This is a genomic window from Cognatundibacterium luofuense, assembly GCF_018139685.1.
Taxonomy (GTDB): Bacteria; Pseudomonadota; Gammaproteobacteria; order Burkholderiales; family Burkholderiaceae_D; genus Undibacterium; species Undibacterium luofuense.
Map to the genome: position 1 here is coordinate 57,672 of NZ_JAGSPN010000016.1, position 53,124 is coordinate 110,795.

Annotated in this window: 51 protein-coding genes, 1 tRNA gene and 1 pseudogene (1 of these 53 cut by a window edge); 8 read left to right on the forward strand and 45 right to left on the reverse strand. The window is 51.1% G+C overall.

What is annotated here, in order from left to right; all coding sequences use genetic code 11:
- The 9 genes from KDM89_RS17435 to petA all read right to left on the reverse strand — a co-directional run.
- Window positions 1-1,641, reverse strand: the 5' portion of a protein-coding gene (locus KDM89_RS17435; protein WP_212689207.1) for a two-component system response regulator. It extends 777 nt beyond the left edge of the window; only the first 1,641 of its 2,418 coding nucleotides appear in the window; its start codon is at window positions 1,639-1,641; its stop codon lies off the left edge, out of view.
- Window positions 1,638-3,449, reverse strand: coding sequence for a PAS domain S-box protein (locus KDM89_RS17440; protein WP_212689208.1), 1,812 nt, complete (start codon window positions 3,447-3,449; stop codon window positions 1,638-1,640). Before KDM89_RS17440 ends, KDM89_RS17435 begins: the two co-directional genes overlap by 4 nt.
- 158 nt (window positions 3,450-3,607) lie before the next feature.
- Window positions 3,608-5,797: a S9 family peptidase gene (locus tag KDM89_RS17445; RefSeq protein ID WP_212689209.1), complete on the reverse strand. Its 2,190-nt coding sequence runs from the start codon at window positions 5,795-5,797 to the stop codon at window positions 3,608-3,610.
- Window positions 5,798-6,002: 205 nt separating this feature from the next.
- Window positions 6,003-6,078 (reverse strand) — tRNA-Thr (locus tag KDM89_RS17450).
- A gap of 54 nt (window positions 6,079-6,132) precedes the next feature.
- On the reverse strand, window positions 6,133-6,609 hold the full coding sequence (locus KDM89_RS17455; RefSeq protein WP_212689210.1) for a ClpXP protease specificity-enhancing factor: 477 nt from the start codon (window positions 6,607-6,609) through the stop codon (window positions 6,133-6,135).
- Window positions 6,610-6,719: 110 nt separating this feature from the next.
- Window positions 6,720-7,331, reverse strand: coding sequence for a glutathione S-transferase N-terminal domain-containing protein (locus KDM89_RS17460; RefSeq protein ID WP_189358644.1), 612 nt, complete (start codon window positions 7,329-7,331; stop codon window positions 6,720-6,722).
- 146 nt (window positions 7,332-7,477) lie between these two features.
- Window positions 7,478-8,242, reverse strand: a complete 765-nt coding sequence (locus tag KDM89_RS17465) for a cytochrome c1 (protein WP_212689211.1) — start codon at window positions 8,240-8,242, stop codon at window positions 7,478-7,480.
- Window positions 8,243-8,267: 25 nt separating this feature from the next.
- Window positions 8,268-9,683 (reverse strand): cytochrome b, encoded by a 1,416-nt coding sequence (locus tag KDM89_RS17470; RefSeq protein WP_212689249.1) that lies wholly within the window; start codon window positions 9,681-9,683, stop codon window positions 8,268-8,270.
- Window positions 9,683-10,297, reverse strand: a complete 615-nt coding sequence (petA, locus tag KDM89_RS17475) for a ubiquinol-cytochrome c reductase iron-sulfur subunit (protein WP_212689212.1) — start codon at window positions 10,295-10,297, stop codon at window positions 9,683-9,685. The genes KDM89_RS17470 and petA overlap by 1 nt, the downstream gene beginning before the upstream one ends.
- Before the next feature lie 306 nt (window positions 10,298-10,603).
- Between petA and mscL the strand changes: the two genes are divergently transcribed.
- Entirely contained in the window at window positions 10,604-11,026 is a 423-nt protein-coding gene (gene mscL / locus KDM89_RS17480) for a large conductance mechanosensitive channel protein MscL (RefSeq protein WP_329604689.1), read from the forward strand.
- Between the two features lie 53 nt (window positions 11,027-11,079).
- Here the strand turns inward: mscL and KDM89_RS17485 are convergent, their stop codons facing one another.
- Window positions 11,080-11,832 (reverse strand): Nif3-like dinuclear metal center hexameric protein, encoded by a 753-nt coding sequence (locus KDM89_RS17485; protein ID WP_212689251.1) that lies wholly within the window; start codon window positions 11,830-11,832, stop codon window positions 11,080-11,082.
- A gap of 23 nt (window positions 11,833-11,855) precedes the next feature.
- Between KDM89_RS17485 and KDM89_RS17490 the strand changes: the two genes are divergently transcribed.
- Window positions 11,856-13,016, forward strand: coding sequence for a Do family serine endopeptidase (locus KDM89_RS17490; RefSeq protein ID WP_212689213.1), 1,161 nt, complete (start codon window positions 11,856-11,858; stop codon window positions 13,014-13,016).
- Between the two features lie 2 nt (window positions 13,017-13,018).
- Window positions 13,019-13,711: a DUF2461 domain-containing protein gene (locus KDM89_RS17495; protein ID WP_212689214.1), complete on the forward strand. Its 693-nt coding sequence runs from the start codon at window positions 13,019-13,021 to the stop codon at window positions 13,709-13,711.
- A 20-nt stretch (window positions 13,712-13,731) separates the two neighbouring features.
- On the opposite strand, the gene tatC is transcribed toward KDM89_RS17495, so the two are convergent.
- The 27 genes from tatC to KDM89_RS17630 form a co-directional block, all read right to left on the reverse strand.
- Window positions 13,732-14,499: a twin-arginine translocase subunit TatC gene (gene tatC / locus KDM89_RS17500; protein WP_212689215.1), complete on the reverse strand. Its 768-nt coding sequence runs from the start codon at window positions 14,497-14,499 to the stop codon at window positions 13,732-13,734.
- A 9-nt stretch (window positions 14,500-14,508) separates the two neighbouring features.
- Window positions 14,509-15,012 (reverse strand): Sec-independent protein translocase protein TatB, encoded by a 504-nt coding sequence (gene tatB / locus KDM89_RS17505; RefSeq protein WP_212689216.1) that lies wholly within the window; start codon window positions 15,010-15,012, stop codon window positions 14,509-14,511.
- A 33-nt stretch (window positions 15,013-15,045) separates the two neighbouring features.
- A complete protein-coding gene (gene tatA, locus KDM89_RS17510) occupies window positions 15,046-15,243 on the reverse strand; it encodes a Sec-independent protein translocase subunit TatA (protein ID WP_212689217.1) in 198 nt (65 codons plus the stop codon).
- A gap of 44 nt (window positions 15,244-15,287) precedes the next feature.
- Complete coding sequence (locus tag KDM89_RS17515; RefSeq protein ID WP_212689218.1) at window positions 15,288-15,650, reverse strand: histidine triad nucleotide-binding protein; 363 nt, start codon at window positions 15,648-15,650, stop codon at window positions 15,288-15,290.
- A gap of 29 nt (window positions 15,651-15,679) precedes the next feature.
- Window positions 15,680-16,030, reverse strand: coding sequence for a phosphoribosyl-ATP diphosphatase (locus KDM89_RS17520; protein ID WP_212689219.1), 351 nt, complete (start codon window positions 16,028-16,030; stop codon window positions 15,680-15,682).
- On the reverse strand, window positions 16,027-16,428 hold the full coding sequence (gene hisI, locus KDM89_RS17525; RefSeq protein ID WP_212689220.1) for a phosphoribosyl-AMP cyclohydrolase: 402 nt from the start codon (window positions 16,426-16,428) through the stop codon (window positions 16,027-16,029). Before hisI ends, KDM89_RS17520 begins: the two co-directional genes overlap by 4 nt.
- A complete protein-coding gene (gene hisF, locus KDM89_RS17530) occupies window positions 16,425-17,189 on the reverse strand; it encodes an imidazole glycerol phosphate synthase subunit HisF (protein WP_212689221.1) in 765 nt (254 codons plus the stop codon). Before hisF ends, hisI begins: the two co-directional genes overlap by 4 nt.
- Window positions 17,189-17,980: a 1-(5-phosphoribosyl)-5-[(5-phosphoribosylamino)methylideneamino]imidazole-4-carboxamide isomerase gene (gene hisA / locus KDM89_RS17535; protein ID WP_212689222.1), complete on the reverse strand. Its 792-nt coding sequence runs from the start codon at window positions 17,978-17,980 to the stop codon at window positions 17,189-17,191. The genes hisF and hisA overlap by 1 nt, the downstream gene beginning before the upstream one ends.
- Window positions 17,981-18,043: 63 nt before the next feature.
- Window positions 18,044-18,682: an imidazole glycerol phosphate synthase subunit HisH gene (gene hisH, locus KDM89_RS17540; protein WP_212689223.1), complete on the reverse strand. Its 639-nt coding sequence runs from the start codon at window positions 18,680-18,682 to the stop codon at window positions 18,044-18,046.
- 14 nt (window positions 18,683-18,696) lie between these two features.
- Window positions 18,697-19,299 (reverse strand): imidazoleglycerol-phosphate dehydratase HisB, encoded by a 603-nt coding sequence (gene hisB, locus KDM89_RS17545; RefSeq protein WP_212689224.1) that lies wholly within the window; start codon window positions 19,297-19,299, stop codon window positions 18,697-18,699.
- A gap of 2 nt (window positions 19,300-19,301) precedes the next feature.
- The gene (hisC, locus tag KDM89_RS17550; RefSeq protein WP_329604690.1) at window positions 19,302-20,375 is read right to left on the reverse strand and encodes a histidinol-phosphate transaminase; all 1,074 of its coding nucleotides are present in this window, start codon (window positions 20,373-20,375) and stop codon (window positions 19,302-19,304) included.
- A gap of 54 nt (window positions 20,376-20,429) precedes the next feature.
- Window positions 20,430-21,215, reverse strand: coding sequence for a DNA-methyltransferase (locus KDM89_RS17555; RefSeq protein ID WP_212689253.1), 786 nt, complete (start codon window positions 21,213-21,215; stop codon window positions 20,430-20,432).
- The gene (gene hisD, locus KDM89_RS17560; protein WP_212689225.1) at window positions 21,215-22,543 is read right to left on the reverse strand and encodes a histidinol dehydrogenase; all 1,329 of its coding nucleotides are present in this window, start codon (window positions 22,541-22,543) and stop codon (window positions 21,215-21,217) included. Before hisD ends, KDM89_RS17555 begins: the two co-directional genes overlap by 1 nt.
- Before the next feature lie 23 nt (window positions 22,544-22,566).
- Window positions 22,567-23,220, reverse strand: a complete 654-nt coding sequence (gene hisG, locus KDM89_RS17565; protein WP_212689226.1) for an ATP phosphoribosyltransferase — start codon at window positions 23,218-23,220, stop codon at window positions 22,567-22,569.
- Window positions 23,217-24,470, reverse strand: coding sequence for a UDP-N-acetylglucosamine 1-carboxyvinyltransferase (murA, locus tag KDM89_RS17570; RefSeq protein ID WP_212689227.1), 1,254 nt, complete (start codon window positions 24,468-24,470; stop codon window positions 23,217-23,219). Before murA ends, hisG begins: the two co-directional genes overlap by 4 nt.
- Complete coding sequence (locus tag KDM89_RS17575; RefSeq protein ID WP_212689228.1) at window positions 24,470-24,706, reverse strand: BolA family protein; 237 nt, start codon at window positions 24,704-24,706, stop codon at window positions 24,470-24,472. Before KDM89_RS17575 ends, murA begins: the two co-directional genes overlap by 1 nt.
- A 19-nt stretch (window positions 24,707-24,725) precedes the next feature.
- Complete coding sequence (locus KDM89_RS17580) at window positions 24,726-25,481, reverse strand: ABC transporter permease (protein ID WP_212689254.1); 756 nt, start codon at window positions 25,479-25,481, stop codon at window positions 24,726-24,728.
- A 5-nt stretch (window positions 25,482-25,486) separates the two neighbouring features.
- The gene (locus tag KDM89_RS17585; RefSeq protein ID WP_212689229.1) at window positions 25,487-26,407 is read right to left on the reverse strand and encodes an ABC transporter ATP-binding protein; all 921 of its coding nucleotides are present in this window, start codon (window positions 26,405-26,407) and stop codon (window positions 25,487-25,489) included.
- Window positions 26,408-26,540: 133 nt separating this feature from the next.
- Window positions 26,541-26,822, reverse strand: coding sequence for an STAS domain-containing protein (locus KDM89_RS17590; RefSeq protein WP_329604691.1), 282 nt, complete (start codon window positions 26,820-26,822; stop codon window positions 26,541-26,543).
- A gap of 9 nt (window positions 26,823-26,831) precedes the next feature.
- Entirely contained in the window at window positions 26,832-27,470 is a 639-nt protein-coding gene (locus KDM89_RS17595) for an MlaC/ttg2D family ABC transporter substrate-binding protein (protein WP_212689256.1), read from the reverse strand.
- 56 nt (window positions 27,471-27,526) lie between these two features.
- A complete protein-coding gene (locus tag KDM89_RS17600) occupies window positions 27,527-28,294 on the reverse strand; it encodes an MlaA family lipoprotein (protein ID WP_230427947.1) in 768 nt (255 codons plus the stop codon).
- Window positions 28,291-28,767 (reverse strand): outer membrane lipid asymmetry maintenance protein MlaD, encoded by a 477-nt coding sequence (mlaD, locus tag KDM89_RS17605; protein ID WP_212689230.1) that lies wholly within the window; start codon window positions 28,765-28,767, stop codon window positions 28,291-28,293. Before mlaD ends, KDM89_RS17600 begins: the two co-directional genes overlap by 4 nt.
- Before the next feature lie 74 nt (window positions 28,768-28,841).
- Window positions 28,842-29,609, reverse strand: coding sequence for a lipid asymmetry maintenance ABC transporter permease subunit MlaE (gene mlaE / locus KDM89_RS17610; protein WP_212689231.1), 768 nt, complete (start codon window positions 29,607-29,609; stop codon window positions 28,842-28,844).
- Window positions 29,606-30,409 carry an ABC transporter ATP-binding protein gene (locus KDM89_RS17615; RefSeq protein WP_212689232.1) on the reverse strand — a complete coding sequence of 268 codons (804 nt, stop codon included), beginning with the start codon at window positions 30,407-30,409 and terminating at the stop codon, window positions 29,606-29,608. The genes mlaE and KDM89_RS17615 overlap by 4 nt, the downstream gene beginning before the upstream one ends.
- Before the next feature lie 776 nt (window positions 30,410-31,185).
- The gene (locus tag KDM89_RS17620) at window positions 31,186-32,649 is read right to left on the reverse strand and encodes a glutamate synthase subunit beta (protein WP_212689233.1); all 1,464 of its coding nucleotides are present in this window, start codon (window positions 32,647-32,649) and stop codon (window positions 31,186-31,188) included.
- A gap of 61 nt (window positions 32,650-32,710) precedes the next feature.
- Window positions 32,711-37,405 carry a glutamate synthase-related protein gene (locus tag KDM89_RS17625; protein WP_212689234.1) on the reverse strand — a complete coding sequence of 1,565 codons (4,695 nt, stop codon included), beginning with the start codon at window positions 37,403-37,405 and terminating at the stop codon, window positions 32,711-32,713.
- Between the two features lie 438 nt (window positions 37,406-37,843).
- Window positions 37,844-38,554, reverse strand: a complete 711-nt coding sequence (locus tag KDM89_RS17630; RefSeq protein WP_212689235.1) for a transposase — start codon at window positions 38,552-38,554, stop codon at window positions 37,844-37,846.
- 269 nt (window positions 38,555-38,823) lie between these two features.
- Between KDM89_RS17630 and KDM89_RS17635 the strand changes: the two genes are divergently transcribed.
- On the forward strand, window positions 38,824-40,449 hold the full coding sequence (locus KDM89_RS17635) for a methyl-accepting chemotaxis protein (RefSeq protein ID WP_212689236.1): 1,626 nt from the start codon (window positions 38,824-38,826) through the stop codon (window positions 40,447-40,449).
- A 321-nt stretch (window positions 40,450-40,770) separates the two neighbouring features.
- Here KDM89_RS17635 and KDM89_RS17640 read toward each other — a convergent pair whose 3' ends face one another.
- The 3 genes from KDM89_RS17640 to phnD (KDM89_RS17650) all read right to left on the reverse strand — a co-directional run bounded on the left by KDM89_RS17640 (window position 40,771) and on the right by phnD (KDM89_RS17650) (window position 43,454).
- The gene (locus KDM89_RS17640; protein ID WP_189358705.1) at window positions 40,771-41,115 is read right to left on the reverse strand and encodes a hypothetical protein; all 345 of its coding nucleotides are present in this window, start codon (window positions 41,113-41,115) and stop codon (window positions 40,771-40,773) included.
- Between the two features lie 149 nt (window positions 41,116-41,264).
- Window positions 41,265-42,251, reverse strand: a complete 987-nt coding sequence (gene phnD, locus KDM89_RS17645) for a phosphate/phosphite/phosphonate ABC transporter substrate-binding protein (RefSeq protein ID WP_212689237.1) — start codon at window positions 42,249-42,251, stop codon at window positions 41,265-41,267.
- A gap of 219 nt (window positions 42,252-42,470) precedes the next feature.
- Window positions 42,471-43,454 carry a phosphate/phosphite/phosphonate ABC transporter substrate-binding protein gene (phnD, locus tag KDM89_RS17650; protein WP_212689238.1) on the reverse strand — a complete coding sequence of 328 codons (984 nt, stop codon included), beginning with the start codon at window positions 43,452-43,454 and terminating at the stop codon, window positions 42,471-42,473.
- Between the two features lie 228 nt (window positions 43,455-43,682).
- Here phnD (KDM89_RS17650) and KDM89_RS17655 point away from each other — a divergent pair, with 228 nt between their 5' ends.
- On the forward strand, window positions 43,683-44,030 hold the full coding sequence (locus KDM89_RS17655) for a hypothetical protein (RefSeq protein ID WP_212689239.1): 348 nt from the start codon (window positions 43,683-43,685) through the stop codon (window positions 44,028-44,030).
- Here the strand turns inward: KDM89_RS17655 and ssb are convergent, their stop codons facing one another.
- Both ssb and KDM89_RS17665 read right to left on the reverse strand, forming a co-directional pair.
- Entirely contained in the window at window positions 44,031-44,528 is a 498-nt protein-coding gene (gene ssb, locus KDM89_RS17660) for a single-stranded DNA-binding protein (RefSeq protein WP_212689240.1), read from the reverse strand.
- Window positions 44,529-44,576: 48 nt separating this feature from the next.
- Window positions 44,577-45,812, reverse strand: a complete 1,236-nt coding sequence (locus KDM89_RS17665; protein WP_230427948.1) for an MFS transporter — start codon at window positions 45,810-45,812, stop codon at window positions 44,577-44,579.
- Between the two features lie 194 nt (window positions 45,813-46,006).
- Here KDM89_RS17665 and uvrA point away from each other — a divergent pair, with 194 nt between their 5' ends.
- The 3 genes from uvrA to KDM89_RS17680 are packed head-to-tail and all read left to right on the forward strand — an operon-like array spanning window position 46,007 to window position 50,587.
- A complete protein-coding gene (uvrA, locus tag KDM89_RS17670; RefSeq protein ID WP_212689259.1) occupies window positions 46,007-48,883 on the forward strand; it encodes an excinuclease ABC subunit UvrA in 2,877 nt (958 codons plus the stop codon).
- A 17-nt stretch (window positions 48,884-48,900) separates the two neighbouring features.
- Complete coding sequence (gene pth / locus KDM89_RS17675) at window positions 48,901-49,479, forward strand: aminoacyl-tRNA hydrolase (protein WP_212689241.1); 579 nt, start codon at window positions 48,901-48,903, stop codon at window positions 49,477-49,479.
- Between the two features lie 16 nt (window positions 49,480-49,495).
- Window positions 49,496-50,587 (forward strand): patatin-like phospholipase domain-containing protein, encoded by a 1,092-nt coding sequence (locus KDM89_RS17680; RefSeq protein ID WP_212689242.1) that lies wholly within the window; start codon window positions 49,496-49,498, stop codon window positions 50,585-50,587.
- A gap of 3 nt (window positions 50,588-50,590) precedes the next feature.
- On the opposite strand, the gene KDM89_RS17685 is transcribed toward KDM89_RS17680, so the two are convergent.
- From KDM89_RS17685 to KDM89_RS17695, 3 genes and pseudogenes are all read right to left on the reverse strand, one after another.
- Window positions 50,591-51,901, reverse strand: coding sequence for an aminotransferase class III-fold pyridoxal phosphate-dependent enzyme (locus KDM89_RS17685; protein ID WP_212689243.1), 1,311 nt, complete (start codon window positions 51,899-51,901; stop codon window positions 50,591-50,593).
- Complete coding sequence (locus KDM89_RS17690; RefSeq protein WP_212689244.1) at window positions 51,895-52,926, reverse strand: phosphotransferase; 1,032 nt, start codon at window positions 52,924-52,926, stop codon at window positions 51,895-51,897. The genes KDM89_RS17685 and KDM89_RS17690 overlap by 7 nt, the downstream gene beginning before the upstream one ends.
- A 7-nt stretch (window positions 52,927-52,933) precedes the next feature.
- Window positions 52,934-53,124: pseudogene (locus tag KDM89_RS17695) on the reverse strand (aldehyde dehydrogenase family protein); the annotation flags it as partial.

A 53,124-nucleotide genomic window follows, 5' to 3' on the forward strand; every position in this document is an offset into this window, starting at 1 on the left:
CCTGACATAGTCCGTCATTTCAACAGCATATTCGCAAGCCCGGCCTTTACCCTGATGTTTGGCAGCATACATAGCACTGTCGGCAGCACTGAGCAGCGTATTCAGGTCAAGGCCATCCCGTGGATAACTGGCGATACCGATACTGGCACTGACCCGCAATGCATGCTCATCAATCTGCATCGGCTCTGCAATTTGTCTGAGCATTTTTTCTGCCACCAGCCTGCCATCCTGCTGTCCCGTCAGATTCGGCAAAATAACGACAAACTCATCACCACCCAGGCGGATCGCTTCATCGTGACGGCGGATTTGCGACTGAATACGCCGGGCAACTTCCTGAATCAGCTTATCGCCGACATGGTGTCCCATCGAGTCATTAATCGCCTTAAATCCATCCAGGTCAATGAACAGAATCGCGAGGCAAGCCTGCTGGCCATTCGCCAAACTCAATTCCTGCATCAGCCGCTGATCCAGCAAATAGCGATTCCCCAAACCGGTTAAGGGATCATGAAATGCCAGATGCTCAAGCTGACGTTCTGCTTCCCGGATAAAGCTGATATCTGAAATTGACAAAACAAACTGCTCCGCTGTTCCTGCATCACTTCTGACAGCACACACATGCTGCAAGGTCGCCATCAGACTGCCATCCTTACGGCGGCAACAAGTTTCACAAGTCCAGTATCCTTCGGGACTGGCCGCAATTTGCGCATAGGTTGGATCTGCTTCGCGCCTGACCATTAAAAAATCCTGCGGCTGGCGACCGATCACATCCCCCAGACTGAATCCGGTCATACTGCTGAAGGCTGGATTAGCATTCAGAATATGCCCTGTTGCACTGAGAATCAGCATGCCTTCGGCAGCAGTGCTGAACACAACACTGGCCTGCCGCAGGTTTTCCTCCATCGTTTTACGCAGCGTGATATCCCGTAATGCACCAATGACCAGCTCTTGCCCCAGTGCATTTCGCTGCAGTTTCCCATAAATTTCCAGCCAGCCAAATTCATGATGACGTCGCTGCACACGGAACTGATGGTGAAAATAACCGGACTGCCGGAACAAGTCCTGCACTTGTATCTGATCATCCGGATGCACTCTGCGAATGAGTTCCTGCAAGCCGGCTTGTACCGGTCGCAGACTTAGTCCGAGTAACTGATGAAAACGTGCATCACCCTGCACCTGATCAGGCCCGGCATCCCATTCCCAACTCCCCATTTCGGCCGCTTCCAGTGCAACTGCGAGACGCTGCTCAGAGCGGGATAAACTGACTTCTGCATCATGCCGCGAACGTGCAACCTGAATAACTGCCTGCAATTCTTTGTTTTCAAACGGCTTCATTACATAACCGAAAGGACGAGTGCCTGCCGCCCGTTCAACGGTTTCATCATCAGCATACGCAGTCAGAAAGATCACCGGTAATTTCCAGCGTTGATAAATTTCACGACAGGTTTCAATACCGTCACGGTCGCCGTCAATATGAATATCCATGAACACCATACTGGGCTGTGTGTGCGCCACCAGTTGCATTGCTTCCTCAAAACTCGCACCGATCCCAGTGACTGTATGTCCCAGCTCAAGCAGGCTTTGTTGCAAATCCAGTGCTACTACCGGCTCGTCTTCAATAACCAGAATTTGTTCGCTGATCATGACAAACCTCCCTCCTGCGCCAGCATGACACTGACCAGCGTGCCAGCAGCACTGCTTTCATGGGAGAGTTGTCCGTGCAATTGTCGTACAAACATGGGAATCAGCTGAGAACCCAGCCCCTGCTGAGCCTGCCAGTTGAAGCCATCCGGTAGTCCCTTGCCATCATCCTGCACACTGATCACAATCCGGCTACCGCTGCGCAGCGCACTGACAGTAATCAGGCCTGAACTGCCTGCCGGGAATGCATGTTTGATCGCATTCAGAATCAGCTCATTCATGACCAGTCCGCACGGAATCATTTGCTGCACATGCAAACTGATACCGGTATCGTTGTCAGGATTGAGTTGCAGGCGTATGCCTTTTTTTTCTGTGGCATATAGCGGTGCAGATAATGCAATCAGATTCTTAAGAAAATCATTCAGATTCACTTCCGACATGTGATGCGACTCATACAGCAGCTGGTGAATCAGCGCCATCGCCTTGATCCGCCCCTGACTTTCAGCAAGAACAGCAGCCACCTCCGGACTGGCTTTACGCGCCTGCAAATTCAGTAAACTGGAGACAATTTGCAAATTATTTTTGACCCGATGATGAACTTCATGCAGCAGCGTGGTTTTTTCTTCCAGCGCTTGCTCAAGCATATGCATTTGCTGCTTCTGGTATGACACATCACGTGCCAGCTTACAGGCTCCGACAACCTGTCCCAGACTGTCACGCAACGGAGAAATGGTGACCGACACATCCAGCACATGGCCACTGCGATGAATTCTGCGTGTTTCAAATCCCGGAATGCGCTCGCCTTGCGATATTCTTCGCATGAGTGCGTTTTCTTCTGCAAGCAACTCTGATGGGAAAATCGTGGTGATGGGTTTCCCCAGCATGTCTTCCGCAGTGTAACCAAGTAAGCGTTCAGCTGCCGGATTCCAGCTGGTTACCCGCCCATCCAGTGATTTCGTAATAATCGCATCATCTGATGATTCAATGACAGAGCGAAGGTGCTCTTCCGAGCGATGTAAGGCTTGCTCGCTTTCATGACGTTTAGAGATGTCGATTCCGGACGGAATCAGGTGGGTAATGCGGCCGTACTCATCACGTAACGGCGCCAGCATGAACTCAATCCACATCAGCATACCATCACGCATTCTGACGGCCACATCATAACGGCTGACTTCTCCTTTGGTGCAACGCGCCACCGCCTGGCGCAATTGTTCCTGCACTTCTGCGGAATAAGACCACCAGTAGCAATCCCAGAATTTTTTTCCCTCTACATCTGCAGGCTGAATGCCTGCCGCCTCGAGCGGCGCACGGTTCGCGTGTAACAGTGTGCCATCCAGTTCAAGTACGCCAACAAATGCAAATAAATTATCCAGCACCCGGAGTAAGCGCTCCTCGCTTTCCTGACGCAGAGTCGCTTCAAAATCATCGACACTGGCATCCTGGATCACACCAAGAATGAGCCTGGTTTTGCCTTGTTCATCAAGCAGTGGGTAATAGGATGCCAGTCTGTGCACGAGTACGCCATCAAAACGCGGATGACGTCCTTTGATGCGCTGATGTATTAGCGGACATGCATACTCAGCGACGAACTGCAGCTTGGGTTCGATAGCATCAGCAACATGGGGAAGATATTCGCGTAAAGTCTTTCCCAACTGAGCATCCAGCGGCAAACGGTTCAGTTCTGCGTGGCGCTGATTGATAAACAGTAAGCGGAAATCACAATCCAGCACCACAATCCCCAGTGGTACGTGCTCAGCCAGTAACTCAAACACTTGCTGAACCTGATCATCAGAAAGTAAGTGGGAAGTCATTGTGGTCAGATCGTCATTTTCTTCAGATCACTATATGTGACATGGCAAAAATTTCAATCAGAAATCTGCCGCCTTTCCAATTACTGTTGTAACAATAAAAAAGGGAGCACTATGTGCCCCCTCACTAAACTGCCATATTGCCAGTACAGGTAGATCGCTTAAAGATTTTCCTTCAAAAATTTCCATTTTGCTTTCTGCAGCGACCAGATTTCCCAGGCACCGCGCGGTCCGTGCCCCATACCGGGATACAGTTGCAAACTGTACTCTTTGTCATTTTTAATCAGCGCGTCGATCAGCATCACCATATTTTGCGGATGGACGTTGTCATCCATGGTGCCGTGCATAATCATGATTTTTCCGCTCAGTGCAGAGGCTGCCTTAATCACGCTGCTGCGTTCATACCCTTCTTTATTTTCCGAAGGCAGACCCATATAGCGTTCGGTATAAATGCTGTCATACAGATGCCAGTCAGTCACCGGAGCGCCGACAAAGCCGATTTTCCATGCTTTGCTGTGGGTCATCGCGTAGGATGTAAAATAGCCGCCATAACTCCAGCCGTTCAGAGCGATTCTGTCCATATCTGCCCACCCTTTCGTACGCAGCCACTCCAGGCCATCAAGCTGGTCCTGCAGCTCGGTACTACCAAGATTACGGTGGATACCCCAGGCACTGGACGCACCCTTATTACTGGCGCTGCGGTTATCCAGCACCCAGACAATGTACCCCTGCTGCGCAAGGAAATGCGGGTACAAATCATTGCTCCAGCGATCGTTCACTTGTGGAGCCATCGGTCCGGCGTACAAATGCTGATACACAGGATATTTACGCTTAGGATCAAAATCTGGCGGCAGGTATAACAGACTTTCCAGCAGGAAGCCGTCACGGGCTTTAACCTGCTGCTGGCTGACTTTTGCCAGCTTCAGCGACTGAACAGCCTCTGGTACCGGCGTTTCATCCGTCAGTTTCAACAACTGCCCTTGCGCATTGAAAACGCCTTGCTTAGGTGGATGCTGCAGACTACTCCAGCTATCAATGTAGTGACTAAAGTCGCTGCTCCAGCGAATCTGGTGCGATCCTTTTTCCTGCGTCAGACGACGCATAGCACCATCGTTCAAAGACACTGAAAATAAATCATTACCAATCGGGTTTCTCTCATTGGCAGTGAAATAAATCTCACCGGCCTTTTCATTTACTCCGTGCAGTTCGCGCACGTCCCAGTCACCTTTTGTCACCGATCCGATCAGTTGATAATCAGAACGATAGCGATAGATATGTCTGTGACCTGTCCGGTCGGATTCCCAAAGGAAACCACCATCTTTCAGGAAAACAGGGAAAGGCAGACGCTCAGTCCAGGCTGGAGACGTTTCCCGGACCATGACTTTGCTTTTCTTCAGATCTGCGTCGTACATACGCAAATCAAGCCAGGTTTGCACGCGATTCTGCCAGGATGACAATAATTTGCCGTCCGGCGTCCAGCCCACCTGCACGATCAGCGTTTCCTGATCAGGATACGGATTTTCTGTCCAGCTCAGCTTTCCGTTTTTATCCAGAATACCCAGTCTGACCACCGGATTCGGATCACCGGCTTTAGGATAGCGTGTGCGTTCAGTGCGCACTGGTTGCGCATGCTCACCCGCCAGCGTATACACCGGCACTTTGCTTTCATCAAAATTCAGGAATGCCAGTTTACTGGAGTCCGGTGCCCACCAGAATGCGCGCAGCTTACCGCGACCATAGACCTCCTCCATATAAACCCAGTCCAGGCGTCCGTTAAAGTTGGTCTCGCTGCCATCATGGGTAAGACGGGTTTCCTTAGCAGTTGCAATATCCGTCAGATAAATATCATTGCCTTTCAAATAGGCAACCGATTTCGCATCCGGAGAAAGAATCGCTTCATCTTCAGCCTGATCCGGTGTGTGGGTCAGCTCACGGGAAATGCCGGCTTTCAGATCCAGTAACCAAAGATCATTTTTATATGTAAATAAATACGCATCAACACCCGGACGAATCTCAGCGCCCAGCTTATCGGCAATCGCGCTGACTTGCTTCTCCTCGATACCTGCCTTGCGCAGTATAGCCGTCACCGGATTTTCTTTTCCGAGCGCCGTCTTTTGCCAGCTTTGCAAATCCACCACCGATTGCTGGAGCGCACCATCCTTCATAGCGGATTCAATCAGACGATTCTGCGCATCCCAGCTCAGGCGCGATAATGGCTTGAGCTTGGTATCAATTTTCTGCTCTGGGTGATACAGCATTTCGAGGGTCAGACGACCATCGTCCGCTGCTCCGGCAAATAAAGGCATGGTAATCAGCATGCCGGCTGCACAATGTTTTAATAAGGAATTCATGTCTCTCTTTCCGTATTTTTCTGATCGTTGGAAGTGTGAGCGCATTCTGTAAATTCTGCGCTTCGGCAGTTCAGACACAGATGCTTAGAATTTGGTTCCTGTGGCAACAGCAGACTTTGTGTCCCGTTCGAAACAATCCAGGAGATGCGTGAATAGAACGCGAAAAAGAAAAAACCCGTTGTTATTGCTAACAACGGGTTTTTATTGGTGCCGGCTGCCGGAATCGAACTGGCCACCTGATGATTACAAGTCAACTGCTCTACCAAATGAGCTAAGCCGGCGTAAACTTTACAGCGTTTTCTGAATTTCAGTATCGCTGAAGACCCACATTATAGCTACTTCACGATCTTAAGGGAAGGCCTTTCCGGTTTTTTTTGTGAAATTTCTTCTGCGGCAGATTTATCTTCAGCCTCAGCGCCTTGCTCCGGAACCAGACCGAGGACAGCTGGCGGCTCAACAGCATCAGATACAGCAGTATCCGTCTGCTCAGCATTTTCGTTCAGACTAACCTCAAACGCCATACCCTGACCATTTTCACTAGCGTAAATCGCAATGACATTTCCGACCGGAATGCAGATGTCACGTGAAATACCACCGAAACGTGCCTTAAAACTGACCTGATCATTATCCATCTTCAGGCTGCTGGTCGCCCCGAAACTGATGTTCAGGACAATTTCCCCATTCCGCACAAATTCCATCGGTACTCTGACACCAGCAGTGACTTTCACTGCCAGATACGGCGTGTATCCGTTATCAGTACACCATTCATAAATCGCCCGCATGAAATAGGGCTTGGTAGAAGTTTCCTGCATGTTATCGGCCTAAAAAATTCCAGTTCAAGGGTGCAGCATAGCTGTACCGCACAAAAACAACAAGGCTGACCGGTTCAGGGGTCAGCCTTGTACGATACGCTCAGAACAAATCAGCGACGCATGACTTTCTCAGATGGTGTCAGTGCCTCAATGTAAGCCGGACGCGAGAAAATACGCTCTGCGTACTTCATGATCGGCGCAGCGGTTTTGGACAATTCGATACCGTAATGATCCAGACGCCACAGCAAAGGTGCTACGGCAACGTCCAGCATAGAAAACTCGTCGCCCAGCATATATTTATTTTTCACAAACAATGGTGCGAGCTGAGTCAGCCGGTCACGAATTTCCAGACGCGCTTTCTCTTGTGCCTTCACAGCGTTCGGGCCTTTATCGTTTTCCAGCGTATGTACGTGGATAAACAATTCTTTTTCGAAATTGAACAGCATCAGACGCGCACGTGCACGCTGCAGCGGATCCGCAGGCATCAGTTGCGGATGCGGAAAACGCTCATCAATGTATTCATTGATGATATTCGATTCGTACAAAACCAGATCACGCTCAACCAGAATCGGCACCTGACCATACGGATTCATGGTCGAGATATCTTCCGGTTTATTAAACAGATCCACATCACGGATTTCGAAATCCATGCCTTTTTCAAACAATACCAGTCGGCAGCGCTGGGAGAATGGGCAGGTTGTACCCGAGTAGAGAACCATCATCGTAGCAGTTCCTTCAAAAACGATCAGGGCGAGACACGAAAGCGCCTCACCCTTGGTGATAAATCACCCGCTTACTACGTATAAAAAGCGGGCTGACGATAGCAGACGCCGGAACCGACGGACTCAGATTCCGGCAATTATTGCACTTATTTGACCTCTTTCCAGTAAGAGGCATTCAAACGCCAGGCAAGTGTCGCTAAAACCGCCATAAAAATCAAGACCACAACACCTAAACGTTTGCGGGTATTTTGCGCTGGCTCACCCATCCATTGCAAATATGACACTAAATCACCAACTGCTTTGTCATATTCTTCAGCATTCAGCTTACCCGGAGAAACCGTTTCGAAGCGATCAAACTGATGCAATACCTTGGATGTGTCATGCGGATCTTTGACTTCCTTAAATTTCGCTTCACGCACACCTTGCAATTCCCATAATACGTGAGGCATACCTACGTTCGGGAAAACCAGATTATTCCAACCAGTCGGACGGGAATCATCTTTGTAGTAAGTGCGCAGATACGTGTAAAGCCAGTCTGCTCCAGAACCTGCATCAGAAGCTTTGGAACGTGCAATCACCGACAAATCCGGAGGAACAGCGCCAAACCAGGCTTTTGCGTCTTTCGCAGACATGGTGTTCTTCATCAGGTCACCGACTTTTTCACCAGTGAACAACAAATTGGTTTTGATCTGATCTTCTGTCAGGCCGATCTCGCGCAACCGGTTATAGCGCATCGCTTGAGCGGAATGGCAATTAAGGCAGTAGTTTACGAAAAGCTTTGCACCATTTTGCAATGCTGCCAGATCCGTTGAACGATCAGGCGCTTTATCCAATGGATGGGTGCCGCCGCTCGCCATTGCAATTGCCGGTACAATCGCCGCAACTGCCAGTATTTTCTTCAGTAATTTCATACAATTATTCCTCGCTCGTTCAGACTCAGTGCGGTGTAAAAGTCACGCGTTTTGGTACGGGCTTAAATGTACCGGCTGTACTCCACCATGGCATCAAGAGGAAGAAGCCGTAATAAATCACTGCACACACCTGAGAAATACGCTCACCAGTGGGAGACGGTGCTTGCACACCGAGGTAACCCAAAATCACGAATGCAATTGCGAAAACGATGTACACCAGTTTGTGCCAGCTCGGACGATAGCGAATTGACTTGGCAGGAGAGTGATCAAGCCATGGCAGGAAAGCCAGAATAACGACTGAACCACCGAACAATACAACACCCCAGAATTTTGCATCAAGCGCACCAGGCATCATGCCGGCAATAGCCACCAGTGCAATACCAGCTATCGCTGTCTTAATTGTTTTTGCAAGACTAGACTTCACAAAGATAAATGCAACATACGCGGCGAGTCCACCCTGAACAACAAACAGGAATTCCGATGTTGTGGCACGCAAAATCGAGTAGAAAGGCGTGAAGTACCAGGTTGGCGCAATGTGCGGTGGCGTTTTCAGAGAGTCAGCTGGAATGAAGTTGTTGTACTCAAGGAAGAACCCCCCCATTTCCGGAGCAAAGAAAACCACAGCACTGAACAGCGTTAAGAATACTGTTGCGCCGAAAATGTCTTTTGTCGAGTAGTACGGGTGCGAAGGAATACCATCGACAGGGTGGCCGTCTTCGCCGATGTTATCTTTAATTTCAACACCGTCCGGATTATTAGAACCAACTTCGTGCAACGCAATCAAGTGAGCAGCGACCAACCCGAGTAAAACCAGTGGAATTGCAATCACATGGAAAGAGAAGAAGCGGTTCAACGTTGCATCAGACACAACGTAATCACCACGGATCCATAAAGACAGGTCAGGGCCGATAAACGGAATTGCGCCAAACAGATTAACAATAACCTGTGCACCCCAGTAAGACATCTGACCCCAAGGCAGCAGGTAACCGAAGAACGCCTCCGCCATCAGGCACAGGAAAATCGCAAAGCCAAACAACCAGATCAGTTCACGTGGCTTGCGGTATGAACCGTACATCAGTGCACGAGCCATATGCAGATACACAACGATGAAGAATGCAGAAGCACCTGTGGAATGCATGTAGCGGACTAACCAGCCCCACGGCACATCGCGCATGATGGTTGTTTCGACGGAAAAGAATGCAAGGCTCGCATCTGGCTTGTAGTGCATCACTAGGAAAATGCCTGTCACGATTTGTATCATCAGCACCAGCATTGCCAGCGAGCCGAAGATATACCAGAAATTGAAATTCTTCGGTGCGTAGTATTTACCCCACTGATCATTCCACAATTGTGTCAGTGGAAAGCGGGAATCTACCCAGTTCAGTGCTTTCGCGGCTGCGGATGCATCGTCCGGAAGTTTTTTCTCAACAAATGCCATGATTACGCCTCGCCTTTTTCATCTTTACCGATCAGGATTTTGGTGTCAGACAGGAACATATGTCTTGGCACATCCAGATTTTGCGGAGCCGGTTTGTTTTTAAAAACACGACCAGCCAGGTCAAATGTCGAGCCATGGCAAGGACACAAAAATCCACCTTGCCAATCATCAGGCAAAGAAGGCTGAGCACCAGCCTGGAATTTAGAACTCGGAGAGCAGCCGAGATGAGAGCAGATACCGACTGTGATCAGAATTTCTGGGTGTTCTTTACGGGAACGTGATTGTTTTTCACAATATTCTGGCAAATCCATTGTGTATGGTTTTGCGGACAAGGGGTCAGCAACTTTGTCATCTGTTTTAGGCAGACTTGCCATCATCTCCGGAGTCCTTTTCAGAATCCAGACTGGTTTACCACGCCACTCCACCGTTGTCATTTCGCCGGACTTCAGTGTGGAAATATCCACCTCCACCGGAGCACCCGCCGCTTTTGCGCGCTCTGATGGCTGGAATGTACTCACAAATGCCCCTGCCGTTGCCAAACCCGCTACGCCACCTGCTGCGCAAGTGGCGACGAGCAATCCACGACGGCCAGAATCGACCTGTTTCTCGTCACTCATACCAACCCCAATCTGTAATATCAAACCCGATAAAGCCTAAGCTAACTTCAAGTAACGCTGGATTATAAAGTACCGAAATATGCTTTCAAAGCAAAAGATCTGCAAAAAATGAAGTTAAGCGATTTTCAGATCTTTTTCACGTTTTTTTGATATTTTTCGAAGCAAAGCAATGATTTTTGTGGTTATTCAGAAACCCGGAAACGTTCTTTGACAAAGATCAGAACACCGCTTTAAAAATCTACTATTAGAATACTGTAGTCAAAAAATATACTGACATAAAACCAATCAAACAGGGAGCTTTTTATTATGAGTATGTTGCAGGAATTCAAAACTTTCGTCAGCAAAGGGAACGTAATTGATCTTGCGGTCGGTGTAATTATCGGTGCCGCATTTAATAAAATTGTAGAGTCTCTGGTCGGTGACATAGTTATGCCATTGCTAACCCGCATTTTAGGTGGCGGATTAGATTTCAGTAACTACTACATTCCACTGAACGGGCAAAGCACAACACTGGCCTTGACCGAGGCAAAAAAACTGGGAGGCGTCATTGCATACGGTAACTTTGTTACCATCAGTCTTAATTTTCTGATTATGGCTTTTGTCATTTTCCAAATGGTTCGCCTTTTCAATAAAATGAAAAAAGAAGAACCGCAAGCAGAGCCTGCACCGGCAGTCACGCCGGAAGATATTGTTTTGCTTCGTGAAATTCGTGACTCATTGAAGAAATAACGAAAAAAGGCTGCTGACGCTTCACATCAGCAGCCTTTTTGTATTGCAGGTCATCAAACCGGATTATCAACATCTATAAACTCACACTCCAGTCCAAATTTTTCCTGCAAAAGATTACCCAGCGCCATAACACCGTATCGCTCGGTTGCATGATGACCTGCTGCTATATAGGTTACGCCTGACTCCCTAGCGATATGAACAATCGGTTCAGAAATTTCACCACTGATATAAGTATCAACCCCAGCCTGAATAGCTTGCTCCAGATAATTGTGTGCTGCCCCGGTACACCACGCGACTTTACCCGGTGACCTTGTAAGGTCACCAATTACCAAGGGCTCTCGGTGTAATTTTTCCCGCAGGAGTTTTACAACCGCCCCCGTATCCGGAATTTTTTCGGGGTCCCAGCTACCCGTCCATCCAAGATTTTCATCACCGAAATTTCCGTCTGGCTTCAAGCCAAGTAATTTCCCGAGTTGGGAGTTATTTCCGATTTCCGGATGTGCATCCAAAGGTAAATGGTAAGCAAATAAGTTTATCTGATGCTGAATCAGTGCGGAAATACGCTTATACTTTTGCCCAGTGATACGCATGTCTTCACCACGCCAGAAATATCCATGATGCACAAGAACTGTATCTGCTTTTCGCGCAATGGCGGCATCAATCAACGCCTGGCAGGCAGTTACTCCCGTTATTACACGGCGAATGACCGGTTTCCCTTCCACCTGCAGTCCATTTGGGCAATAATCGCGAAATCGGCTTACCTGCAGCTCGTTATCAAGAAAGCGGATGAGCTCATTGCGGTGAATTTCTTTTTCTTTCATATATTCTGATGAAACGACTTTGGTTATTGTTTGCACAAACAGTTACTGTTGCCCTTGCACTCTGGTTTATTGTAGCGACACTCAAACCTGAATGGCTGCATCATAGCGGAAATAGCTTCCCATCCATCCAACAGGGTTTGAACGGGATTCGCAGCGCCCCCTCGAGTAATTCACCAGGCACAGCCTCCTACCGGGACGCAGCAGGTAAAGCCATGCCCTCTGTCGTAAACATATACACATCCAAAGAGGTGAAGCGGCAACATAATCCGTGGATGAACGATCCTTTTCTTAAGCGCTTCTTCGGAGAACAACCTCAGCGTGAAGAGCGACAGTCCAGTTTGGGATCTGGCGTGATTGTCAGTACCTCCGGATATATTCTGACAAACAATCACGTCGTTGAATCAGCAGATGAAATCGAAGTCGCCCTTACCGACGGACGCAAAGCTAGTGCAAAAATCATAGGAACCGATCCGGAAACAGACCTTGCCGTCATTAAAATTGACCTGGGAAATTTGCCAGTAGCGACACTCGGGAATTCAGATCAGGCACAGGTTGGAGATGTTGTCCTAGCCATTGGAAATCCCTACGGTGTTGGTCAGACGGTAACGATGGGAATTGTTTCCGCGGTGGGCCGAACGAATCTGGGAGACAACGGGTTTCAGAGTTTTATTCAGACAGACGCAGCAGTTAATCCCGGCAACTCTGGTGGTGCTCTGATTGATGTTAACGGCAACTTGCTCGGTATCAATACTGCCATTTACTCGCAAAATGGCGGCTCAGTTGGAATTGGATTCGCTATACCGATTGCCAGTGCACGCCAGGTAATGGAGTCCATCATCAGCCAGGGTCAGGTCGTGCGTGGATGGATAGGTGTCGAATTACAGGAAATCACTCCAGAGCTTGCGGACAGTCTGGGTTTGAAAATGGCTTCAGGTGCGATTATCGCTGGCGTTGTGCGCGATGGTCCTGCCTTCCGCGCGGGCATCAAACCTATCGACATTCTGATCGATGTAGAGGGGAAACCCGTTCGCAGTACAAATGATATGCTGAATCTGGTTTCGCAATTAAAGCCTGGCAGCAACGCTAAGATTAAGATTCTGCGCAACAACAACGAAATACTGTTGCATGTCGTAATCGGCAAGCGCCCACAATTTAAAAAAGATGACTAAACATGCACTTGCCTGACCTGCGAGCCTTTCTATCGGAACTCAGCGAAAATAATCAGCGTGCCTGGATGGCAATGAATAAGCCGAGGTATGACATTTTACGTAAAGAGTTTCTCGAACTTACGTCAGCACTGATTGACTGGTTAAAGCATATTGACCCGGCTATCGCAAATACAAACCCGGCAAAAGCGATATTCAGGATTAACCGCGACATTCGATTTAGTCACGATAAATCCCCCTATAAAACTACTTTTTCTGCCTCTGTTGTACCGGACGGGCGGAAAAAACCATCGGAAGGTGGCGGACCAGCTTATTATTTTCAGTTTAATGCACAAGGAATTTTGCTCTTTGCCGTTGGAGAATATATGCCACCAACACACCGCCTTAAGCAAATACGGGATCAGTTGATATCTGATGGAGATGGTTTTCTGATGGCAATCAATAAAGCAGAGTTTCGCTCACATTTTCCTGAAATGCTTTCTGAAGGACAATTAGTGAAAGTGCCGAGAACTTATCCAGCAGATCACAGCATGGGCGAATGGCTAAAGTACAAAAATTTTATTGCTGTTAATGAAATACAATATGTGGGCATGACTGCACCTGAAGTGGTTGACCGACTTCTGACTGCGTTCCGATGTGCACAACCGTTAATTCAATGGCTTAGGAGCTCACACCAACGCACATGCAAGTTCACTTAGGAACAATCGCTCCCGCTAGACTATACAGATTCTTCTGACTCAGGTACTTTTGTTACCCGGGCAAACATCGGTGCAACCAACAATCCGAGTTCATATAATACCCACATCGGTAAAGCCAGCGAAAACTGACTTACGACGTCCGGCGGAGTAACGACTGCAGCGACAACAAATGCACCAACAATCACGTACGGGCGGATTGCCTTGAGTTTATCCAGAGGAACAATTCCCATTCGCACCAGGACTACAACAACGACTGGTACCTCAAACGTCACACCGAACGCGAGACACATAGACATGATGAAATCCAGATAGTTTTCGATATCAGGAGCAACATGAATTGACTGCGGAGCAAACTCATTGATGAAATGAAAAACCCGTCCAAAAACCAGGAAATAGCAAAAAGCGACGCCCGCAACGAAAAGAAGTGTCGATGAGATCACCAACGGGGCAATCAAACGTTTCTCATGCGCGTAAAGGCCGGGAGCAATAAATGCCCAGACCTGATACAGCACCCAGGGCAGAGCAATAACAAAGGCTGCCAGCAAAGTCACCTTCATCGGAACAAGGAACGGGGAAATAACACCCGTTGCAATCATTTGCGAACCGGCGGGCAATGACTCCAGCATAGGCTGCGCTAGAAAATCATAAATTGTTGCGGGCCCCGGCCAAACCATCAGAATCAGGCAAACCAGTCCAAGCCCGTATACAGCTTTTACAATTCGATCCCGCAGTTCAATCAAATGGGAAATGAAGCTCTCTTCAGCTGCCCCGCCGTTACTATCATTCATGAATTATTCTCAGAAAAAGCTGACAGGACGCCGTCCGTTCGCGCGAAATTTTGCCATCCTTGCGGAGCCTGAGATTACGTGCTGCCGGGTTTGCTGACGGTTTTTATACCATTGCGGTAACGCTGATGTGCGTGTCAGTTTTTTACGGCGAAACGTTTCCCGCTTGCGAATAAAGGACGTCTGGTCTGCAACGAATTCCGTGGACGGCGCAGGCGTATTGACAGATGGCGCATCCGAGAATACGGATCCCACATCATTCGACACATCCTGCCAACCCTGATTGATTGACTGATTTACATTCTGTGCAGCTTGCTGGACCTCATCCTGCATCTTACGCAAAGACTCAAGCTCAATTTCTCTGCTGACTTCCGCTTTGACATCATTGATGTAACGCTGTGCTCTGCCGAACAGAGTTCCAGCCATACGAGCAACCTTCGGCAGTTTCTCAGGCCCAATCACTACCAGTGCAACTACACCGATGAGTGCAAGCTTACTAATACCGAGATCAATCATTTCTTATCCCGGTCAAAAAGCGAACAATCACGATCAGCTTTTCTCTTTGTTTTCAACAGTCTGATTTTGCACCTGTTGCGGAGCAGAACTATCAGCTCCGTTCACACCATCTTTAAAACCTTTAACTGCCTTACCAAGATCAGATCCGACATTAGCCAGTTTTTTAGTGCCAAATACCAAGACCACAACAACCAGCACGATAAGCCAGTGCCAGATACTAAAAGAACCCATTTCAAACTCCCGGGGAATCAGATTCCCCTAATAATTTCAGTTAATCAACGCCAGGGTTTTGGGCCACCAATGACGTGCATATGCAGATGATACACTTCCTGTCCACCATCCGGACCGGTATTAACCAACGTTTTGTACCCACCCGTCAATTTTCCATCAGGTTGCAAGACGGGCGCACATCCTGCTTTCTCCGCCAGCCTCGATGCAAGTGCAAGCATTCTGCCCAGAAGTTCGCCATGCTCTGCACCAACTGCGGATAAAGTATCAAAATGCTTACGCGGAATGATCAGCATATGAACAGGTGCGGCGGGATGAATATCATTAAAAGCGATGAGGTCTTCATCTTCATGTACGATAGTTGCCGGAATTTGTCCCGCTGCAATTTTGCAAAAAATACAGTTATCCAATTTATTTCCAGATTCAGTAGTGGAATTTATCAGTTATCGCTACGTGATGCTTTTTCGACCAGACCTGATAGCCCCTCACGCCGAGCCAGTTCATCCAGTACCTGCTGTGGACGAACATTATAGTTCGCCAACATGACAAGCGAATGAAACCACAAATCGGCACACTCGTAAATCAGATCAGCGGCGTCACCACTAACGCGCGCATCTTTTGCGGCAAGTACAACCTCCGTTGCCTCTTCACCAACTTTCTTTAAAATGGCATCATCACCCTTTGCAAACAGCTTTGCAACATAGGAAGTTGCAGGGTCACCACCATTCTGAGGTTTACGGGATTCAATCAAATCGCTAAGGCGCTCAAGAATTATTTGGTCGTCTGTCATTTATAAATTGCCTCAGGGTCTTTCAAAACAGGCTCAACTGCTACCCAATCAGCATCCTGAACTTTGCCTTCGAGTTTTTGAAAAAAACAGGAATGACGGCCTGTATGGCAGGCAACTGAACCAGCTTGCGTAACTTTGATGAGGATAACGTCCTCGTCACAGTCCAGACGGATTTCGTGAACTTTCTGAATATGACCTGACTCCTCACCTTTATGCCACAATTTCTTACGTGACCGGCTCCAGTAGACGGCCTCACCACAATCTACTGTTTTCGTGAGCGCTTCGCGGTTCATCCATGCAAACATCAGAATATCGTTGGTTCCAAGTTCCTGAGCAATAACAGGCACTAAACCATTCTCATCCCAGCGTACTTTGTTAAGCCATTTCGCAGCACTCATATTAACCTCACAGGAATCCCCTGATCGGCCATAAATTGCTTGGCCTCGCCGACAGTATGCTGTCCATAATGAAAAATGCTGGCTGCCAGAACTGCATCAGCACCACCCTTGCGAATACCATCCGCAAGATCCTGCAAGCCACCGACACCACCGGATGCGATCACCGGAATTGGAACAGCATCGGACACGGCACGCGTCAAAGCCAGATCAAATCCGGATCGCGTACCATCTTTATCCATGCTAGTCAGCAAAATCTCCCCGGCACCGAGCTCAGCCATGTGTTGCGCCCATTCAACGGCATCCAGACCAGTCGCGTTGCGACCACCATGAGTGTAAACCTCCCATTTACCGGGCTTAACCTGTTTAGCATCAATAGCAACAACAATGCATTGTGAACCGTATTTATGTGCCGCATCAGCAACTAAACGCGGATTCGTCACTGCGGATGTGTTCATTCCGACTTTGTCAGCACCAGCGTTCAACAGACGACGCACATCTTCAACAGCGCGCACTCCACCGCCAACGGTGAGTGGGATAAAAACCTGTGAAGCAACAGCCTCGATGATTGGCAAGATCAGGTCACGTCCGTCAGAAGAAGCGGTAATATCCAGAAAGGTAATCTCATCAGCACCTTGCTGGTCATAGCGACGAGCAATTTCTACCGGGTCGCCAGCATCACGTAACTCCTGAAAATTGACTCCTTTGACAACACGTCCTGCAGTCACATCCAGGCAGGGAATAATCCGTTTTGCAAGCGTCATCAGTCAATCGCTTCCATATCATCGAACTCACCACTGAGTTCATCAGCACGATTTTGTGCTTCCTGCAGATTCAGGGTACCTTCATATATGGATCGTCCACAGATGACACCCTCAATACCATCATCCTGCACCTCACACAATGCTTCTACATCTTTGATTGTATGCACGCCACCGGATGCGATCACTGGAATATTCACAGCCTGCGCCAGTTTTACAGTTGCTTCGATATTCACACCACCCATCATGCCATCACGGCCAATGTCTGTATAAATAATCGACTCAACACCGTAATCTTCAAATTTACGTGCCAGATCAATGACTTCATGACCGGATAATTTACTCCAGCCATCGGTCGCAACCTTACCGTCTTTGGCATCAATACCAACAATAATCTGGCCCGGAAATGCGCTGCAAGCATCAGCGAGGAAACCCGGGTTTTTCACTGCAGCAGTACCAATGATGATGTATGAAATTCCATCATCGAGGTAACGCTCTATAGTGTCGAGGTCGCGGATGCCGCCGCCTAACTGCACTGGAATTTCATCAGTGCCCGTTTCTTCAGCGAACTCGCGCACCGCCTGCAAAATCGCTTTTACAGCACTTTCATTTTTTGGCTTTCCGGCAAATGCACCATTCAGATCGACAAGATGTAATCTGCGAGCCCCCTGACGCAACCAGTGGCGCGCCATGTCGGCCGGGTCTTCGGAAAATACGGTAGCTTGTTCCATATCGCCTTGTTTCAGGCGGACGCAGTGACCATCTTTCAGGTCGATAGCAGGGATGAGCAGCATAATGTAAAAGAGACGTCAGAGAATCTGAAAAAAAATCAGGTTGTGAGCTTAAAAAAGAAGCCGTCAGGGCTTCCAGTGTACAAAATTCTTATACAGTTGCAACCCGGCAGACGCACTCTTCTCCGGATGAAACTGTGTTGCGAACAAATTGTCCCGAGCGACAGCGCAAGTAAATGTTACGCCAAATTCTGTGACAGCACTCGTGTCAGCAGAATCATCCGGACATGCATAAAAACTATGCACAAAATAAAAATATGCATCCTGCTCAATGCCAGTCCACATCGCATGCTTCTGCGTCTGGCGCACCCGGTTCCAACCCATTTGCGGAACCTTGTAGCGGGAACCGTCAGGTTGCTTCAATCCGTCAAGTGCGAACCGCACCACACGCCCAGGCAATAATCCAAGTCCGGGTGTATTGCCTTCTTCACTGACATCGAACAACATTTGCTCGCCGACACAAACGCCAAACATCGGCTTACTACGGCTGGCCTCCAGTACTGCCTCCTGCACGCCGGACTCCTGCAAACTACGCATGCAATCGGGCATTGCACCTTGCCCGGGCAAAACAATGCGTTCAGCCGCACGTATCTGCTCAGGGTCCCCGGAAATCAGCACTTCAGCCTCTGGTGCAACGGCTCTCAGCGCCTGCGCTACAGAGCGCAGGTTTCCCATGCCATAGTCAACTACAACGATTTTTTGCATGATCACTTATCCTGTTACAGACAACCTTTAGTCGAAGGAATCACGCCGGCAGAGCGTGGGTCCAGCTCAGTTGCCATACGCAATGCACGTCCAAACGCCTTAAACACTGTTTCTGCCTGATGATGTGAATTATCGCCACGCAAATTATCAATGTGCAGAGTGACCTGAGCGTGATTAACAAATCCCTGAAAAAACTCGCGGAACAAGTCAACATCAAAGCTTCCGATTGCAGCTCTGGTGAATGGGATGTGATAGCTGAGTCCCGGACGACCGGAAAAATCAATCACGACCCTGGATAAAGCCTCATCCAGAGGCACATACGCGTGACCATAACGGCGAATACCTTTTTTGTCGCCCACTGCCTGAGCAAATGCTTGTCCCAGCGTGATACCAACATCCTCCACCGTATGATGATCATCAATGTGAGTATCGCCCTTCGCTTCGATTTCAAGGTCAATCAAACCATGACGTGCGATCTGATCCAGCATATGATCCAGAAACGGAACACCTGTATTCAGCTTTTGCTGGCCTGTACCATCGAGATTAATTGCAACGCGGATTTGCGTTTCACTGGTATTGCGGGTGACCGCCGCAATGCGGTTTTCTGAAGTAGTCATGATCAAATAGATGCTGCAAACGCAGCCAGAAAACGGGTATTGTCTTCATGAGAGCTGACTGTAATACGCAAGCAGTTCTCAAGCAGTGAGTGCATTTTACCCACATTTTTTACAAGGATCCGGTGCTGTAATAATTTACTGAAAACCTGTTCAGCGTCAGCAACACGAATCAGCAGAAAATTGGCAGCAGACGGATAAACCTGAACACCGGGAATTTGCGCAAGCGCAGTGGCGAGAAGACTTCGTTGTTTCCGTAACTCAGCCGCTTGCTGTTCCAGAACATCGGAATGCTGAAGAACAAAGCATGCTGCTGCCTCGGTCAGTACATTGATATTGTACGGAGGGCGCACTTTCTCAAATTCAGCCATCAATTCAGGTGAACCTGTCATGTATCCAAGACGAATCCCTGCCAGTCCCAGCTTGGAAACTGTGCGCATGACCACCAGCTGAGGATATTGCGATACCCGCTCCATCCAGGTTTTCTGCGCAAATGGCTGATAGGCTTCGTCTACGACAACAATACTTGTCGTGCAGGCTGAAATAATGTCATGCATGACGTTGTCATCAAACAAAGCACCAGTCGGGTTATTCGGGTACGCAAGATAAACAATCGCTGGCTGATGTACACGAATTGCTTCAATCATTGCAGCAGCGTCCAGCTGGAACTCACTGGTCAGCGGAACGCCGACGAATTCCATTCCTGCCAGCTTGGCAGACATCGCATACATAACAAACCCCGGTACAGGTGCCAGGATTTTAGCGCCGGGCTTTGCACAAGCCACGGCAAGCATAGAAATCAGCTCGTCAGAACCGTTACCCAGTACAACAGGCCAGTCATCAGGTACTTTAAACTGCGCTCTGATATGCTGCTTGAGCTCTGTATAAGCCGGAGCAGGATAACGATTCATCGTAACCGCTGCCAGATGCTCTGACAACGCATGCTGCAATTCAGCCGGAAGAGAAAATGGATTTTCCATTGCATCCAGCTTCAGAAAGCCTTCAGCATCCGGGACATGATAGGCCGATAAGGCCCGTACTTCAGGACGGATCACAGCCGTCACAGGTGAGGAACTCACAATACACTCCGGGTATCGTTAACAGGGACAGGCTGATTACCGCGCTTCCTGTAGTCATGCCTGTATCGCTTCGCACAGCGTCACTTCCGGCAATGCGGCCAGGCGCTGCTCTATCATGGCGCAATAATCCGGATTCAGTTCAAATCCGGCAAAATCACGTCCACAGCGGCGGGCAGCAACTGCGGTAGTGCCGCTGCCCATAAATGGATCAAGAACGACACCGCCTGGTGGGCAGGACGCTTTGATCATACGTTCAATAATTTCCAATGGCTTTTGTGTCGGGTGATCTTCACGTTCAGCATGTTCACGATGCAAACGTGAAATACTCCATACATCTTTTGGATTAAATCCCAGCTCCAGCCATTTCGCACCCTCGAATATTTTTCTGGTTCTGGCTTTTTTTGTTGCCTCATCATACGGAATACGAATTGCATCCAGATCGAAGTAATAGTCTTTTGCATTGACAAAAAAACCTATCGTATCGTGCACTGATGAGTAACGCCGCACAGAGCCGCCCATTGACGGCACCCGCCGATCCCAGATAATTTCATTCACCATTTGCATGCGCTTTTTCAGCATGACAAAAATCTCCGGCGAATATCTCCAGGTCAGAAAAATATACAGACTGCCATTTCGCTTCAGCTTAGGCAGCACAAGATCAATCCACGCTGTCATCCATTCCAGATAGGCATCAGCCTCCAGCTTATCGGAATCATTGCCGTAATCCTTGCCCAACCCATAAGGAGGGTCGGCAAGGATCAGGTCGATGCTGGCATCAGGAATGTTCTGCATTCCGGTCAGTGCATCTTCACAATAAATCCGGTTACGCCAGGATGGCATCATGCTTCTCCGCCATCCTTCAGGCGCATTTCAGCACTGCGTGCATGCGCCTGCAAACCTTCACCATAAGCAAGTTCTGCGGCGACTTTACCCAGCTTCTGTGCACCCTGCTCTGATACGTAAATTACGGATGAGCGCTTCTGGAAATCGTAAACACCGAGCGGTGACGAAAAACGTGCCGTACGAGATGTAGGCAAAACGTGATTCGGACCAGCGCAATAATCGCCGAGCGACTCAGAGGTGAAACGTCCAAGGAACATGGCACCGGCATGACGGATTTTATCTGCCCAGACATCAGGGTTCTCCGCAGAAATTTCCAGATGCTCCGGCGCAATCCGGTTCGCAATCTCACATGCTTCATCCATGTCACGTACCTTAATCAGGGCACCACGGTTTGCAAGCGATGTCCGAATCACGTCCTGCCTTGGCATCTGCGGTAAAAGACGCGCGATACTCTGCAAAACAGCGTCCAGATACTCATTGTCAGGGCAAAGCAGAATGGACTGTGCCAGCTCGTCATGCTCCGCCTGAGAAAATAAATCCATTGCGACCCAGTCCGGTGGCGTCGTACCGTCACAAATCACAAGAATTTCGGATGGCCCTGCGATCATATCAATACCAACAGTGCCAAAAACGCGGCGCTTTGCTGCCGCTACATAGGCATTACCTGGGCCGACGATCTTGTCGACTTGCGGAATGGTATCAGTCCCGTAGGCAAGAGCACCTACTGCCTGCGCACCACCAATCGTAAATACGCGATCCACTCCGGCAATCGCTGCTGCAGCCAGCACCAGCGGATTTTTAACCCCGTCAGGTGTCGGCACCACCATAATAATTTCTTTGACGCCGGCGACCTTTGCCGGAATCGCATTCATCAGGACGGAAGAAGGATATGCTGCCTTTCCTCCCGGCACATAAATACCAACACGATCCAGCGGAGTCACCTTCTGACCGAGACGTGTTCCATCTGCTTCAGTGTACATAAAGCCATCTGAGCCACACTCTGCTTTCTGGCGCTCATGATACGCACGCACTCTTGCTGCAGCACTTTCCAGTGCAGCCCTGCGCTCAGGAGCCAGACTGTCGAGTGCAGCCTGCATTTCAGACTGAGCCAGTTCCAGACTTGCTACGCTGTCAGCCTGCATACGATCAAAGCGATTCGTAGCCTCCAGTACGGCCGCGTCACCCTGCGTTCTCACACTGGCCAGAATTTGTGCTGCAGCGCGCTCAATCGCTTCGTCTTCCGTCGCTTCAAATGCGAGTAAAGCATGCAGGCGCTGCAGAAAATCCGGTTCGCCAGAATTCAGTCGTGTAATCAGTGAAGCCATGGTTTACTTTCTTGCTTAAACGATCAGGCCGAACGGCGCGCTGCCTGTTCAAAGGCCTGTAATATAGGTTGCAGTCGTTCACGTTTCAGTTTCAACGCAGCCTGATTCACGATCAGACGCGACGAAATATCCATGATGTGTTCGACCTCGACCAGATTGTTAGCACGTAAAGTACTGCCTGTACTGACCAGATCGACGATTGCATCCGAAAGACCGACTAAGGGTGCCAGCTCCATAGAGCCATACAGCTTGATCAAATCAACGTGCACGCCTTTTTTTGCAAAATGCTCACGGGCCGTCTTGGTATATTTGGTTGCTACACGCAAACGTGCGCCCTGGCGTACCGCCTTGTCGTAATCAAAACCAGCTGACACTGCAACAGAAACACGGCACTGTGCGATATTCAGATCGATAGGCTGATACAAACCCTCGCCGCCATGTTCATGCAACACGTCTTTTCCAGCCACGCCGAAATCAGCAGCACCATGTTGCACATAGGTCGGAACATCGGATGCACGCACGATGATCACACGTACCGCCGGGTCATTCGTCGCCAGAATCAGTTTGCGGGATTTTTCCGGATCTTCAGTCACACGAATACCTGCAGCCTCAAGTAAAGGCAGCGTTTCTTCGAAAATACGTCCTTTAGATAAAGCGAGTGTCAGTTGCTGACTCATGACTTCACCCGTTCAATCTGAGCGCCGACACCTTTCAGTTTGACTTCCATACGGTCATAACCACGATCCAGATGGTAAATACGATCCACCAGTGTTTGCCCTTCGGCAGCAAGACCGGCGATCACCAGCGATGCCGAAGCACGCAAATCAGTTGCCATCACCGGAGCACCAACCAGACGCTCCATACCAGTCACAATCGCAGTGTGCCCATCAATATCAATGTTTGCACCGAGGCGGTTCAGCTCCTGAACGTGCATAAACCGGTTTTCAAAAATGGTTTCTGTTACACGGCTGCTGCCCTGCGCAACGCAGTTCATTGCCATAAACTGCGCTTGCATATCCGTCGGGAAGCCCGGATATTCCGTTGTACGGAAACTCACAGCTTTCGACCTTCCGCTCATTTGCGCACGAATCCAGTCTGGTCCCGTCGTCAGAATAACGCCCGCCTCGCGCAATTTATCCAGAGCAACATCCAGAATATCGCTGCGTGTTCGGGTCAGTGTCACATCACCGCCAGCAGCTGCAACCGCGCACAGGAAAGTTGCCGTCTCAATACGATCCGCAATAACACTGTGGCTGGCACCGTGTAACTGATCCACACCCTGAATAATCAGTCGGTCTGTACCGATACCTTCAATTTTTGCACCCATTGCAACCAGTAAATGAGCCAGATCGGTAACTTCCGGCTCACGTGCCGCATTTTCGAGCACGGTCTCACCTTCCGCCAGCGTTGCCGCCATCAGTAAGTTCTCAGTACCGGTCACCGTGATCATGTCGGTTACGATACGTGCACCACGCAATTTCTTCGCTTTCGCGTGAATGTATCCCGCCTCAATCGTAATTTCAGCGCCCATCGCCTGAAGGCCCTTAATGTGCTGATCAACCGGACGGGATCCGATCGCGCAACCTCCCGGCAACGACACTTTCGCCTCGCCAAAGCGTGCCAGTAATGGTCCGAGAACCAGAATAGACGCACGCATGGTTTTAACGAGATCGTAAGGCGCTTCAAGTTTATTGATGCCGGTTCCGTTGAGCACAGTCACGCCATTTTCCTGCGTAACCTGCAAACCCATCTGGCGCAATAATTTCAGCATTGTGCTGACGTCTTGCAGGGACGGAACATTGCTCAGAACAACATCGCCGGCAGTCAGTAACCCTGCACAGAGAATTGGTAAAGCGGCATTTTTTGCACCTGCGATTTCAATTGCGCCATTCAGGCGCTGACCGCCTGTAATCAGTAGCTTATCCATTATGCCTGGTACTCGTCAGGTGTCAGAGTTTTCATCGATAAAGCATGAATTTCTTCACGCATACGTTCACCCAGCACGGCATAAACCATTTGATGGCGCTGAATCAGACGCTTGCCGGCAAACGCGGCACAAACGATCACAGCCTGAAAATGCTGACCATCGCCCTCAACTTGCAGATGTGTGCAGTCGAGACCTGCTGCGATGTACTGATGAATTTGTTCTGGGGTTGGTAACACAATAAATCTCCGGCAAAAATCAGTGGCGTAATTTATAGCCACTGCGCAGCATTTGCAGCGACAACACTGCAAGCGCAATCAGAAACAGACTGACAATCAGCATACTGTGCAGCGGATCAACGTCAGAGACGCCGAAAAAGCCATAACGGAAGCCGTCAATCATGTAAAAAAACGGGTTAAATCGGGACAATCCCTGCCAGAAAGGCGGCAGTGAATGAATGGAATAAAATACGCCGGACAGGAATGTCAGAGGCATAATCAGGAAATTCTGAAATGCTGCCAGCTGATCGAATTTCTCGGCCCAGATTCCCGCAACAAGCCCCATCGTACCGAGGATAGCAGCACCGAGCAAGGCAAAAACGACAATCCACAGCGGTGCAACAAAATGCAGATTAGCAAACCATGCGGTAACAACAAATACTCCCAGACCGACTGTCAGGCCACGCAGCATCGCCGCCAGCACATAAGCACCGAATAATTCCCAGTGCGACAATGGCGGTAACAATACGAATACCAGATTACCGGTAATTTTGGACTGAATCAGCGAAGAGGAAGAATTTGCAAACGCGTTCTGCAACACACTCATCATGACCAGACCAGGAACCAGGAAGGCTGTATACCGTACACCCGGATAAACCTGCACATGCTCTTCGAGTACGTGACCAAAAATCAGCAAGTACAGCAAAGCTGTCATTACAGGTGCAGTAATCGTCTGCGTTGCCACCTTCCAGAAGCGCAGCACTTCTTTGTAGAGCAGCGTTTTAAATCCTGTCATATTGTTCATTTGTGTCCCTCCATCATTTGCAGGAACACATCTTCCAGATCAGCCTGCAGTAACTGCATATCTTCGATTTTTCCGCCAGCTTCGCGAATTGCCGCTAACATGGTTTCGACCTGATTGAAGTCTGTCACACGCAATACATGCTGACGCGGATCGGCCACGGTCTCGTGACTGACGACATTCGGTAACAAAGACGCCGGCAAACGGGTTTCCCCCGTCGCAGCAAGCGTCACTCGCAACTGAGACCCTGAAATCCGGTTGATCAGATCTGAGGTTTTATCCAGCGCCAGCAATTTACCCAGCTTCATCATGGCAATCCGGCTGCACAACGCCTGAGCCTCTTCCAGATAGTGAGTAGTCAGAATAATCGTGTGACCTTCACGATTCAAACGTGAAATGAACTTCCACAAGGTTTGGCGCAACTCCACATCGACACCGGCTGTTGGCTCATCCAGCACAATGACGGGCGGTTTGTGCACCAGTGCCTGCGCCACCAGTACGCGGCGCTTCATACCACCGGATAATGCACGCATATTGGTATCTGCTTTATTCGTCAGATCCAGATTCGCCATAATTTCATCGATCCAGTCGTCATTGCGACGAATACCAAAATAACCTGACTGCATGCGCAGGGTTTCACGCACGGTAAAGAACGGATCAAAAACCAGCTCTTGCGGCACAACCCCAAGATGACCACGTGCATCACGGTACTGACTGACCACATCGTAGCCTTGAATTTTTACTGTTCCGGAGTCTGCACGACTCAGACCGGCCAGAATGGAAATCAGTGTCGTTTTACCCGCACCATTCGGACCGAGCAATCCGAAAAACTCACCTTCTTCCACAGTGAAAGAAACGCCGCCCAACGCTTGCAGGGACCCATAGCGTTTGTGTACATCCGTAATTTGTAGAGCTGCCATTTGGCGTGCTTTGCTTTCGTAAAGAGAGAAACCGAAACATCTGTCCGGAAGACAGAAAACTACCGATTATAGGGGATTTTCAGCAGAGAAGCCGAAGGCTCCCGGCGTATGCGGGAGCGTCAGACCGTGAGCGTCAATGTCGCTCAGGAACAGGTGCGGAAGAAGTGAAATGTGTACTGAGGCCATACAAGGCCATCAGACTTTGCAAAGTGGAAGGCACTGCCTGAAAAGCGAGTGATACACCCAGTTTACCGGCTTCACGTTGCCATGCAACCATTGCCGCGACAGCAGCAGAGTCCGCTTTTTCTGTTGCAGAAAAATCGAACACATTTTCGCCGCTGCGCATTGCCTGCAAACCCGCTTCCAGCGCGGACATCAGGTTTGCCTGTGACAATTCATTGCCGACAACGTACACACATCCTCCTTATTTGCCGCCTTTAGCAGAAGCAGCGGCCAGCTTCTTGTTTTTATCCGACAACGTCTTAATCAGACCATCAATACCGGATTTAGAAATTTCAGCAGAAAAACTGCCTTTGTAAGTTTCAACCAGCCATGCGCCAAGCACGTTGATATCGTAAATCTTCCAGCCTGTTGCAGATTTTTGCAGACGATAATTCAACTGGATCGGTTCACCACGGGATTGTACCACTGAAGTCTTCACTTCAACGTCAGTATCATCCGCAGCGGCACGGAATGGTTTAAATTCGACCCGCTGGTCTTTGATTTGCGACATCGCGCCGGAATACGTAAAGATCAGCAGAGTACGGAATTCATTAGTCAGTTGTTTTTGCTGTTCCGGTGTCGCTTCGCGCCAGCTTTTGCCAGCAGCCAGCGATGTCATACGCTGAAAATCAATGAACGGCAGAATCTTGCCTTCAACCATGTCATAGATTTTTTTCTGATTACCGGACTGAATATCCTTATCGTTTTTTGCAGTATCCAGAATTTCCTGACTCAGGCGTTTGATCAGTTGGTCAGGTGCTTCATCTGCTGCATGTGCAGGGCTCATTACCGCAAAAGCAGAAATGACCAGTGCAACCATTGTGTTCCAGAATTTTTTCATCATATTCCCTTCCGTCGCCGGAACCCCGGAAAGTCCGGGCTCCGTTTGTTTAAATCTTATTCGTCTTCCTGTTTGCGAATATCATTCGCACGTTTTTGCAGATACGCGTCACGGATAAACACATATTTATCCAGCGCGGCTTCCTCCAGCAAAGTACCTGCATCCAGCACCGATGCCCGCTTATCCACCAGCTTCAGTACCGTTCCGGAATTCCGCACATAAACAGGCTCTTTGTAACTCCACAGATCGGCCTTCATATCCACCGGCAAAGCAGCTGTATCGCGCAATGTGGATGATCCCAGCATCGGCAACACGAGATACGGTCCGGAAGGCATACCCCACACACCCAGCGTCTGACCGAAATCTTCCTTATGCTTTTGCAATCCGGCTGGTGAAGCAATGTCAATAACGCCACCGAGACCAAAAGTTGAGTTGACTGCGACACGCATTACATCTGACATGCCATCGCCGACTTTACCTTGCAGGATGTTATTCACCGCACTCCAGACATCACCGATGTTACCGAAAAAATTACTGACAGCCGTCTGAAAAAAGCCCGGTGTCGTATCACGGTACACACGGGCTACCGGCTGCAATACGTTCTGGTCAACTGTGTCGTTGAAGTTAAACATCAGACGGTTAAAACCTTCCAGCGGATCACGCGGGTTTTTACCGATATTGGTTTTTGTGCTGATCGCATCAATCGTCTGATCTGTTTTTGCACGGATTTTTTCGGCATTCACAGTGCTGCAGGCACTGAGTACAACACCACAGAACAGAATCAGGATGGTTCGCACCCAGCGTACGGACATCGGGGACATCATTTTTTCTCCTCGCCATTACTGTCAGCTGCTTTGCTGAACAGGAACTGGCTGATCAGATTTTCCAGAACAACTGCAGACTGCGTCATTTTGATGCGGTCTCCGGATGCCAGATTAGCCGTATCACCGCCTGGTTCCAGACCGATGTACTGCTCACCGAGTAAACCTGCTGTCAGGATTTTGGCAGAACTGTCTTTCGGGAACTGGTAGCGGGACTGCAACTCCAGCGTCACGTTTGCCTGGAAAGTTTTATCATCAAAGGTAATCGATTTAACGCGGCCAACTACCACACCGGCACTTTTCACCGCAGCACGTGGTTTAAGACCGCCAATGTTGTCGAAACGTGTAGTGACTTCATAGGTCTGGTCCAGCGACAAAGAACTCATGTTGCCGGCTTTCAATGCGAGAAACAGCAGAGCAGCAGCGCCCAGCAGCACAAACAAGCCGACCCAGAAGTCAAAATTTTTCTTTTGCATACTTCATCCTTCCCGATTGCTGCTTTATATCAAAACCCGATTGCAGCGATATTTCATTGTGTAACTACCGTTTTTTACTGGAACATCCAGGCCGTCAGCAGGAAATCCAGCCACAAGACCAGCAGCGATGACTGCACGACAGTGCGCGTGGTGGCACGCGAGACGCCTTCCGGTGTCGGTTGTGCTTCGTACCCCTGAAACAGCGCTACAAAAGTCACGGCAAAACCGAACACAATGCTCTTAATGACGCCATTACCGATGTCCTGCATCACGTCCACACCTGCCTGCATTTGCGACCAGAAAGCACCTGCATCAACGCCGATCAGTTTTACACCGACCACATAGCCGCCGATGACGCCCATCGCATTGAAAATTGCTGTGAGTACCGGCATGGCAATAATGCCAGCCAGAAAACGCGGCGCCAGCACACGCTGGATTGGGTCAACAGCCATCATTTCCATGGCAGTTAATTGCTCGCCGGCTTTCATCAGACCGATTTCCGCAGTCAGTGACGTTCCGGCACGGCCTGCAAACAGTAATGCCGTCACGACAGGCCCGAGTTCGCGTGTCAGCGACAATGCCACCAGCAAACCCAGCGCTTCTTCCGAACCATAGCGATTCAGCGTGTAATAGCCCTGATAGCCGAGCACGAAGCCGACAAACAGGCCGGAGATCGCAATAATCACCAGCGAGTAATTACCGATGAAATGAATCTGATCCGTAATCAGGCGCGGGCGACGCCATAAGCCGGGCGCGACACCCAGAATATTCATAAATGCCCGGCCAGCGTAACCAAGGCCAGAGACGGTTCCACGAACCGCAGTACCGAGCGCGGTAATCATGCTGGCTCCTTCAGACCCAGATCCTGCGCCAGACTGCTGCCAGGATAATGGAAAGGTACCGGACCATCCGGTTCGGCGTGGACAAACTGACGTACGTACGGATCATCAGAAGCCATCATTTGTTCCGGTGTGCCATGCGCAACGATTTTGCCCTGCGACAAAAAATATACGTAGTCAGCGATGGCAAAAGATTCGTGCACATCATGCGACACCAGCACCGAAGTGGAGCCAAGCGCATCATTCAGCTGACGAATCAGATTCGCCGTCACACCCATGGAAATCGGGTCCAGACCGGCAAACGGTTCATCGTACATAATCAGTTGCGGGTCCAGTGCAACCGCACGAGCCAGCGCGACACGGCGCGCCATACCACCGGAAATTTCGGATGGCATCAGGTGCGCTGCATTACGCAGGCCAACCGCGTGCAGTTTAAGTAAGACCAGATCACGGATCACAGATTCGGAAAAATCGGTGTGTTCACGCATAGGGAATGCGACGTTATCGAACACACTGAGGTCGGTGAACAGCGCACCGTGCTGAAACAGCATCCCCATTTTACGGCGCAGACTGAACAGTCCGGCTTTATTCAGGTCGTTTACAGACTGCCCATCTACCTTCACCGAACCGCTGCGGGCGCGGATCTGGCCACCGATGAGGCGCAGTATCGTCGTTTTACCCGAGCCGGAGCCTCCCATCACGGCAATCACTTTGCCACGGGGAAAATCCATTTGCAGGCCGGAGAGAATGGAACGCTCTGCGTAACCGAACTCTACATCCCGGATTTCAACTAAGTTAGACACGGAAGTTTGTTGTCACTGATAAAAGCTGCATTGTAATCCAGAACAGAATTTCCCGTTGCCGCGGCTTCGGCTTGCCAGAAAATCACAAATGCAGAAAATTTCAAAAATGCGGCACGAAACAGAACTTCATTCCACCCAAATAAAAAAGACGAAATTTCATTCCAAAAATTACTTAAAAGAAAATGCAAAATAAATGAACTCTGAGTCAGTTATTTTGCATAACTTCGCTTTTTCCGGCACTTTTTCGCCGATAGTCGCACCAGACGAGACCATCGGGAGCAAAATATTCACCCTCTTGCAGCATGTATTTTTTGTACCGTTTTCGTCACACCCGCAGTCCGGAAAGGCAGCAAATACGCGGACGTCGCTGTTTTTTTTGACAGATTTCCGCATTTTCCTGCGATCAGCCATCTTTTTTCGTGCTGACCGGCCTTCTGACCAAAGCGAACTGAAAAAATTCCGGTGACTATTGCTGTCAGCATCCGTCTAAATGCAAAAAAGTAAAACGCAGAACACAGGCTTGAAGACAAGCAACGCTCAGCCACATACTCACTGTCTAGCAGACTAGCTGCTGCCACAGATTGTGCAAGTTTCGTCCGGGCACCTGTCCGGAGAGCCAGCAAATTCGCGGACGTCCGTGTTTTTTGTGACGGATTTCCGCATTTGAGGCACAAAATGCCGGTTTTCCGGCCGTCCGGCCGTCAAGGAGGCCGGACAAACAAAAAGGGTGTCCGCGGACACCCTTTTCAGACCGAAGCAAATACCCGCCCTCAGAATCAGCGTGGCAGCACGCTGTCACCCATCAGGAAGGCATCGACTTCGCGTGCGCACTGACGACCTTCGCGGATTGCCCACACCACCAGCGACTGGCCGCGGCGCATATCGCCGGCAGCAAATACTTTGTCTGCATTGGTTTTGTAGCAGCCTGCACCGTCCGTGGTCGCACGGGCATTACCGCGCGCATCACGGTCAACGCCGAAGGCATCCAGCACCGATTGCACCGGCGATACAAAGCCCATCGCCAGCAATACCAGATCCGCTTTGACTTCGAATTCGGAATCCGGCACTTCCTGCATACGGCCGTCCTTCCATTCAACGCGGCAGGCGATCAGTTTTTCCACTTTGCCTTTGCTGCCTTCCAGACGTTTGGTGGCAACCGACCAGTCGCGCTCGCAGCCTTCTTCATGCGATGAAGAAGTACGCAGCTTGGTTGGCCAGTAAGGCCAGACCAGTGGTTTATTTTCCTGTTCCGGCGGCTGCGGCAGTAACTCAAACTGCGTGACGGCTTTCGCGCCGTGACGATTGGAAGTACCGACGCAATCCGAACCGGTATCGCCACCACCAATCACCACCACATGCTTACCGGCAGCGGAAATCTGGTCTTTGACTTTATCACCGGCATTCACTTTGTTTTGCTGCGGCAGGAATTCCATCGCAAAATGCACGCCTTTCAGCTCGCGGCCAGGCACCGGCAAATCACGCGGTGTCTCTGCGCCACCGGCAATGATGACGGCATCAAATTCTTTCTGGAGGGTTTCCGGCGAAACGGTTTCTTTCGCCCAGTTGGTAATACCGGCCGGAAAATCTTTACCGACCAGCACACCGGTACGGAATACCACGCCTTCACCTTCCATTTGTTTAACGCGCTGATCAATCAGGTTTTTATCCAGTTTGAAATCCGGAATACCGTAACGCAGCAAACCACCGGCGCGGTCGTTTTTTTCAAACACGGTCACGGCGTGACCGGCACGTGCCAGCTGCTGCGCGGCTGCCAGACCCGCAGGGCCGGAACCAACTACTGCCACTTTTTTACCGGTGGAAACTGCCGCCGGTTGCGGCGTCACCCAACCGTTTTCCCAGCCTTTGTCGATGATGTAATGCTCAATCGATTTGATACCGACGGCATCTTTGATAATGCCCAGCGTACAGGCAGATTCGCAGGGTGCCGGACAGATACGTCCGGTAAATTCCGGAAAGTTATTGGTGGAATGCAGCGTATCCAGCGCTTCACGCAGCTTGCCGTTGTACACCAGATCATTCCAGTCCGGAATGATGTTATTCACCGGACAGCCGTTATTACAAAACGGAATACCGCAATCCATGCAGCGTGCTGCCTGTGTTTTCGCTTGTGCATCATCCAGATGCATCACAAATTCTTTATAGTGCTTCTTACGGCTCTGCGGCGCTTCACTGGCTTCCTGCAGACGCTGGTATTCCATAAATCCTGTTGCTTTTCCCATGATCTTCCTCGGTCTGAATTCGGTTCTGCACTGAACAGGCGGCGCGGGCCGCCTGTTCTGCTTAGACTGCTTCGGCTTCGGTTGCCGCTTCGCTGGCAACCTGTGCTGCCACGGCCATTTCAGCCAGGGCGCGGCGGTATTCGTTCGGGAATACCTTCACGAAGCGGGCACGGCTGCGCGCCCAGTCGTCCAGCAGATTGCGTGCACGGGTACTGCCGGTGTGCTTGAAGTGACGTTCGATCAGGCGACGCAGTATCGCTTCATCCGTTTCACGCTCACCGTTGCGTGCTTCGCTGTGCCAGTAGGCTTTATCGAGGCTGGCCAGTTGCACATCGCCTGCCACCACCGGTTCCAGTGTCACCATTGCAGTGTTGCAGCGAGCCGCGAATTCACCGTCAGGATCATAGACATATGCGATACCACCGGACATCCCTGCAGCAAAGTTACGGCCGGTTGCACCCAGCACAATCACCGTGCCGCCGGTCATGTATTCGCAACCATGATCGCCGGTACCTTCCACCACAGCAGTCGCACCGGAGTTACGCACAGCAAAACGTTCACCCGCCACACCGTTGATAAATGCTTCACCGGAAATCGCACCGTACAGCACAGTATTGCCGGCGATAATGTTATCCACCGCCCAACCACGGAATTCCGTGTTCGGACGAATGATGATGCGGCCACCGGACAATCCTTTACCGACGTAGTCATTGCCCTCGCCAACCAGATCCAGCGTCACGCCTTTCGCGAGGAAAGCACCGGCGGACTGACCGGCAGTACCCTGCAACTGAATGTGGATGGTGTCGTCTTCCAGACCATCATGTCCCCACTTACGCGCCACCAGACCGGACAGCATCGTGCCGACTGTGCGGTTCAGATTTTTCACCGGCGAGATAAACGAGACTTTTTCACCGTTTTCAAATGCCATGCTGGCTTGCGCAATCAGCTTATGATCCAGTGCTTTGTCCAGACCGTGATCCTGAGATTCGACATGACGGATCGCAGTATCTGCACGCAGTTCCGGCATGTAGAAGATACGGCCGAAATCCAGTCCCTTCGCTTTCCAGTGCGTAATCGCGCGGGATTTATCCAGCAAATCAACCCGACCGATCAGTTCGTCATACGTACGTACACCGAGCTGCGCCATGATCTGACGTAATTCTTCCGCAACGAAGAAGAAGTAATTCACCACGTATTCCGGTTTGCCGGAGAATTTTTTACGCAACTCAGGATCTTGTGTCGCCACACCGACCGGGCAAGTATTCAGATGGCATTTACGCATCATGATGCAACCTTCAACCACCAGCGGCGCAGTCGCAAAACCGATTTCATCCGCACCCAGAATTGCCGCAATCGCGACGTCACGGCCAGTTTTCATCTGACCGTCAGCCTGCACACGGACACGGCTGCGCAAACCATTCAGTACCAGTGTTTGCTGGGTTTCTGCCAGACCGATTTCCCACGGTGTACCGGCGTGTTTAATCGATGACAACGGAGATGCACCGGTACCGCCATCGTGACCAGCGATCACGATGTGGTCTGCTTTCGCTTTCGATACACCGGCTGCAATCGTACCAACACCTACTTCTGACACCAGCTTCACAGAAATCGATGCCTGCGGATTCACGTTTTTCAGATCATGGATCAATTGCGCCAGATCTTCGATCGAGTAAATGTCGTGGTGTGGTGGCGGAGAAATCAGACCAACACCCGGCACCGAGAAACGCAGCTTAGCGATATATTCGGAAACTTTGTGTCCCGGTAACTGACCACCTTCACCCGGTTTTGCACCCTGCGCCATTTTGATCTGAATCTGATCGGCAGAACTCAGGTATTCCGCTGTCACACCGAAACGACCGGATGCCACCTGTTTGATACGGGAACGCAGCGAATCACCTTCCTGCAAGGGAATATCAGCTTCCACCTGCGCTTTACCAATCACACTGGCGAGCGTCGCACCGTTTTTGATCGGGATGCCTTTCAGCTCATTCTGATAACGTGCCGGATCTTCACCGCCTTCACCGGTATTCGATTTACCACCAATACGGTTCATCGCGACCGCCAGCGTTGCATGCGCCTCGGTACTGATAGAGCCGAGCGACATCGCACCGGTAGCGAAACGCTTCACGATTTCTTTGGCAGGCTCCACCTGTTCCAGCGGAATGGCGCGGGCCGGATCAATTTTGAATTCAAACAAGCCACGCAATGTCAGATGGCGTTTGGACTGATCATTGATGATCTGCGCGTATTCTTTGTAAGTGTTATAGCTTTCGGAGCGGGTCGCATGCTGCAGTTTGGCAATTGCATCCGGTGTCCACATATGGTCTTCACCACGGACACGGAAAGCGTATTCACCACCGGCATCCAGCGAGTTCGCCAGCACAGGATCATTGCCGTAAGCGAGTTTGTGTAAGCGCAGTGCTTCGTCTGCGACTTCAAACAAACCGATACCTTCGACATTCGATGCCGTACCACGGAAGTATTTATCCACCAGCGAGCGGTTCAGGCCGACTGCTTCAAAAATCTGCGCACCACAGTAAGACATGTATGTCGAAATACCCATTTTCGACATCACCTTCATCAGGCCTTTACCGATTGCTTTGGTGTAGTTATAAATCACTTTTTGCGGATCAGGATTGCCCGGCAATTCGGCTGCCATAGCAGTCAGTGTTTCCATCACCAGATACGGATGCACCGCTTCCGCACCGTAACCTGCGAGTAATGCGAAGTGGTGGGTTTCACGTGCAGAGCCGGTTTCCACGACCAGACCGGTAGTAGTACGCAGACCACGGCTGACCAGATGCTGATGCACCGTGGAAGTTGCCAGCAGCGCCGGAATCGCGACGTGGTCTTTATCGGTATTGCGATCAGTGATGATCATGATGTTATGGCCGGATTTCACCGCATCCACAACTTCTGCGCAGATCGATGCCAGACGTGCTTCAATACCTTCCTTACCCCACGCCACCGGATAGCAGATATCCAGTTCATAGGATTTGAATTTGCCGCCGGTATTCGCGCTGATATTGCGCAGACGAGCGATATCCGTGAAGTCGAGCACAGGCTGTGCCACTTCCAGACGCATAGGCGGATTGATGTTATTTGTATCCAGCAGATTCGGTTTCGGGCCAATGAACGACACCAGCGACATCACCATCGCTTCGCGAATCGGATCAATCGGCGGATTGGTCACCTGCGCAAACAATTGCTTGAAGTAGTTATACAAAGGCTTCAGCTTGTTCGACATGACTGCCAGCGAAGCATCATTCCCCATCGAACCGATGGCCTCTTCACCGCTGGTTGCCATCGGCGCCAGCACAAATTTCATATCTTCCTGGGTGTAGCCGAACGCTTGCTGACGATCCAGCAGGCTGGCCTGCTCCGGCAAAGCAGCTGCTTCCGCCTTCAGCGCATCCAGCTTGATGCGGACAGACTGAATCCATTGTTTATAAGGCTTGGCGTTGGCGTAAGTGTCTTTGATTTCTTTATCGTCAATAATGCGTCCGGCTTCCAGATCAATCAGGAACATTTTGCCCGGCTGCAAACGCCATTTCTTAATAATTTTTGATTCAGGAATTGGCAGAACACCGGCTTCTGACGCCATCACAACCAGATCATCATCGGTGATGATGTAACGGGCCGGACGCAGACCGTTACGGTCCAGCGTGCCGCCGATCTGACGGCCATCGGTAAATGCCATCGCTGCAGGACCATCCCACGGTTCCATCATCGCTGCATGGTATTCGTAGAAAGCACGGCGGTTTTCATCCATCTGGCTGTGATTTTCCCAGGCTTCCGGAATCATCATCATCATTGCCTGTGCAATCGGATAGCCGGACATCACCAGCAATTCCAGTGCATTATCAAAGCTTGCTGTATCGGACTGGCCTTCGAAAATCAGCGGATACAGTTTTTGCAGATCGTCGCCGAGCACGGCGGATTTCATCACGCCTTCGCGGGCTCGCATCCAGTTGAAGTTACCCTTCACGGTATTGATTTCACCGTTGTGCGCAATCATGCGGTAAGGGTGAGCCAGCGGCCATTCAGGGAAAGTATTGGTGGAGAAGCGCTGATGCACCAGCGCCAGCGCCGAGATACAGCGCGGATCCTGCAAGTCTTTGTAGTAGACGCCGACCTGATCTGCCAGCAGCAAGCCTTTGTAGACCACGGTACGTGCTGACATCGACGGTACAAAGTATTCTTTGCCGTGCAGCAGTTTCAGCGCTTCAATCGCATGTACCGCAGATTTACGGATCACATACAGCTTACGTTCCAGCGCATCGGTAACCATGATGTCCGGGCCGCGGCCAATGAAAATCTGGCGGATCACCGGTTCTTTGGTGCGTACAGTCGGCGACATCGGCATGTCGCGGTCGACCGGCACATCACGCCAGCCCAGCACAACCTGACCTTCGGCGCGGACAGCGCGTTCGATTTCCTGTTCACAAGCCAGACGGGAAGCGATTTCTTTCGGCAGGAAAATCATCCCGACGCCGTATTCACCCGGTGGCGGCAGAGTCACGCCCTGCTTTGCCATTTCTTCGCGGTAAAACTGATCCGGCACCTGAATCAGGATACCGGCACCGTCACCCATCAGCGGGTCAGCACCGACCGCGCCGCGATGGTCGATGTTTTTCAGGATTTGCAAACCCTGTTCGATGATAGCGTGGCTTTTCTTGCCTTTGATGTGGGCAACAAAGCCCACGCCACAGGCGTCATGTTCATTGCTGGGATGGTACAGACCTTGCGCTTGCATAACGTTCTCCAGATACCGGGGATTGAGCATTGGAATCCAGCATAGTGCAGTGCAAAACAAAGCGCAAACGAAATAAAACAGGGTCAGAGTGAATAAAAACGGTCAATTATTTTGATTTATTTTTATTAGGGTCAGAGTAAATTTAAATGTATTACGGAAGCGAAAACCGGCGTCACCACCATCATAAAATTTGAAATAAATCATTTAAATTCAAATACTTATCGAATTTTTTCAGCGCTGCACATATCTTAGCACGGCAGTTTCCGGCCGTCAGAATCCGGCAGCAACCCAAGCTTATTCTGCCGATGCCTGAGCTTCTCTGTTAAACGCATAACAACTACGCAGAAAAAACCCGTTGCGCTGCCAAAAACAATCCGTGTGTTTGTTGCAGCGCGCATGCAACGCCGCCATGCTGATAATGTTACCGGAGGAAGGGAATCAGGCCGTACCGGAAGCAGGTAAGGCTGGTTTGCGGGGTCGTCCGCGCCGCGCAGGTGCAACCCGGCGTAAGGTTTGCTGACCAAGTGCAGCCATAAAAGCTTCGCTGCCCAGCGCCCAGGATTTGTGCGTCGCGTCCGACAAACGTTGCATCATCTCGCGTGACAGCGATTCTTCCATTTTCTGGCGGTAGTTCGCTTCGCGCTGAAACGGTGTGTTACCGAGCGCCCAGTAAAGCCGGTGATCAGAAACCAGCGGATCAGTCTGTTGCCCGGAATGATGCAGATAGCTGGACCACGGATAAGTTTCAGCGCTGTGTGCCAGCCCAGCCCGGACCGGATGTGATTCGATGTAGATCGCACAAGGAACGAAGTAAGTTTCCGCCTCCAGCACTGTGGCGCGGAAACGCCCCTGCCACAGGCTGCCACTGCGCTGATAACGACGGTTGAAATAAGGCACGTAACAGCGCCCTATCCACTGCATCAGCTTACTGACGCTGTCATCCCCGGCTGGCGTCAGTAGTAAATGGAAATGATCCGGCAACAAAACATAAGCATGAATTTCCACACCGAACTGGCGCGCACCTTCGCGCAGCCAGACCGCAAACTGCCGGTAGTCATCATCGTCACGAAACAAGATCATGCCACTGTGCACACGCTGCACCACATGATGCAACGCACCGGGAACCATTAAGCGCGGAAGTCTTGCCATCGTTTTATCTGAATGTCTGTCACCGGGTGGTGGCGGTAAATTTCAACGGCTTTATTGTATGCGATCACGCAGGAAAACAGCGCAACGCACCCGGCAATTACCGTTTCTCCGGTCTGTTTCGTCAGCTAATTACCGACTTCCTGATCAGGCACAAAAGCTTTCATCAATCGACCTTAGGGAAACGACTATAATTTTGCCCGTCGGAAATATGCTGATTTTTTCAGCAATTTCATTAAAAATTCACTATTCCTCATTCAGATTTCCTATTTATGAACACATTACTGTCTCATTTTTCCGTTGGAAAACGGTTGAGCATAGGCTTTGCACTGATTCTGACTTTATCTGCCCTGGCTGCGCTGGTGTGCTTGATTCAGTTGAACAATGTTGCCAGTGCCACCAATCAGTTAATGCAACAGCCGCTGACCACAGAACGTCTGGTCAGTGACTGGTACCGCTACATTCACAGTGGCATCAAACGTACTGCGGCGATTGCAAAGAGTGCCGATCCGTCGCTGGCAAAATTCTTTGAGGCCGATCAGGCCGAATCCAGCAAGGCTTCTGCTGAACTCCTGAAGCAAATTACCGAATTACTGGAATCAGAGCAGGAAAAAGCCTTATTGAAAGAAATCAATACGCTGCGTGATGAGTATCTGGCGTCCCGCAACAAAATTGTCGAACTGAAAAAAGCAGATCAGGCTGATGAAGCGAATCAGTTGCTGGAACAAAAGTTCATGCCGGTATCGACTGCGTATCTGAAAAAAATCGAAGAGCTGGTGAAACTGCAACGCGCACAGATCGATGAAACTGCAAAAAAAATTCAGACTGATTACGAAAGCAGCCGCATCCTGCTGATTGTCCTGATTCTGGTATCCGGCATTCTGGCGGTGATCAGTGCTGTGTTGCTGACACGTTCCATCGTGCGTCCGCTGCAGGAAGCAAGCCTGATGGCGGCGGAACTGGCGCAGGGTGATCTGACACACACCATTCAGACAAATCGTCAGGATGAAATCGGTGATCTGATCCGTTCCATCAATGGCATCGGACAAGGTTTAAGCCGCGTGATTGGCGATGTGCGAACCGGCACCCATGCAATTCATACGGCGGCGGATGAAATCGCTTCCGGTAACGCGGATTTGTCTGCCCGTACAGAATCGCAAGCCAGCTCCCTGCAGGAGACGGCATCCTCAATGGAAGAACTGACTTCCACCGTACGCCAGAATGCAGACAATGCGCGTCAGGCCAATCAACTGGTCGTCTCAGCTTCGGAAGTTGCGCAACGTGGTGGCGATGTGGTGTTTCAGGTCATTGAAACCATGGGATCTATCCGCGAAAGCTCGGGCAAAATCGTGGATATTATTTCCGTCATCGACGGCATTGCATTCCAGACCAATATTCTGGCGCTGAATGCTGCGGTGGAAGCTGCGCGTGCAGGGGAACAAGGACGCGGATTTGCTGTAGTAGCATCTGAGGTGCGCAGTCTGGCACAGCGCAGTGCGGCGGCGGCGAAAGAGATTAAAACGCTGATTGATGACTCAACCGGCAAAGTCGAACACGGTGCACGACTGGTCGACGATGCAGGCAATACGATGCAGGATATCGTCGCCAGCGTCCGCCGTGTGGCCGATATCATGAGTGAAATCACCTGCGCCAGCCAGGAACAGAGTGCAGGGATTGAGCAAGTGAATCTGGCTGTCACGCAAATGGATGAAATGACACAGCAAAATGCTGCGCTGGTGGAAGAAGCGGCAGCGGCGGCAGAAAGCATGCGTGATCAGGCAGAAAAGCTGACTCAGCTGGTTGGACAGTTCCGCATCGGACAAGCACAGGCACCGTCATTCCATGCTGCGCGCACAGATTCCGGCCCGCGTCAGGCGCAACCACAACGATTGCGTTAATACCGGAACCAAAGGCAAATCTGCATGCGCAGGTTTGCCACAATGCCCGATAAGAAACGGATAGCTGAGCAAAGCAAGCTAAGCTGGACTCGACTGGACTGGGCTAAGCCATCTGATCGGGATATCAAAGCAACAAACAAAAAAGCCACGGTTGTGGGAAACCGTGGCTTTTTATTTGCCTGATGCGCAGCGCTGGCTGCGAAATTGACAGTTACTGTATCAACAGCCAGTGCATCAAACCGCAAGCAGTAGTGCAGATGTACTGCTGATCAGACTTTGTCTGCGGTCGCCGGATCAACCGGCGTACGCGTACAGATCAGCTTAGTGCGCTGCTGCCAGTTCTGTACTGGCTTTCACACGGGCGCGGATGGCGCTCAGTGCTTTGCTGGCATCCTGCATTGCTGTCACTTCCGGCAAGCCGCTCATCAGTTCGGAAATACGTGTTTTCAGTGCTTTTGCCTGTGTTGCCAGTTTGAAATGCGCTGCACGCTGTGTTTGCACGATGCCCCAGCGGACTACCGGTGCTTTGCCGGATGCATCCAGCAGTGCGCGGTCACGCATCCATTTTTCAAATTCACGGGTACCGAGTTCGGTTTCGATCCAGATCAGGTGATCAGAAGTCAGCTTTTTGTTTTCCGCTGCACGAACCAGAATTTCGTAAATCATGTCAGACTCCTCAGGTTGCGGCCTGTTTTTCCCACTTGAAAACATGGCCTGTTACAACCCGTAACGAGGAGCCCCGGAAGCCGGTTGACACGAAACGATACAAAACACAAAAAATTTGTCATTTTTCTGCACGGGACAGAAAACTGACCTCAGTTCAGGCGGGATGACTCCAGAATTGCACTCAGCTTACCGAATCGGGCACTGACTTCATCAAAGCGTTTTTGCTTTTCCTGCGGACTCAGCTTGGTGTCATTCATATTGGTGCGCAGAATACTGAACAAGGTCAGATCGGCAATCGGCTTCAGCTGAGCGTCATTCGAGCGCTGAAATCCGGACAGATTCAGGATTTTTTTCAGCGTGTCTTTCTGCGCTGCTGCATTTTTGCCTTTACCGTAGTTCGTAAAGAAATCTTCCAGCTTGTTTTTTGTACCCTGCGGTAAGTCTTTACGATACAACAACGGATCATTCGGGATTTGCGGAGAAGTCCAGATCACGCGGATACGGTTGAAGTCTGCCGGCGCTTCTTTTTTCAGCATATCCAGACTCTCGGTATTGTAAGTGGCTACATCGACCGTCTTGCTTAACACCGCTTTCAGGTTACTGGCGTGATCACCCTGAATCACTTTTTTGAACAGCTTTGCCGGTTCGACTTTGTTCTTGGAGAACAAATAGTATTCCGGCACCAGATAACCCGAAGTCGAGCCACTATCACCATACGCAAACTGGTACACACCAGGCTCTTTGAACATCTGGTCGGTGGATTTCAGTGCTGAACCGGTCTGCGTAATCAGTACCGACTGATAACCTTTGGAACCATCCGCTTTCACCATGCGTGCAAACACGGTCGCTTTTCCGGATTCCACCGCATCCAGCGCGACTTTATTGCTGAGCCAGGCCATTTGTATGGTGTTGGCTTTCAGGCCATCGACGATCTCTGCATAGTTAGGCGAAATCACGACCTGTACTTCCTGTCCGGTCGCCTTGCTCAGATCATCAATCAGCGGCTGCCAGCGTTTGCGCACATCTTCTTTTTCGGTGACAGCAATCAGTCCTACCGTTAATTTATCAGCAGCCACAGCCTGCTGCGCCAGTAACTGACCTGCCACCATCATCGCGAACAATACTTTTTTCATCATTTCTCCTGAATTGGGAAGGAACGAGCCCGGATAAGCAAGCGACGGCCATGATGCAAGTCTGGCGGCCATCACAACAGGATATGCCCGTTTCCTCAAGAAACGGTATTTTCTCATCACATGAATTTCCAACCGGAAATTTTTTGTAACTTTTCCGCTGATACCAATAAAAAACGGGAACCAGAGTTCCCGTTTTTCAGCCTGCCTGTTGTCCGACACGAATCAGTTCAGACGCGCGCTTTCCAGAATGGCGCTCAGTTTGCCGAAGCGCGCACTGAGTTCATCGAAGCGTTTTTGCTTTTGCTCCGGTGTCAGCTGCGTATCATTCAGGTTCTGGCGCAGCAGACTGAACAGCGTCAGATCAGCGATCGGCTTTAACTGCGCGTCATTCGAGCGTGCGAAGCCGGACAGATTCTGAATCGCACGCAGGGTTTCTTTCTGGCTGGCATTCGCCCGTTTGCCGTAATTCGCAAAAAAGTCTTCCAGCTTATTTTTCAGTGCCGGCGACAAATCTTTCCGGTACAGCAAAGGATCATTCGGAATCAGCGGCGATGTCCAGATCACGCGCAGTTTTTTGAAATCAGCCGGTGCTTCGGTTTTCAGCAAATCCAACCCTTCGCTGTTATACGTAGCGACATCCACCTCAGAATGCAGTACGGCTTTCAGATTATCTTTATGGCTGCCGCTGCGCACCTGACGGAACAGTCTGGCCGGTTCGACTTTGTTTTTTGAAAACAGATAATACGTCGGCACCAGATGGCCGGATGTGGAATTCGGTTCGCCGTCAGCAAAACGGAAAACACCCGGCTGGGCGAATAACTGATCCGTGTTCTGCAACTGACCAGACGCCTGCGTGATCAGCACCGAGTTATAACCCTTGCTGCCATCCAGACGGATCATTTTGGCAAACACGCTGGCTTTACCGCTCTCAACGGCTTCCAGCGCGACTTTATTACTGAGCCAGGCCACCTGAACGGTGTTATTTTTGAGGCCGTTCACCACATCATCATAGCGACCGGAAACCACGACCTGTACATCCACGCCTGTCGCTTTACTTAAATCATCGAGCAAAGGTTGCCAGCGACGGCGGGTATCTTCCGCATCGGTCGGGGCAATCAGGCCAAATACCAGTTTCTCTGCTGCAGGTGCAGCAACAGACCACGCCTGCAACAACAGGCAACTTACTAACATTACGATTTTCTTCATTATTTCCGCCGGTTCAGCTACGGTCTTCCCAGGCATCCCGATGGCGGATAGCTGTCGATTTGCCTGAAATTTCCAAAAAAACGGGAGAATACTGCACATCCCGCACTGCAACAGTGACATTTCGATGACATAAAAGTTCACCAGACCACTGCAGACCAGTCAGAAAAAATAAGATTTCCGGCACGGACAATACGCCGTCAGTTCAGCAGCACCCTTGCTGCCGCCAGCATGAAAGCAAAGCCAGGCCGCAGCATTGCCTGCACTACCCGTCCAACCCGCAAGGAAGAACATCTTCAGGCTGACAATCATGCAGATATCGTCATCTGTGTTTTCCGGAGGCCCGGACTTTCTGCCGACGACCGCCGTATCGCTGTGCTGAACTCCGCATTTGGGGCATTCTCAGGTGTTTTCAGGCAGTTCCGGGCGACAGCGGCGAAGTCCCGCCTTCAGCCTGCAATGGGACGCTTGCCGGTGGGCGAATCAAGGAATGAATGGCCAAATAAAAAAGCACCGGAACTTTACAGTTGCGGTGCTTCTGCGATTGCTCCGGCCAGAGAGCCGGATGCTGTACCGTGATCAGAACGGGATGTCGTCGTCCATATCGGAGAAGTTCGGAGCCGGACGCTGTGCCGGTGCCTGACGTGCCGGCGCAGACTGTTGCTGCGGACGGGATGCCATGGCTGGTGGCGGTGCACCGTAGCCGTCATCCATTCCCATACCGCCGCCCATGCCGCCGCTCTGACGCGAACCCAGCATTTGCATGCTGTCAGCACGGATATCGGTTGCGTATTTTTCCACGCCGTCTTTATCCATGTATTTACGGGTACGCAGCGAACCTTCTACGTACACTTGCGAACCTTTCTTCAGGTACTGACCGGCGATTTCTGCCAGTTTGCCGAAGAAAGTGATGCGGTGCCATTCAGTCTGCTCTTTCTTTTCACCGGAAACTTTGTCTTTCCAGGTGTCGGTGGTTGCTACCGTAATGCTGGTCATGGCATCACCACTTGGCATATAACGGGTTTCCGGATCGCGGCCCAGATTGCCGACGATGATGACTTTATTCACAGATGCCATGTATTTCTCCTGTCTGTCTTGCTTACTTACTCTGTTTTGATTTCCGGCTTATGCCTGCGCAGCCGCTTTGCTGCGACGGGCGATCTCCGGCATGCTGGCAGCGATTATAAGCCAGATGAGTGTCAGTCCGGCACATAAAGCGAACACAGCCTGACTGTTGACGTATTGCGTCAGCAGACCGCCGGATGCTGCACCGGCTGCGATACCGAGCGCCTGCATGGTGTTGTACACACCGAGCGCCGCGCCTTTGGCTGCCGGTGGCGCAAGGCGCGACACCAGTGAAGGCTGGCTGGCTTCCAGTGTGTTAAACGCGATAAAAAATACAAACAGGAAGGTGATCAGCAGCAACCCATGTTGCATACCGAGCCAGAATCCGATTTGCGACACCAGCAGCAAGGCAATCGCGCCCAGAAACACCGGTTTCATCTTGCCGTATTTTTCACCGACAAAAATCGCAGGCAGCATCGCCACAAACGACACCAGCATGACCGGCAGATAAATTTTCCAGTGACTCGCCACCGGAATATCCGCCACGTGTACCAGTGCAGCAGGCAGAACAACGAACATCGCCATTTGGGCGAAATGCAGGACGAACACGCCGGCATTCAGGCGCATCAGTTCCGGCAGCATCAGTACGGTACGGAACGGAACGCGCTCACTTTTGACCGCTTCCACGTCCGGCACGATCCACTTCACCAGCGCCATTGCACCGATACCAAGTACCGCTGTCAGACCAAACATCGCCGCCATGCCCATGCCCTGATACATGACCGGCGATAACACCATCGCCAGTGCAAACGTCAGGCCGATAGAGCCGCCTATCATCGCCATCGCTTTGGTGCGGTGCTGCTCACGGGTGGAATCTGCCACCAGGGCGGTAATTGCTGCCGAAATCGCGCCCAGCCCCTGAATACCGCGACCGATCATGATCCACAGCAGGCTGTGTGCAAACGCGCAGATCAGCGCACCGGCAACGAACAAGGCGAGACCAATCAGTATCACCGGTTTGCGACCGAAGCGATCGGATGCCATACCGAACGGAATCTGAAAAAATGCCTGCACCAGACTGAACATGCCGAGCGCCAGTCCGACCATCACCGCATTGTCGCCGCCCTCCAGTCCGCGTGCATACAGGGCAAATACCGGCGACAGCATGAACAAGCCCAGCATGCGCAATGCAAATACCGAGGCCAGCGCCGAGCTGGCACGTACTTCCTGACGCGTCATGCCGGCCGCTGCGGCGACCGGATCAGGCGTATCTTTCAGGTTAGTTGCAAAACTCATAATGCTTATCCTGATCTGTACGCCTGTGCATGCGATTTGCAGCGCCGGAGTACAGCTGTAACGAAAACCCGTTATAGTAGCAGGTTGCTTGTCTGTGCAAAAAATTTCCGTGAGCCACTATGACTAAACGCATTAAAGCCGCCGCCAGCGCTGCGCCTGCCGAACTCGAATTCACCGCCGATGACTTGCCGCTGATGCAAAAACGCGAGCTGATCCGGGTACGTGGTGCCAGAACCCATAACCTGAAAAATATCAGTCTGGATATCCCGCGCAATAAGCTGGTGGTGATTACCGGCCTGTCCGGCTCGGGTAAATCCTCACTCGCGTTTGATACGCTGTATGCGGAAGGCCAGCGCCGTTACGTGGAATCGCTGTCCGCCTATGCGCGTCAGTTCCTGCAACTGATGGAAAAGCCGGATGTGGATCTGATCGAAGGTTTGTCTCCGGCGATTTCGATTGAACAGAAAGCCACATCGCACAACCCGCGCTCTACCGTCGGCACGGTCACGGAAATCCATGATTACCTGCGCTTGCTGTACGCCCGCGTTGGCACACCTTACTGCCCTGACCATCCGGAAAATCCGCTGGCAGCACAATCGGTCTCGCAAATGGTGGACACCGTGCTGGCCATGCCGGAAGAAACCAAGCTGATGATTCTGGCGCCGGTGGTCGCGAACCGCAAAGGTGAACATCTGGATTTGTTTGAGCAAATGCAGGCACAGGGTTTTGTACGCTTCCGCATTCAGAGCGGCACACATGAGGCACGCATCTATGAAGCCGATGATTTGCCGAAACTGAAGAAAACCGAAAAACACACGATTGATGTGGTGATTGACCGCGTCAAAGTCCGTGCGGATATTAAACAGCGTTTGGCTGAATCGTTTGAAACCTGCCTGCGTATCGCGGATGGCCGCTCGATCGTCCTGAATATGGACAGTGGCCACGAGCAATTATTCTCGAACAAATTTGCCTGCCCGGTCTGCGGCTATGCACTGCAGGAACTGGAACCGCGCCTGTTCTCGTTTAACAACCCGATGGGCGCTTGTCAGGAATGTGACGGCCTCGGGCATATCGAATTCTTCGATCCGAAACGGATTGTTGCCTTCCCTAATCTTTCACTGGCCAGCGGCGCAATCAAGGGCTGGGACCGTCGGAATCAGTTTTACTTCCAGATGCTGACGGCGATTGCCGCTTTCTATGAATTTGATCTGGATACGCCGTTTGAAGAATTACCGGAACAGGCAAAACAAGTGATTCTGTACGGTTCCGGCCGTCAGCAGATTCCGTTCACCTATCTGAATGAGCGCGGCAAAGCGGTCGTTAAAGAACACAGCTTTGAAGGTGTCGTAAATAATCTGCAGCGCCGCTACCGCGAAACCGATTCGATGGCTGTACGTGAAGAGCTGGCGAAGTTCATCAATGAAAAACAATGTCCGTCCTGCCACGGCGCACGTCTGCGTACCGAAGCGCGCTATGTGCGCGTCGGCAATGGTGCACAGGAAAAAGCTATTTACGAAGTCAGCGGTATGCCACTGCGCGACACTCTGCGTTTTTTCCGCGAGCTGACTTTGCAAGGCAGTAAAGCAGAGATCGCAGACCGCATCATTAAAGAAATCACGTCGCGCCTGACTTTCCTGAACAATGTCGGTCTGGATTATCTGTCACTGGAACGCAGCGCCGACACACTGTCCGGCGGCGAAGCCCAGCGTATCCGTCTGGCATCGCAGATCGGTTCCGGCCTGACCGGCGTCATGTATGTGCTGGATGAACCATCGATTGGTTTGCATCAGCGCGATAACGACCGATTGATTGATACGCTCAAGCATTTGCGCGACATCGGCAACAGCGTGCTGGTCGTGGAGCATGATGAAGATGCAATCCGCGCCGCCGACTTTATCGTTGACATGGGGATCGGTGCCGGTGTGCACGGCGGTAATGTGATTACCCACGGCGATCTGGACGCGATCACCGGCAATAAAGAATCGCTGACAGCACGTTATCTGACCGGCGAACTGGAAATTTCCGTTCCGGCACAACGCACCGTCAACAATCCTGAAAAACAACTGACGATACAGGGCGCAACTGGCAACAACCTGAAAAAAGTCGATATGGCTTTACCGGTTGGTTTGCTGACTTGCGTGACCGGTGTTTCCGGTTCCGGCAAATCCACACTGGTCAACGATACGCTGTTCCATGTTGCGGCCCGTCATTTATACGGTTCGCAGACTGAACCTGCACCGTTTGAACATGTCAGCGGTCTGGAACATTTCGATAAAGTGATTTCTGTCGATCAGGCACCAATAGGCCGTACGCCGCGCTCAAATCCGGCGACCTATACCGGTTTATTCACACCGATCCGCGACTTATTTTCCGAAGTACCAACCGCCAAAGAACGCGGTTACAGCGCAGGCCGCTTCTCGTTTAACGTGAAAGGCGGCCGCTGCGAATCATGTCAGGGCGACGGCGTGATCAAAGTCGAAATGCACTTCCTGCCGGATGTGTATGTGCCTTGCGACGTCTGCCACGGCAAACGCTATAACCGCGAAACGCTGGAAGTACAGTACAAAGGAAAAAACATCCACGAAGTACTGGAAATGACCGTGGAAGATGCGCACGAATTTTTCAGTGCGGTGCCGGTGATCCGCCGCAAACTGCAAACGCTGCTGGATGTCGGCCTCGGTTATATCCGCCTCGGACAAAGCGCTACCACGCTTTCGGGCGGTGAAGCACAGCGTGTCAAACTGGCGCTGGAACTCTCAAAACGCGATACCGGTCGCACGCTGTATATTCTGGATGAACCGACTACAGGTCTTCATTTCCACGATATCGCGTTACTGCTGCAAGTGATTCACCGTCTGCGCGATCACGGCAATACGCTGGTCGTGATTGAACATAATCTGGATGTGATCAAAACCGCCGACTGGCTGATTGATCTGGGGCCGGAAGGCGGTGCCGGTGGTGGCCGTATTGTGGCAACCGGTACACCGGAACAAGTCGCTGTGAATCCTGAAAGCGTGACCGGTAAATACCTGCAGCCATTGTTATCAAAATCCGGCAAGTCCGCCGCTTAAGTTTTTTTTCAGAAGTTATGTCTATACGTCTTATCGTGGGGCTGGGCAATCCCGGCCCTGAATATGAACAAACCCGCCACAATGCCGGTTTCTGGCTGGTGGATCAGTATCCGGTCAACCTCGCACCGGATAAGAACTTTAAAGCGCTGGTCGGCAAAACCCGCATTGCCGGTCAGGATGTGTGGCTGATGGAGCCGCAAACATTTATGAACCGCTCCGGCCAGTCAGTCGGTGCGATTTGCCGCTTCTACAAAATCACACCGGATCAGGTACTGGTGGTGCATGATGAACTGGATATGCTGCCCGGTGTCGCCAAACTGAAAAAAGGTGGTTCATCCGGTGGTCATAACGGTCTCAAAGATATTACTGCAGCGCTGGGAACACAGGATTACTGGCGCCTGCGTATCGGCATCGGCCATCCGCGCAGTCTGAATCTGAATCAGAATGTCGCGGATTTTGTACTGCACCGCCCGCGCCGCGAAGAACAAAGTCTGATCGAAGAATCGATTGCTGACAGCCTGCAGGCAATCCCGCTGATGGTGGAAGGCAAAACGGCTGAAGCCATGATGCAGTTACATTCACCGAAAAAAACCTGACGAGGTTTTCCCTGCCATGACCACATCATCCATCCGCATTTTTGCCGGCAGTCTGGCAAAGCAACGCATCGCTGAATACGGATTACAGGCTGCGGATGTGGCCGTCATTCCGGCAGCTGCAGGCGGCCCGAAAGGACTGATACTGCAAAAGCTGGATCAATGGTTATTTGGCAGCTGGTTACCGCAGGCACCGCGTGAGCGCACGCTGATCGGTGCTTCGATAGGTTCATGGCGCATGGCGGCTGCCGCCTGTGCTGATCCTGTCGCCGGTTTTCAGCGACTCGGCGATTTGTACTGCGGTCAGACCTATCCTGAGAATCCGGATACCGATTGTGTGACCCGCGAAATCAGTGGCATGCTGGATCAGCTGATCGGTGGTTATGAGCAGGAAATTCTGCGCAATCCGTCTTACCATCTGCATATTCTGACCAATCGCGGCCTGCGGCATTTGCAGTTCACAAACAGCCTGAACGCAGAAAAAACCGCATTTGCCCGTGCCGCACTGGCCAATCTGCGCGGACGCGACCATCTGGCGGCGCATCTGGAGCGCGTGGTATTCAGCGATCAGCGCGATACGCTGACGTGGCTGCAGACTGCATTTGATGCGTTCAGCACAGTGTTCACACCTTTACAGTCGGGCAATCTGCGGCAAGCCTTGCTGGCATCGGGAACTCTGCCGCTGATTATGAATAAAGTATCCGGCATTCCGGCTGCGCCGCAGGGCCAATACTGGGATGGCGGCATCATTGATTACCATCTGGCCTTCCCTTATCACCGGCTCGGGCAGGATCAGCTGGTGCTGTATCCGCATTTTGCACCTTACCTCGTTCCGGGCTGGCTGGACAAAGCCTTACCATGGCGGCGCACGCATCGCGCACCGTTCCGCGACTGGATGCAGAATGTGATTCTGATTGCGCCATCGAATGATTTTTTACGCACCCTGCCACGCGGCAAACTGCCGGACCGCAAAGACTTCAGTTATCACGGCCTGAACCACCAGCGTCGTATTCAGGACTGGAAAATTGCGATGTCTGAGGCAGAGCGCCTGCGTGATGATCTGATCCGGTTTATTGAGAAACCGGATCCGGCACAGATACACGCTCTGTAAATATCACAGGCGATGCAAAGCATCGTCCAGTGCATGCAAGAACTGATCTGCATGGCTGCGCTGAAATACCACCGGCGGTTTGATTTTCAGCACATTGTCCAGCGGGCCATCGGTAGACAGCAAAATCTGCTTTGCCTTCAGCATTTCCACGATACGTTTTGCTTCGGCAGTGGCGGCAGCTTTGCTTTCAGGGTCACGTACCAGCTCTGCTCCCAGAAATAAGCCCCGACCACGCACATCACCGATCAGGCTGTGTTGCTGCGCCAGCTGACGTAAGCCCTGCTGCAGATAAGCACCGGTTTCCAGCGCATTCTGCTGCAGTTTTTCTTCCTGTACGACTTCCAGCACTGCCATCGCAATCGCGCATGAAACCGGATTACCGGAAAAGGTATTGAAGTATTCCATGCCGGTCACAAAAGCGGATGCAATTTCCGGTGTGGTGACTACCGCGCCAACCGGATGCCCATTACCAATCGGCTTACCCATGGTCACGATATCCGGCACCACACCATGCGACTGGAAAGACCAGAAGTATTCACCATCGCGACCAAAACCAATCTGCACTTCATCGGCCAGACATACACCACCGGCCGCCCTGACGCGGGCATAGGCTTGCTGCAGATAACCGGGCGGCAAGACAGTCTGGCCACCGCAACCGAGCATAGCTTCTGCATAAAATACCGCAGGTTTCTGACCACGCGCATGAATAAGGCTGATTGCGCTGTCGATATGCGCTGCATGACTTTCTGCATAAGCAGCATCCTGCGCATTCGCATCGCGATAGCTGTCCGGCATCGGTACAAACTGCACATGCTCCGGTTTACCGCGACCGCCACGCCCGTTGAACTTATACGGACTCAGATCAATCATGCTCGGCGAATTACCATGGTAAGCATGATCGAGTACGATCACATCCTGCGCGTTGGTATACGCACGGGCAATGCGCAAAGCCAGATCATTCGCTTCCGTGCCGGAGTTGGTCATGAAAACGACAGACAATGACTGCGGCAGCGTTTCTGTGAGGCGCAGCGCATATTCCACCAGATTGTCATGCAGGTAGCGGGTATTGGTATTCAGCATCGCCATTTGCGCTGCACCGGCGGCAACCACCTTAGGATGGCAGTGTCCGACATGGCAGACATTATTGACCATATCCAGATACGGTTTGCCGTGCTGATCAAACAGATAGGCGCCTTCGCCGCGCACGATTTTCAGCGGCTCCTGATAAGACAGGCTCAGGGTTGGATTCAGATGACGGCGGCGCAGGGCAATCAGTTCTTCCGGGCTGCGCTGCAGTACGGGACGATTCAGCATAATTCAGATTCTTTGAGTTTTAAACGTAACTGACGCAGCGCCAGATTGCGCGGCATCTGATCTAACTGCATTAATAAACGGCGCACCGCAGGCTGAGAAATCAGAATATACGGATTCTCCGGATCGGCACGATGGGCGCGCTCCGCCATCAGTACGCTCTGGCACAGGCGCGCGCAAATCATAGGAAACAAAGATTCCCATTCTGCATCACTCAGTGCCAGTTCTGCATCAAACGCAGCGGCGATATTCGCCGCCGACTGCAAAGGATCTGTCGCAGCATAAGTCATCGCATAACAGGCAGCGATTGCCACTTCTGCGATGCGGTAGCTGTAACACATATCACCGAAATCAATCAGCGCCACCACCCTGCCCTGACGCACAATCAGGTTGTAATCATTCGCATCATTATGCAGCACCGCCTGCGGCAAAGTGCGCTGCCAGTGTAATTGCTGACGCACAAAATACTGCACATGGCGGCTGACAATTTCTCTGAGTGCAGTGTCCTGCAACAACACAATGTCATCCGCCAGCTGCACCAGTTGCTGCAAATTCCATGCGTGAATGCGCTGCGCCTGCGGATGAGAAAAATCCTGGAGCTTTGCATGCATCTGTCCCAGCAGACTACCAAGATTGTGTTCCAGACTGGCACGCGACACGGCTAGCTCTTTTTCCGGCGCTTCAGCATAAACCTTGCCCGGCACAAAACTCAGCAAACGCAGCCAGCCTTTGCCATATTCCGGTGGCAGGGGCAACAGATCACGTCCGTCCTTTGCTTTCATCACGACCGGAAACATGGGGCTGCCATCGGCATTGCACATAGACACCAGATGTTGCATCGTCGCATTTTCCAGCGCCAGATCTTGCGGATTCCAGTCGGGGCCGGCAACCTTCAGCACATATTCGCCACTTGCGCAGCGCACACGAAAATTACAATCGGCATACGAAGGCAGCGCAGAAATCTCTCCCTGCAACTGCCAGTATTCCTGCAACAGTTGTGCAGCCTGTGCTGCATGAATGATGCTCATAGGTCACTCAGACTTCAAACTTAATCCCCTGCGCCAGCGGCAGGGAATGGCTGTAGTTGAAGGTGTTGGTGGTGCGGCGCATATACGCTTTCCAGCTGTCAGAACCGGATTCGCGACCACCGCCGGTTTCTTTCTCACCACCAAAGGCGCCGCCGATTTCTGCACCGGACGGGCCGATGTTGACGTTCGCAATGCCGC

Coding starts and splice junctions, on each gene's coding strand:
- KDM89_RS17685 (WP_212689243.1), bottom strand. CDS start 51,901: ATGCTGAATCGTCCCGTACTGCAGCGCAGCCCGGAAGAACTGATTGCC.
- petA (WP_212689212.1), bottom strand. CDS start 10,297: ATGAGTGACGAGAAACAGGTCGATTCTGGCCGTCGTGGATTGCTCGTC.
- KDM89_RS17460 (WP_189358644.1), bottom strand. CDS start 7,331: ATGATGGTTCTCTACTCGGGTACAACCTGCCCATTCTCCCAGCGCTGC.
- phnD (WP_212689238.1), bottom strand. CDS start 43,454: ATGAAGAAAATCGTAATGTTAGTAAGTTGCCTGTTGTTGCAGGCGTGG.
- KDM89_RS17465 (WP_212689211.1), bottom strand. CDS start 8,242: ATGAAATTACTGAAGAAAATACTGGCAGTTGCGGCGATTGTACCGGCA.
- KDM89_RS17455 (WP_212689210.1), bottom strand. CDS start 6,609: ATGCAGGAAACTTCTACCAAGCCCTATTTCATGCGGGCGATTTATGAA.
- hisG (WP_212689226.1), bottom strand. CDS start 23,220: ATGAGTCAGCAACTGACACTCGCTTTATCTAAAGGACGTATTTTCGAA.
- KDM89_RS17625 (WP_212689234.1), bottom strand. CDS start 37,405: ATGCAAGCGCAAGGTCTGTACCATCCCAGCAATGAACATGACGCCTGT.
- hisI (WP_212689220.1), bottom strand. CDS start 16,428: ATGAGTGCTGCGAAATGGCTTAACAAAGTACGCTGGGATGAGAATGGT.
- KDM89_RS17495 (WP_212689214.1), top strand. CDS start 13,019: ATGCACTTGCCTGACCTGCGAGCCTTTCTATCGGAACTCAGCGAAAAT.
- KDM89_RS17440 (WP_212689208.1), bottom strand. CDS start 3,449: ATGACTTCCCACTTACTTTCTGATGATCAGGTTCAGCAAGTGTTTGAG.
- ssb (WP_212689240.1), bottom strand. CDS start 44,528: ATGGCATCTGTGAATAAAGTCATCATCGTCGGCAATCTGGGCCGCGAT.
- uvrA (WP_212689259.1), top strand. CDS start 46,007: ATGCAAAAACGCGAGCTGATCCGGGTACGTGGTGCCAGAACCCATAAC.
- KDM89_RS17665 (WP_230427948.1), bottom strand. CDS start 45,812: ATGAGTTTTGCAACTAACCTGAAAGATACGCCTGATCCGGTCGCCGCA.
- KDM89_RS17555 (WP_212689253.1), bottom strand. CDS start 21,215: ATGCCATCCTGGCGTAACCGGATTTATTGTGAAGATGCACTGACCGGA.
- mlaE (WP_212689231.1), bottom strand. CDS start 29,609: ATGATTACCGCGCTCGGTACTGCGGTTCGTGGAACCGTCTCTGGCCTT.
- KDM89_RS17680 (WP_212689242.1), top strand. CDS start 49,496: ATGACCACATCATCCATCCGCATTTTTGCCGGCAGTCTGGCAAAGCAA.
- tatA (WP_212689217.1), bottom strand. CDS start 15,243: ATGGGTTCTTTTAGTATCTGGCACTGGCTTATCGTGCTGGTTGTTGTG.
- tatB (WP_212689216.1), bottom strand. CDS start 15,012: ATGATTGATCTCGGTATTAGTAAGCTTGCACTCATCGGTGTAGTTGCA.
- KDM89_RS17520 (WP_212689219.1), bottom strand. CDS start 16,030: ATGACAGACGACCAAATAATTCTTGAGCGCCTTAGCGATTTGATTGAA.
- KDM89_RS17490 (WP_212689213.1), top strand. CDS start 11,856: ATGAAACGACTTTGGTTATTGTTTGCACAAACAGTTACTGTTGCCCTT.
- KDM89_RS17630 (WP_212689235.1), bottom strand. CDS start 38,554: ATGGCAAGACTTCCGCGCTTAATGGTTCCCGGTGCGTTGCATCATGTG.
- KDM89_RS17620 (WP_212689233.1), bottom strand. CDS start 32,649: ATGGGAAAAGCAACAGGATTTATGGAATACCAGCGTCTGCAGGAAGCC.
- hisF (WP_212689221.1), bottom strand. CDS start 17,189: ATGACGCTTGCAAAACGGATTATTCCCTGCCTGGATGTGACTGCAGGA.
- hisA (WP_212689222.1), bottom strand. CDS start 17,980: ATGCTGCTCATCCCTGCTATCGACCTGAAAGATGGTCACTGCGTCCGC.
- KDM89_RS17690 (WP_212689244.1), bottom strand. CDS start 52,926: ATGAGCATCATTCATGCAGCACAGGCTGCACAACTGTTGCAGGAATAC.
- hisB (WP_212689224.1), bottom strand. CDS start 19,299: ATGACTACTTCAGAAAACCGCATTGCGGCGGTCACCCGCAATACCAGT.
- KDM89_RS17585 (WP_212689229.1), bottom strand. CDS start 26,407: ATGGCAGCTCTACAAATTACGGATGTACACAAACGCTATGGGTCCCTG.
- KDM89_RS17655 (WP_212689239.1), top strand. CDS start 43,683: ATGAAAGCAAAGCCAGGCCGCAGCATTGCCTGCACTACCCGTCCAACC.
- phnD (WP_212689237.1), bottom strand. CDS start 42,251: ATGATGAAAAAAGTATTGTTCGCGATGATGGTGGCAGGTCAGTTACTG.
- KDM89_RS17635 (WP_212689236.1), top strand. CDS start 38,824: ATGAACACATTACTGTCTCATTTTTCCGTTGGAAAACGGTTGAGCATA.
- tatC (WP_212689215.1), bottom strand. CDS start 14,499: ATGAATGATAGTAACGGCGGGGCAGCTGAAGAGAGCTTCATTTCCCAT.
- KDM89_RS17445 (WP_212689209.1), bottom strand. CDS start 5,797: ATGAATTCCTTATTAAAACATTGTGCAGCCGGCATGCTGATTACCATG.
- hisH (WP_212689223.1), bottom strand. CDS start 18,682: ATGCAAAAAATCGTTGTAGTTGACTATGGCATGGGAAACCTGCGCTCT.
- KDM89_RS17600 (WP_230427947.1), bottom strand. CDS start 28,294: ATGATGTCCCCGATGTCCGTACGCTGGGTGCGAACCATCCTGATTCTG.
- KDM89_RS17640 (WP_189358705.1), bottom strand. CDS start 41,115: ATGATTTACGAAATTCTGGTTCGTGCAGCGGAAAACAAAAAGCTGACT.
- mscL (WP_329604689.1), top strand. CDS start 10,604: ATGAGTATGTTGCAGGAATTCAAAACTTTCGTCAGCAAAGGGAACGTA.
- pth (WP_212689241.1), top strand. CDS start 48,901: ATGTCTATACGTCTTATCGTGGGGCTGGGCAATCCCGGCCCTGAATAT.
- murA (WP_212689227.1), bottom strand. CDS start 24,470: ATGGATAAGCTACTGATTACAGGCGGTCAGCGCCTGAATGGCGCAATT.
- KDM89_RS17580 (WP_212689254.1), bottom strand. CDS start 25,481: ATGACAGGATTTAAAACGCTGCTCTACAAAGAAGTGCTGCGCTTCTGG.
- KDM89_RS17595 (WP_212689256.1), bottom strand. CDS start 27,470: ATGAAAAAATTCTGGAACACAATGGTTGCACTGGTCATTTCTGCTTTT.
- mlaD (WP_212689230.1), bottom strand. CDS start 28,767: ATGCAAAAGAAAAATTTTGACTTCTGGGTCGGCTTGTTTGTGCTGCTG.
- hisD (WP_212689225.1), bottom strand. CDS start 22,543: ATGGCTTCACTGATTACACGACTGAATTCTGGCGAACCGGATTTTCTG.